At 54.5% G+C, this 56,269-nt stretch carries 58 protein-coding genes and 2 pseudogenes (2 of these 60 running past the window's edge); 16 read left to right on the top strand and 44 right to left on the bottom strand.

Translation table 11 applies throughout. The features are described from left to right. The 3 genes from groL to AC13DD_RS11185 form a co-directional block, all read right to left on the bottom strand. A protein-coding gene (groL, locus tag AC13DD_RS11175; RefSeq protein ID WP_008171364.1) for a chaperonin GroEL crosses the window boundary here: on the bottom strand, positions 1–717 show its start. It extends 936 nt beyond the left edge of the window; 717 of the gene's 1,653 nt are visible here — the first part of the coding sequence; it begins with the start codon at positions 715–717; its stop codon lies off the left edge, out of view. Between the two features lie 78 nt (positions 718–795). Then, a complete protein-coding gene (gene groES / locus AC13DD_RS11180; RefSeq protein ID WP_008171363.1) occupies positions 796–1,083 on the bottom strand; it encodes a co-chaperone GroES in 288 nt (95 codons plus the stop codon). Positions 1,084–1,277: 194 nt separating this feature from the next. Next, positions 1,278–1,826 (bottom strand): FxsA family protein, encoded by a 549-nt coding sequence (locus AC13DD_RS11185; RefSeq protein WP_092030864.1) that lies wholly within the window; start codon positions 1,824–1,826, stop codon positions 1,278–1,280. Between the two features lie 162 nt (positions 1,827–1,988). Here AC13DD_RS11185 and AC13DD_RS11190 point away from each other — a divergent pair, with 162 nt between their 5' ends. Further along, positions 1,989–2,750, top strand: coding sequence for an SDR family oxidoreductase (locus AC13DD_RS11190; protein ID WP_092030866.1), 762 nt, complete (start codon positions 1,989–1,991; stop codon positions 2,748–2,750). Positions 2,751–2,791: 41 nt separating this feature from the next. Here the strand turns inward: AC13DD_RS11190 and AC13DD_RS11195 are convergent, their stop codons facing one another. From AC13DD_RS11195 to AC13DD_RS11205, 3 genes are all read right to left on the bottom strand, one after another. Further along, positions 2,792–3,097 carry an MGMT family protein gene (locus AC13DD_RS11195; RefSeq protein WP_092030868.1) on the bottom strand — a complete coding sequence of 102 codons (306 nt, stop codon included), beginning with the start codon at positions 3,095–3,097 and terminating at the stop codon, positions 2,792–2,794. Continuing rightward, a complete protein-coding gene (locus tag AC13DD_RS11200) occupies positions 3,097–4,434 on the bottom strand; it encodes an AmpG family muropeptide MFS transporter (protein WP_175497353.1) in 1,338 nt (445 codons plus the stop codon). The genes AC13DD_RS11195 and AC13DD_RS11200 overlap by 1 nt, the downstream gene beginning before the upstream one ends. A 78-nt stretch (positions 4,435–4,512) precedes the next feature. After that, complete coding sequence (locus AC13DD_RS11205; RefSeq protein ID WP_273082689.1) at positions 4,513–4,995, bottom strand: YajQ family cyclic di-GMP-binding protein; 483 nt, start codon at positions 4,993–4,995, stop codon at positions 4,513–4,515. A gap of 170 nt (positions 4,996–5,165) precedes the next feature. Between AC13DD_RS11205 and AC13DD_RS11210 the strand changes: the two genes are divergently transcribed. Together AC13DD_RS11210 and AC13DD_RS11215 are read left to right on the top strand one after the other, a co-directional pair. Then, positions 5,166–6,137: a response regulator gene (locus AC13DD_RS11210; protein ID WP_219120339.1), complete on the top strand. Its 972-nt coding sequence runs from the start codon at positions 5,166–5,168 to the stop codon at positions 6,135–6,137. 299 nt (positions 6,138–6,436) lie between these two features. After that, complete coding sequence (locus tag AC13DD_RS11215; protein WP_482931138.1) at positions 6,437–7,468, top strand: AraC family transcriptional regulator; 1,032 nt, start codon at positions 6,437–6,439, stop codon at positions 7,466–7,468. Between the two features lie 137 nt (positions 7,469–7,605). On the opposite strand, the gene AC13DD_RS11220 is transcribed toward AC13DD_RS11215, so the two are convergent. The 5 genes from AC13DD_RS11220 to AC13DD_RS11240 form a co-directional block, all read right to left on the bottom strand. After that, positions 7,606–8,817 (bottom strand): argininosuccinate synthase, encoded by a 1,212-nt coding sequence (locus tag AC13DD_RS11220; RefSeq protein WP_482931139.1) that lies wholly within the window; start codon positions 8,815–8,817, stop codon positions 7,606–7,608. Between the two features lie 129 nt (positions 8,818–8,946). After that, entirely contained in the window at positions 8,947–9,345 is a 399-nt protein-coding gene (gene fliS, locus AC13DD_RS11225) for a flagellar export chaperone FliS (RefSeq protein WP_092030872.1), read from the bottom strand. 36 nt (positions 9,346–9,381) lie between these two features. Next, positions 9,382–11,370 carry a flagellar filament capping protein FliD gene (gene fliD, locus AC13DD_RS11230; RefSeq protein ID WP_482931140.1) on the bottom strand — a complete coding sequence of 663 codons (1,989 nt, stop codon included), beginning with the start codon at positions 11,368–11,370 and terminating at the stop codon, positions 9,382–9,384. Positions 11,371–11,626: 256 nt separating this feature from the next. After that, positions 11,627–12,061 carry a flagellar protein FlaG gene (locus tag AC13DD_RS11235; RefSeq protein ID WP_482931141.1) on the bottom strand — a complete coding sequence of 145 codons (435 nt, stop codon included), beginning with the start codon at positions 12,059–12,061 and terminating at the stop codon, positions 11,627–11,629. 70 nt (positions 12,062–12,131) lie between these two features. Continuing rightward, positions 12,132–13,643, bottom strand: coding sequence for a flagellin N-terminal helical domain-containing protein (locus AC13DD_RS11240; protein ID WP_482931142.1), 1,512 nt, complete (start codon positions 13,641–13,643; stop codon positions 12,132–12,134). A 32-nt stretch (positions 13,644–13,675) separates the two neighbouring features. Between AC13DD_RS11240 and AC13DD_RS11245 the strand changes: the two genes are divergently transcribed. From AC13DD_RS11245 to AC13DD_RS11270, 6 genes are all read left to right on the top strand, one after another. Further along, positions 13,676–13,951 carry a hypothetical protein gene (locus AC13DD_RS11245; RefSeq protein ID WP_482931143.1) on the top strand — a complete coding sequence of 92 codons (276 nt, stop codon included), beginning with the start codon at positions 13,676–13,678 and terminating at the stop codon, positions 13,949–13,951. Positions 13,952–14,027: 76 nt separating this feature from the next. Then, positions 14,028–15,890, top strand: coding sequence for a flagellin N-terminal helical domain-containing protein (locus AC13DD_RS11250; protein WP_482931144.1), 1,863 nt, complete (start codon positions 14,028–14,030; stop codon positions 15,888–15,890). A 146-nt stretch (positions 15,891–16,036) separates the two neighbouring features. Next, entirely contained in the window at positions 16,037–16,276 is a 240-nt protein-coding gene (locus AC13DD_RS11255; protein WP_482931145.1) for a type II toxin-antitoxin system Phd/YefM family antitoxin, read from the top strand. A 476-nt stretch (positions 16,277–16,752) separates the two neighbouring features. Then, a complete protein-coding gene (locus tag AC13DD_RS11260; protein WP_482902502.1) occupies positions 16,753–17,034 on the top strand; it encodes a type II toxin-antitoxin system ParD family antitoxin in 282 nt (93 codons plus the stop codon). Positions 17,035–17,039: 5 nt separating this feature from the next. Further along, positions 17,040–17,366, top strand: a complete 327-nt coding sequence (locus tag AC13DD_RS11265) for a type II toxin-antitoxin system RelE/ParE family toxin (protein ID WP_008171327.1) — start codon at positions 17,040–17,042, stop codon at positions 17,364–17,366. 213 nt (positions 17,367–17,579) lie between these two features. Continuing rightward, a complete protein-coding gene (locus AC13DD_RS11270) occupies positions 17,580–19,580 on the top strand; it encodes a tetratricopeptide repeat protein (RefSeq protein WP_482931146.1) in 2,001 nt (666 codons plus the stop codon). Positions 19,581–19,732: 152 nt separating this feature from the next. Here the strand turns inward: AC13DD_RS11270 and AC13DD_RS11275 are convergent, their stop codons facing one another. From AC13DD_RS11275 to AC13DD_RS11290, 4 genes are read right to left on the bottom strand one after another with little or no spacing between them, the layout of a single operon-like run. Next, positions 19,733–20,074, bottom strand: coding sequence for a HepT-like ribonuclease domain-containing protein (locus AC13DD_RS11275; RefSeq protein ID WP_008171322.1), 342 nt, complete (start codon positions 20,072–20,074; stop codon positions 19,733–19,735). After that, positions 20,064–20,387 (bottom strand): nucleotidyltransferase family protein, encoded by a 324-nt coding sequence (locus AC13DD_RS11280; protein ID WP_008171320.1) that lies wholly within the window; start codon positions 20,385–20,387, stop codon positions 20,064–20,066. Before AC13DD_RS11280 ends, AC13DD_RS11275 begins: the two co-directional genes overlap by 11 nt. 35 nt (positions 20,388–20,422) lie before the next feature. Next, positions 20,423–20,812 carry a transposase gene (locus AC13DD_RS11285; RefSeq protein ID WP_482931147.1) on the bottom strand — a complete coding sequence of 130 codons (390 nt, stop codon included), beginning with the start codon at positions 20,810–20,812 and terminating at the stop codon, positions 20,423–20,425. After that, a complete protein-coding gene (locus tag AC13DD_RS11290) occupies positions 20,802–20,987 on the bottom strand; it encodes a hypothetical protein (RefSeq protein WP_050898262.1) in 186 nt (61 codons plus the stop codon). Before AC13DD_RS11290 ends, AC13DD_RS11285 begins: the two co-directional genes overlap by 11 nt. Before the next feature lie 505 nt (positions 20,988–21,492). On the opposite strand from AC13DD_RS11290, the pseudogene AC13DD_RS11295 reads away from it, so the two are divergent. Then, positions 21,493–21,918, top strand: a pseudogene (locus AC13DD_RS11295) (tetratricopeptide repeat protein); the annotation flags it as partial. On the opposite strand, the gene AC13DD_RS11300 reads toward AC13DD_RS11295, so the two are convergent. Together AC13DD_RS11300 and AC13DD_RS11305 are read right to left on the bottom strand one after the other, a co-directional pair. Further along, the gene (locus tag AC13DD_RS11300) at positions 21,873–22,145 is read right to left on the bottom strand and encodes a type II toxin-antitoxin system ParD family antitoxin (protein WP_482931148.1); all 273 of its coding nucleotides are present in this window, start codon (positions 22,143–22,145) and stop codon (positions 21,873–21,875) included. The pseudogene AC13DD_RS11295 and the gene AC13DD_RS11300 sit on opposite strands and share 46 nt — an antisense overlap. 80 nt (positions 22,146–22,225) lie before the next feature. Continuing rightward, positions 22,226–23,635, bottom strand: coding sequence for a plasmid pRiA4b ORF-3 family protein (locus AC13DD_RS11305; RefSeq protein WP_482931149.1), 1,410 nt, complete (start codon positions 23,633–23,635; stop codon positions 22,226–22,228). A 291-nt stretch (positions 23,636–23,926) separates the two neighbouring features. Between AC13DD_RS11305 and AC13DD_RS11310 the strand changes: the two genes are divergently transcribed. The 4 genes and pseudogenes from AC13DD_RS11310 to AC13DD_RS11325 form a co-directional block, all read left to right on the top strand. Continuing rightward, positions 23,927–24,166 (top strand): type II toxin-antitoxin system Phd/YefM family antitoxin, encoded by a 240-nt coding sequence (locus tag AC13DD_RS11310; protein WP_482931150.1) that lies wholly within the window; start codon positions 23,927–23,929, stop codon positions 24,164–24,166. 1 nt (position 24,167) lies between these two features. Continuing rightward, on the top strand, positions 24,168–24,554 hold the full coding sequence (locus tag AC13DD_RS11315) for a type II toxin-antitoxin system VapC family toxin (protein WP_273082713.1): 387 nt from the start codon (positions 24,168–24,170) through the stop codon (positions 24,552–24,554). Positions 24,555–24,657: 103 nt separating this feature from the next. Next, positions 24,658–24,840: a hypothetical protein gene (locus tag AC13DD_RS11320; RefSeq protein WP_405420609.1), complete on the top strand. Its 183-nt coding sequence runs from the start codon at positions 24,658–24,660 to the stop codon at positions 24,838–24,840. Next, positions 24,813–25,888, top strand: a pseudogene (locus AC13DD_RS11325) (tetratricopeptide repeat protein); the annotation flags it as partial. The gene AC13DD_RS11320 and the pseudogene AC13DD_RS11325, both read left to right, overlap by 28 nt. A 344-nt stretch (positions 25,889–26,232) precedes the next feature. Here the strand turns inward: AC13DD_RS11325 and AC13DD_RS11330 are convergent. From AC13DD_RS11330 to AC13DD_RS11350, 5 genes are all read right to left on the bottom strand, one after another. Then, a complete protein-coding gene (locus AC13DD_RS11330; RefSeq protein WP_053112576.1) occupies positions 26,233–26,571 on the bottom strand; it encodes an endonuclease domain-containing protein in 339 nt (112 codons plus the stop codon). Between the two features lie 298 nt (positions 26,572–26,869). Further along, entirely contained in the window at positions 26,870–28,315 is a 1,446-nt protein-coding gene (gene sbcB, locus AC13DD_RS11335; protein WP_482931151.1) for an exodeoxyribonuclease I, read from the bottom strand. A gap of 48 nt (positions 28,316–28,363) precedes the next feature. After that, positions 28,364–28,606, bottom strand: coding sequence for a DUF2442 domain-containing protein (locus AC13DD_RS11340; RefSeq protein WP_273073129.1), 243 nt, complete (start codon positions 28,604–28,606; stop codon positions 28,364–28,366). Further along, a complete protein-coding gene (locus tag AC13DD_RS11345) occupies positions 28,587–28,817 on the bottom strand; it encodes a DUF4160 domain-containing protein (RefSeq protein WP_053112583.1) in 231 nt (76 codons plus the stop codon). Before AC13DD_RS11345 ends, AC13DD_RS11340 begins: the two co-directional genes overlap by 20 nt. Before the next feature lie 60 nt (positions 28,818–28,877). Next, positions 28,878–29,774, bottom strand: a complete 897-nt coding sequence (locus tag AC13DD_RS11350; protein WP_053112585.1) for a hypothetical protein — start codon at positions 29,772–29,774, stop codon at positions 28,878–28,880. Between the two features lie 355 nt (positions 29,775–30,129). On the opposite strand from AC13DD_RS11350, the gene AC13DD_RS11355 reads away from it, so the two are divergent. Together AC13DD_RS11355 and AC13DD_RS11360 are read left to right on the top strand one after the other, a co-directional pair. Beyond that, positions 30,130–31,158, top strand: a complete 1,029-nt coding sequence (locus tag AC13DD_RS11355) for a response regulator (RefSeq protein ID WP_405420626.1) — start codon at positions 30,130–30,132, stop codon at positions 31,156–31,158. Positions 31,159–31,161: 3 nt separating this feature from the next. After that, positions 31,162–32,115 (top strand): GGDEF domain-containing protein, encoded by a 954-nt coding sequence (locus AC13DD_RS11360; protein WP_053112588.1) that lies wholly within the window; start codon positions 31,162–31,164, stop codon positions 32,113–32,115. 178 nt (positions 32,116–32,293) lie between these two features. On the opposite strand, the gene AC13DD_RS11365 is transcribed toward AC13DD_RS11360, so the two are convergent. From AC13DD_RS11365 to AC13DD_RS11470, 22 genes are all read right to left on the bottom strand, one after another. Next, a complete protein-coding gene (locus AC13DD_RS11365) occupies positions 32,294–32,662 on the bottom strand; it encodes a histone-like nucleoid-structuring protein, MvaT/MvaU family (protein WP_053112590.1) in 369 nt (122 codons plus the stop codon). A gap of 177 nt (positions 32,663–32,839) precedes the next feature. Next, complete coding sequence (gene tviB / locus AC13DD_RS11370) at positions 32,840–34,102, bottom strand: Vi polysaccharide biosynthesis UDP-N-acetylglucosamine C-6 dehydrogenase TviB (protein ID WP_482931152.1); 1,263 nt, start codon at positions 34,100–34,102, stop codon at positions 32,840–32,842. A 198-nt stretch (positions 34,103–34,300) separates the two neighbouring features. Continuing rightward, positions 34,301–35,854: a Fic family protein gene (locus AC13DD_RS11375; RefSeq protein ID WP_273157729.1), complete on the bottom strand. Its 1,554-nt coding sequence runs from the start codon at positions 35,852–35,854 to the stop codon at positions 34,301–34,303. Positions 35,855–36,083: 229 nt separating this feature from the next. Beyond that, on the bottom strand, positions 36,084–36,449 hold the full coding sequence (locus AC13DD_RS11380) for a GxxExxY protein (RefSeq protein WP_273073124.1): 366 nt from the start codon (positions 36,447–36,449) through the stop codon (positions 36,084–36,086). Between the two features lie 149 nt (positions 36,450–36,598). Continuing rightward, positions 36,599–36,859, bottom strand: coding sequence for a DUF2442 domain-containing protein (locus AC13DD_RS11385; RefSeq protein WP_273073123.1), 261 nt, complete (start codon positions 36,857–36,859; stop codon positions 36,599–36,601). A gap of 70 nt (positions 36,860–36,929) precedes the next feature. Beyond that, a complete protein-coding gene (locus AC13DD_RS11390; RefSeq protein WP_482931153.1) occupies positions 36,930–38,318 on the bottom strand; it encodes an MBL fold metallo-hydrolase RNA specificity domain-containing protein in 1,389 nt (462 codons plus the stop codon). 69 nt (positions 38,319–38,387) lie between these two features. Further along, a complete protein-coding gene (gene pseI / locus AC13DD_RS11395) occupies positions 38,388–39,440 on the bottom strand; it encodes a pseudaminic acid synthase (RefSeq protein ID WP_482931154.1) in 1,053 nt (350 codons plus the stop codon). An 18-nt stretch (positions 39,441–39,458) separates the two neighbouring features. Next, positions 39,459–39,965, bottom strand: a complete 507-nt coding sequence (gene pseH / locus AC13DD_RS11400) for a UDP-4-amino-4,6-dideoxy-N-acetyl-beta-L-altrosamine N-acetyltransferase (RefSeq protein WP_482931155.1) — start codon at positions 39,963–39,965, stop codon at positions 39,459–39,461. Next, positions 39,958–41,091 (bottom strand): UDP-2,4-diacetamido-2,4,6-trideoxy-beta-L-altropyranose hydrolase, encoded by a 1,134-nt coding sequence (gene pseG, locus AC13DD_RS11405; protein WP_482931156.1) that lies wholly within the window; start codon positions 41,089–41,091, stop codon positions 39,958–39,960. The genes pseH and pseG overlap by 8 nt, the downstream gene beginning before the upstream one ends. Continuing rightward, positions 41,069–41,869 carry an SDR family NAD(P)-dependent oxidoreductase gene (locus AC13DD_RS11410; protein ID WP_482931157.1) on the bottom strand — a complete coding sequence of 267 codons (801 nt, stop codon included), beginning with the start codon at positions 41,867–41,869 and terminating at the stop codon, positions 41,069–41,071. The genes pseG and AC13DD_RS11410 overlap by 23 nt, the downstream gene beginning before the upstream one ends. Before the next feature lie 2 nt (positions 41,870–41,871). Beyond that, complete coding sequence (locus AC13DD_RS11415; RefSeq protein ID WP_482931158.1) at positions 41,872–43,494, bottom strand: aldo/keto reductase; 1,623 nt, start codon at positions 43,492–43,494, stop codon at positions 41,872–41,874. Further along, positions 43,491–44,648 (bottom strand): UDP-4-amino-4,6-dideoxy-N-acetyl-beta-L-altrosamine transaminase, encoded by a 1,158-nt coding sequence (pseC, locus tag AC13DD_RS11420; RefSeq protein ID WP_482931213.1) that lies wholly within the window; start codon positions 44,646–44,648, stop codon positions 43,491–43,493. The genes AC13DD_RS11415 and pseC overlap by 4 nt, the downstream gene beginning before the upstream one ends. Before the next feature lie 3 nt (positions 44,649–44,651). After that, complete coding sequence (gene pseB, locus AC13DD_RS11425) at positions 44,652–45,650, bottom strand: UDP-N-acetylglucosamine 4,6-dehydratase (inverting) (RefSeq protein ID WP_482931159.1); 999 nt, start codon at positions 45,648–45,650, stop codon at positions 44,652–44,654. 145 nt (positions 45,651–45,795) lie between these two features. Then, the gene (locus AC13DD_RS11430) at positions 45,796–47,760 is read right to left on the bottom strand and encodes a polysaccharide biosynthesis protein (protein WP_482931160.1); all 1,965 of its coding nucleotides are present in this window, start codon (positions 47,758–47,760) and stop codon (positions 45,796–45,798) included. After that, on the bottom strand, positions 47,757–48,530 hold the full coding sequence (locus AC13DD_RS11435) for a hypothetical protein (protein WP_482931161.1): 774 nt from the start codon (positions 48,528–48,530) through the stop codon (positions 47,757–47,759). Before AC13DD_RS11435 ends, AC13DD_RS11430 begins: the two co-directional genes overlap by 4 nt. Before the next feature lie 14 nt (positions 48,531–48,544). Further along, complete coding sequence (locus tag AC13DD_RS11440) at positions 48,545–49,564, bottom strand: MraY family glycosyltransferase (protein ID WP_482931162.1); 1,020 nt, start codon at positions 49,562–49,564, stop codon at positions 48,545–48,547. Then, positions 49,561–50,523 carry an NAD-dependent epimerase/dehydratase family protein gene (locus AC13DD_RS11445; RefSeq protein WP_482931163.1) on the bottom strand — a complete coding sequence of 321 codons (963 nt, stop codon included), beginning with the start codon at positions 50,521–50,523 and terminating at the stop codon, positions 49,561–49,563. Before AC13DD_RS11445 ends, AC13DD_RS11440 begins: the two co-directional genes overlap by 4 nt. Then, positions 50,520–51,629 (bottom strand): glycosyltransferase family 4 protein, encoded by a 1,110-nt coding sequence (locus AC13DD_RS11450; RefSeq protein ID WP_482931164.1) that lies wholly within the window; start codon positions 51,627–51,629, stop codon positions 50,520–50,522. The genes AC13DD_RS11445 and AC13DD_RS11450 overlap by 4 nt, the downstream gene beginning before the upstream one ends. Next, a complete protein-coding gene (locus AC13DD_RS11455; RefSeq protein WP_482931165.1) occupies positions 51,626–52,774 on the bottom strand; it encodes a glycosyltransferase family 4 protein in 1,149 nt (382 codons plus the stop codon). The genes AC13DD_RS11450 and AC13DD_RS11455 overlap by 4 nt, the downstream gene beginning before the upstream one ends. Then, positions 52,771–54,126, bottom strand: a complete 1,356-nt coding sequence (locus tag AC13DD_RS11460) for a hypothetical protein (RefSeq protein ID WP_482931166.1) — start codon at positions 54,124–54,126, stop codon at positions 52,771–52,773. The genes AC13DD_RS11455 and AC13DD_RS11460 overlap by 4 nt, the downstream gene beginning before the upstream one ends. A gap of 44 nt (positions 54,127–54,170) precedes the next feature. Beyond that, complete coding sequence (locus AC13DD_RS11465; protein WP_482931167.1) at positions 54,171–55,682, bottom strand: asparagine synthase-related protein; 1,512 nt, start codon at positions 55,680–55,682, stop codon at positions 54,171–54,173. Between the two features lie 10 nt (positions 55,683–55,692). Then, on the bottom strand, positions 55,693–56,269 hold the final stretch of the coding sequence (locus tag AC13DD_RS11470) for a glycosyltransferase (protein ID WP_482931168.1). Its footprint extends 578 nt past the window's final position; only the last 577 of its 1,155 coding nucleotides appear in the window; its start codon lies off the right edge, out of view — the gene reads right to left on this strand; its stop codon occupies positions 55,693–55,695.

The raw sequence follows: 56,269 nt of genomic DNA on the forward strand, positions 1-56,269 counted from the left end.
AGCTTCCAGCACCGGCAGCAGCTCGCGGATATTGGAGATCTTCTTGTCGACCAGCAGGATGTACGGGTCTTCCAGCTCGGCAGACATGTTGTCCTGGTTGTTGATGAAGTACGGAGACAGGAAGCCACGGTCGAACTGCATACCTTCAACCACGTCCAGCTCGTCTTCCAGGCCTCGGCCTTCCTCAACGGTAATAACGCCTTCCTTGCCAACTTTTTCCATTGCATCGGCGATGATCTTACCGATGGTATCGTCACCGTTGGCAGAGATAGTGCCTACCTGAGCGATCATCTTGCTGTCGTCACAGGGCTTGGCCATATCACGGATTGCCTTCACGGCTTCCGTTGTGGCCTTGTCGATGCCGCGCTTCAGATCCATCGGGTTCATGCCGGCAGTAACTGCCTTAACGCCCTCGTTAACGATGGACTGAGCCAGAACGGTTGCGGTAGTGGTACCGTCACCGGCGGTGTCGTTGGCCTGGGAAGCTACTTCCTTCACCATCTGGGCGCCCATGTTCTCGAACTTGTCAGACAGTTCGATTTCCTTGGCTACGGAAACACCATCTTTGGTGATGGTCGGCGCGCCGAAGGACTTTTCCAGAACCACGTTACGGCCTTTCGGGCCGAGGGTCACTTTAACCGCGTCTGCCAGTACATTGACGCCCGCGACCATGCGCTTACGTGCGCTATCACCGAATCTAACGTCTTTTGCTGCCATGTCTTCTATTCCTGTTCGTTAAACCGAAGTTGTTGAATCAATCGGATTAATGAGAGTTCGTGCGATTCGCCTCAGCGATCACTCAAGCACGCCGTAGATGTCGCTCTCGCTCATGATGAGGAGCTCTTCGCCATCGATCTTGACGGTGTTCCCGGCGTACTGGCCGAAGACCACGGTGTCACCCACCTTGACCGCCAGTGAGCGGGTTTCGCCGTTTTCCAGGATGCGACCGTTACCAACGGCAATTACCTCGCCCTGGGAGGGCTTCTCTTTGGCGTTACCCGGCAGCACGATGCCACCCGCAGTTTTCTCTTCTTCTTCCTTACGGCGCACGACAACACGGTCGTGTAGCGGACGAATTTTCATTGCTCGGTTTCTCCAATAGTCAGATTAATGTGGCAATGACATTGTTGATGTAGGTCGGACAGGCAAAGCCTGGTCCGACAAATTGCCCGGCTGGATAACCAACTGTTTTCAGTGGAAATCAGCCCGCAGCGAACTTGTGGTTTCTATTTGGGGTAGCTGGTAGGTGTTTTCAACACCCCTTAGAGAAAATTTTTTCACTTTTTTTCGATCCGGTCCCGATCGGATTCCGTCTCATCCTGGTACTCGCCTTCGATGATGTCGCCATTGCTGTCCCGATCAAAAGGCCGCTGCCGGCCGAACGGGTTCTCCTGGCCGCCAAACGGATCCTGCCCGAAGGGATTGGACCCGCCACCGGCACGGAAATAGAAGCTGCTGCTGCGGTTCTGACCAGCCACGACCATGCGCTTCAGCGCCTGCGCCGCGAGCCAGTGGCGGCTCCCCGGAATCAGGCACAAAAAGCCGACCGTATCGGTGATAAAACCCGGCGTCAGCAGCAAGGCGCCACCAATAGCCAGAATCAGCCCCTCGGCAACCTCTTTGGCAGGCAATTCACCACTGTTCAGCCGCTGATTGGCCCTCAACAGCGTTGCCAGACCCTGCTGGCGAAGCAGCCACGCACCGATCACGGCGGTCAACAACACCAACCCGACGGTATTGAGCACACCAATCATGCCACCCACCTGGATCAACACCGCCATCTCGGCAATCGGCATGATTATGAATAGAAAAAGAAACACGGACATCGGGACCTCAGGGTCTGAGCAGGAATTTCAGAAGGTCTGGTATACTCGCAGTCCTTCCGTATCTAACAAGAAGCCACATTCATGGCTCTACGCACCAGCCATACCGGTGAAAAGACGCACAGCAACTGTAAAGCCACTTGATAACAGTAGTTAGGGCAAAACATGAAACTTCAAGATTCCGTGATTGCAATCACTGGCGGCGGCCAGGGCCTTGGCCGCGCCATGGGCGAATACCTTGCGGCCAAAGGTGCAAAAATTGCGCTGATCGACCTGATGCCGGAGAAGCTGGACGAAGCCGTCACCGCCTGCGTGGCCGCGGGCGCTGAGGCCAGAAGCTACGTCTGCAACGTCGCCAAAGAAGAAGACGTTGAAAAAACCTTTGAAGCCATCGTAAAAGATTTCGGCCACCTCAATGGCCTGATCAACAACGCCGGCATCCTGCGAGACGGCCTGATGGTCAAAGTGAAGGATGGCGAAGTTGAGCGCCGCATGGAGCTGTCCCAGTGGCAGGCGGTGATCGACGTCAACCTCACCGGTGTGTTTCTCTGCGGCCGCGAAGCCGCCACCCAGATGATCAAGAACGGCGACCAGGGCGCGATCATCAACATCGCCTCCATCTCCCGCGCCGGCAACATGGGCCAGAGCAACTACTCCGCCGCCAAAGCCGGCGTCTCCGCCCTGGTTCCCGTATGGGCCAAGGAACTCGCCCGCTACGGCATCCGCTGCGCCGGTATCGCCCCGGGCTTCATCGAGACCGAAATGACCGCCTCCATGAAACCGGAAGCCCTGGAAAAAATGACGGCCGGCATTCCGCTCAAGCGCATGGGCAAACCCGAAGAGATTGCTTCGGCTGCGGCGTTCATCTTTGAGAACGACTATGTGTCAGGGCGGATGATTGAAGTGGATGGGGCTCTTCGGCTCTAACGGGTCGAGCTACCATTGAGTGGGGCGCCCAGAGCGCCCCGTTACCATCGAAACCGAGACATCGAAACCCGCCCGTCGGTAACTTCGACACCTTCAGCCTCAAGCCGGCTAACCTGCTCCTCAAATTTCTCGGACCCCACGGGAAAGGCAATCTGGCCGTTACTGCGAATCACCCGATACCAGGGCACGGCATGTCCTTCCGGCAACTTGCCCAAGGCCTTCCCGATGTACCTCGCCTGCCGGCCCAACCCTGCCATCTCTGCAACCTGGCCGTAACTGACCACCTTTCCCTCTGGGACAGCCAGTACGACTTGCCAGATTTTCTGGTCTTTGGTCGGTTCGGACATCAAGGGCTCTCTGCTCCGGCATCGGGCTTCGATTCATTGCGCGGCGCCAACGAATCCAGTCGATGGCCATTTCGGATCATGAAAATGGCCAGCAGAATCGCAGGCACACCCATTATGCCGGCCACCAGGAAGAATTCGGCGTAACCAAAGCCCGCCACGACAATGCCGGAGAACCCACCGAGAAACTTGCCAGGCAGAGTCATCAGGGAACTGAACAGTGCGTACTGCGTAGCCGTAAACGAGGCACTGGTCATGCTCGAGAGCCATGCGATCAGGGCAACATTGGCAATGCCGCCACTGAGGTTATCGGCGCTCACCACGGCGGCCAGGGCGATGATGTTGGGCGGGTACTGGGCCAGAACAACGAACAGTAGGTTAGTGGCGGCAGTCATGATCGCTCCCAACAGAAGAATTCGACGAACCCCGTAGCGAACCACCATAACCCCACCAACCAGGGAGCCGGCAATGGTCATGAAGAAGCCGAAGATCTTGGTAACGTCCGCCACCTGGGTTTTGCTGAAGCCCATGAAATCCAGGTAGAAGGGATTGGCCATGACGCCCATGGCGATGTCGGAGATCCGGTACACGGCAACCATCAGCAGGATGACCAGAGCCAGCTCCTTGTACCGCCTGAAAAAATCCAGAAACGGACCGGCCACGGCGGCGTAGAACCAGCCAACAAGTCTCGCCAGGCGGGGATTCAGATGCGTGAGCTTGGCAGCCTCCTGTTCGATCTCGTGGGCAATGTCCTGGGCGGCGGCAAAGTGGTTCACGCTGGGCTCGCGAACAATGAGCACCGTGAGCGCGCCAACTCCTACCAGGGCCGCCATGACTTCATAGGACACCTGCCACGACCAGAATTCCGCCAGGTAAAGAGCACCGGCGCCGGCCACCAGAAGCGCCAGACGGTAGCCAAAGATATACGTAGCAGCCAGCGCCGCCTGCAGCCGCTCCTCGGCAATCTCGATGCGGTAGGCATCAATGGCCACATCCTGAGTGGCGGAGGAAAAGGCCACCAGCAGGCCGCAAAGAGCCATCATTTCAGGCGCTGCCGTAGCATCCACGTGAGCCATCAGGTACAGCCCCGTGGCGATACCCGCCTGCGCAAAGATAATCCAGCTCCGCCGCTTGCCCAAAAGCCGGTCGAGCAACGGCAGTTTCAGGCGGTCCACCACCGGTGCCCAGAACACCTTGATTGAATAGGTAATACCGAGCCAGCTAAAGAACCCGATGGTGGCGGTTTCCACTCCCACATCCGCCAGCCGGGCGTTAAGGGTGGAAAACACCAGCAGAAACGGCAAACCCGCCGAGAACCCCAGGAATAACAGGGCGATCACCTGCCAACGGGTGTAGGTGTAAAGCGTATCCCGAATCAGGGTCAGGCGGGTGCCGGTTAAGATGGTAAAGCCTCCGGATCAGTCGCGGAAATTATTGAACTGCAGCGGGATATCCAGCTCAGCTTCGCGCAGCATAGCGATGGCCTCCTGGAGATCATCCCGTTTCTTGCCGGTCACCCGCACCTTATCGCCCTGGATACTGGCCTGGACCTTCATCTTCTGGTCCTTGATCATCTTCACGATCTTCTTGGCCATATCAGTTTCAATGCCCTGCTTCAGCAGCAGGTGCTGTTTGACCAGCTTGCCGGACTTGCTGTCGCCGTCCTCGGCCAGCGCTCGCGCATCGATATTGCGCTTGGCAAAGGCCATACGCAGCATATCCAGCAACTGCTCCAGCTGAAACTCCTGCTCGGCACTGATGGTAATGCCCTTGTCATCCAGCTCAATGTTGGCTTCAACATTCTTGAAGTCCCAGCGATTACCCAGCTCCCGCTTGGCCTGGTCGACCGCATTGGTGACTTCGTGCATATCGATTTCTGAAACAATGTCAAAAGAAGGCATGGTCCTTATTCTCCGTTAAGCTAAGCGGGTATACTGGCAAACTGCTGAAAACGGGGTCAGATGAAAGCGTTCATCTGACCCCACCTTCGGCGCCCGATTGATTTGCAGGGGATGATACCAACCCCCGGCATCTCTCGCACCTGACAACGGACTGCTAAAAGTAGATAACAATGCCAAATCTGGACCTTCCCATCCTGGTAGTAGACGACGCGAAATTCAGCAGTATGGTGGTTGGCCGCACGCTGCGAAATGCCGGATATCGCGACGTACGCATCGTGAATAACGCACCGGAAGCCCTGCAGTTAATCGAACAGCGCCCGGTCAGCGTGCTGATTGCCGACTGGCTGATGCCCGAGATGGATGGCCTTGAGCTGACGGACCAGGTGCGACAACAGGACGAGCAGAACAATCACTACACTTACGTGATCCTGCTCACGGCACGGGAAAGCGTCGAGGCTCTTTCAGAAGCCTTCGACCGGGGCGTGGACGACTTCATCTACAAGTCCGACATGACCAAGCAACTGATCCCTCGCATCTTTGCCGCAGACCGAATGGCCGACCGCCAGAACACCCTGCTCCGGGCCAACTCCCTGCTGATCGAGAACAATCGTGAGCTGGAATCCACAAACATCATTGATCTGGAAACCGGTCTCTGCAACACCAAATACGGTCGCGAGCGGCTGACCAAGATGCTGCGCCACGCTGAATCCCGAGGCGGCAGTTCTGCCTATGTACTGTGCGGCATTCGCAACTGGCAGGAACTGAAGCGCAAACACCCGCCCACAGTGATGAGCGAACTGGCCATCGGCATTGCCCGCCGACTGAGCACCCTGATTCGCCCCATTGATGCCCTGTGCCGCGTTGGCGACAACCAGTTCGCCATCATTGCCTACTTCCCGAACAGCGATCACTGCACTACCACAGCGTTCCGGCGCGTCTTCGATGGCATCAACCACAAGGCCCTGAAAACCACAGCCGGCTATATTTCTGTGGAAGCCGGCATGGTGCTGTGCAAGGCCGACGCCCAGAACGGCACACCCTCGATCCAGGATATGGAACGGGCAGCGGTGCAGGGGCTGGTGGATGCCTACGATACGCGTCGGTTTACCGAGACTGCGCCGGAGATCGGAGCGACCGCCTGAAGCGGCGACACACTCGGTAACACTGATACACACTTCACAAACAGACAGGAAAGGCCGGACGACTTATTCTGCAATTGTGGATTTAAGCAGTATCCCCCATGGTGGAGGAGCCGAGTAGTACCTCCGCCGCCATATGGGGAATCGAATCCACCGGATTAACGAATTTTTCAGGCACTTTCGTTCTTTCCTTGTTTTTTGGGCCAGCTTTTTAGCTGGCCTTTTTATTTTCCGCTCCAGACGTTTCCGCACCAGTTCCGTTATACTCCGGCTATAACGACTCCAAAAACAGTGCTGTAACCATGAAAACCCTCGGAACCGCCTCTGTCGCCGCCCTGCGCCAATACGTTCGTGCTACCGAATCCGCCGGCGTGGATATCAATCGCCTTTTCGACCAGGCCGAACTGGACCAGAACATCCTGGACACCGACGACGGCCGCATTAACGGCGAGCAGTTCCAGCACTTTATCCGTTTATTGTGCGAACAAACCGGCAGCCCGATCCTGGGCCTCGAGACCGGCGACTTCGTTCAACCCGGCTCCTACAGCGTGCTTGGCTACATCACCATGAGCTGCGCCACCCTGGGGGAGGCCGTAGCGCGCATTGCGCCATTCGAAAAACTCGTTGGAGACATGGGCACCACCAGCCTCGCCATGAAAGGCGAAGACATCAAACTGACCTGGAACTGCAACTACACCGATCCCGTCGTCCGCCCGCAACTGGTGGACAACGTATTTGCCTCCTGGGTGAACTACGCCCGCTGGCTTGCAGACAATCAGGAAGCATCACCAAGCGTGGTAAAACTCCGCCGATCCTCGCCAGGTTCCGAATTTGAAACAGCCTACCGAGAGCGCTGGCACTGCCCGGTCACCTTCTCAGCCGATGAGGACAGCATCACACTCAAGAAAACCCTGCTGGAGACCCGCCTGCGGCAACCAGACCCCCTGCTCCGCAAAACGCTGGAAGCCCATGCCCTGAGTCAGCTGGCGTCCCTGGATACCGACAGCGACCTGACTTCGAAGGTCCGTCACAGCATCCAACAACAGCTCATGCACGGCATAACCCGGCAAGACATGGTGGCTGAAGACCTGGGTATGACCAGCCGAACCCTGCAGAGAAAACTCGGCCAGGAAGGCGTGTCTTACCAGAAATTGCTGGATGAAGTGCGGCAAAAAATGGCCGAGGACTATCTTCGCAACAGCGAGCTGGCCATTCCGGATATTGCACTGAGGCTGGGGTACAGTGAAACCACGTCGTTTCACCGGAAGTTCAAAGCGGTAACGGGGAAAGCACCGGGAGAGTTTCGGCAACGAGCAGCAAACTCAGAAGCCTGAAAAGCCAGACAGGTAGCGCTTTTCAGGACTGTCGTTGGCCAGGGATGGCCAACGTCAAGCGCACATGGATGTGCTCGTAGCGTGTCCTGAAAAGCGCTGCCTGCCTGGCGCCTACTCCGAATTAGCAGGCAATGCTTTTAAAGCTTGCGGCCTTTGCCAGCAGCAATCCGCAGACGCAGCGCATTAAGCTTTATGAAGCCTTCTGCATCCTTCTGATCGTACGCACCCTGATCTTCCTCAAAGGTAGCAATCTTCTCGTCGAACAGAGAATCCTCAGATTTACGGCCAACCACATCCACATTGCCCTTGTAGAGCTTCAGGCGAACAGTGCCGTTTACATAATGCTGGGTCTGATCGATCAGAGCTTGAAGAGCCTCGCGCTCCGGGGACCACCAGTAACCGTTGTAGATCACCTCGGCGTAGCGCGGCATGATGCTGTCTTTCAGGTGCGCCACTTCGCGATCCAGGGTGATGGACTCAATGGCACGGTGGGCACGCAGCATGATGGTACCGCCCGGGGTTTCGTAACAGCCGCGGGACTTCATGCCCACGTAGCGGTTCTCGACGATATCCAGACGGCCAATGCCGTTGGCACCCGCCAGCTTGTTCAGGGTTTCCAGAACCACGTGGGGTTTCATGTCCTGACCGTCGATGGCAACGATGTCGCCCTTCTTGTAGGTCAGCTCAACATAAGTCGGCTCATCCGGCGCGGCTTCCGGAGACACACTCCAGCGCCACATATCTTCCTCGGCTTCCGCCCAGGGATCTTCCAGATTAATGCCTTCGTAAGAGATGTGCAGCAGGTTGGCATCCATGGAGTACGGGCTCTTGCCCTTCTTCATTTCCACCGGAATGTCGCGCTCTTCGCAGTATTTCAGAAGCTTCTCGCGGGAATTCAGATCCCACTCACGCCAGGGCGCAATCACCTTCACACCCGGCTTCAGCGCGTAAGCACCCAGCTCGAAACGCACCTGGTCGTTGCCCTTACCGGTTGCGCCGTGAGAAATGGCATCGGCGCCGGTTTCATTGGCGATATCGATCAAACGCTTGGCAATCAGAGGACGGGCAATGGACGTACCCAACAGGTACTCACCCTCGTAGATGGTGTTCGCGCGGAACATCGGGAACACGTAATCGCGCACAAACTCCTCGCGCAGGTCCTCGATGTAGATTTCCTTAACGCCCAACGCCTCGGCTTTCGCCCGCGCAGGCTCAACTTCCTCGCCCTGGCCGATGTCGGCGGTAAACGTTACCACCTCACAGTTATAGGTATCCTGCAACCACCGAACGATTACGGAAGTATCCAGGCCACCGGAATAGGCCAGCACCACCTTTTTGATATCAGACATGCCCTTGCTCCAGACTGAACAGAATGGATGTGTTGAAAATAAGGGCAGTATTGTACGGGAGAGCGTGAGGAATGGCTATAAAGCCCCTCTCCCCTGGCGGGAGAGGGGTTGGGGAGAGGGGGTTATTGATCAGCCAGCAGCCTGCTGACCAATAGCCTCTTCCCGAATACCATCCCACCCTTCTTTAACAGAACGCAGAAGGGTAAGAACCTCATCCAGCTTGGCCAAATCATTCTTGGCACTGGCTTCCAGCAAAGAGCGCTCCATATAGTCATACAGCGCCTCAAGACGCGCAGCCAGATCGCCACCCTGTTCGAAATCCAGGAAGGAACGCAGTCCACCAATAATCTCGATGGCCTTGTTGATCAACTGGGCCTTGCCGCCGTAATCCTTTGCCTGGATACGAGACTTGGCCATGTTGATGCGCTCAATAGCGCCATTGTACAAAAGCTGGATCAGCTTATGCGGATCTGCATCGGTGATGCTCGTTTGGGTGTTTACGCGCTGGTATGCCTGTAAACCGTTCATACTCGACCTCTTGGTTCGCTAATCGGCCCGGGCCGATCAGTTGTTGTTCCGGTTGTTTTGGGGTGCAAGCGCAGCGAGCTGCTGGCTTACGTAATCCTGTGTGCTGTTGAGCTGGGAAATCAGGGAATCTGCCGCTGTGAACTGACTAACCAAGCGCTCACGGTAAGCAGCAATACGTTCCTCAAGTCGCGCCTGATTTTCCTGAATTTGTTCCAGATCGCGATTGAGGCTTTCAGTCCGCGATTCGATGGCGCCATCAGCACCCACAAAACTGGAAACCAGATCAACCGTCCGCTCTGCAACGCCTTCCACAAAAGTAATCGAGCCACGACTGCCAGTCTGGTCGCCCAGAATACGAACCTGCAGACCAGACGCACCACCATTGCCACTTCCCAGAAAGAGTACCTGGCCGTCGCCTTCCGCGGTTCGGCCACCAATGGTGCCTGCCACATCGATACCTGAAGTGCCGGTGGCAGCAGACAACCCATAAGCGGAACCATCTTCTACTGATGTCAGGCTGACGTTCGAATCACTGCCATAATCGGAGGAGGTAAATGTCAGCTCGCCGCCGCTTCCAACTCCAACCTGGACCCCCGAGCCAGACGCATTCAGAGCATTATTGGCATTCAGCTGAGCCTGTATCTCGTCTGCCAGCTCCTGAGCTGTATTGTAGGTTTGCTGAGTGAGCTGAACGCTCACAGACGTTTCACCATTAACCTGGAACGTCAGCTCGTCATTGCCGGCTCCAATCGTAACCGGTGCCGTGAACGCCGCCCCTCCGAGTGAACCCTGTGTCGCCGCCTGGGTGATGTTGATATCGTAGCGGCCTGGCTCAGTATTCAAGCCACTCCGGACGAACTCGACCTGGCTATCGGTTGCCCGGCCTTGCTCAGCAAACAGTGCCGTCACATCGTCCGGATTATTCTTCAGCTGCTCTTCAAACCTGGCTCGGTCAAACTCCAGACCACCAGTTTCAAAGTTGGTCGTGATGCCCACATCCGCCAGGCTACGAACACTGGAATTTTCCAGGCCCGGCACAACCCGCGTCAGAACCTGACGCAATTGATTCTGAATAGAACGGACGGTACTGTCACCCGTGAGCAGACTGCCAACGCCTGCCTCAGCGTTAAAGCCAGCGAGACTATCAATAGTGGACTGAAGCGAATTAAATTTATCAACGAAGCCTTGTACGCGATCAGCAACCGCACCCAAGTCTTGCTGAACCTTGATAGTAGAGGAACCAGTCTCGGTGATATCGAAGGTCAAGCCATCAATTACGTTTTCAAAACTGTTAGTAGACCGGGTAACCTCAACGCCGTTGATTTTCATAACGGCATCTGATGCAGCAATCGTCTCTTGCAAACCGGCATCTGAATCCATACCGGTGTTAAACGCAAATCGAGACAGCCCCTGGCTATCAGTGTCTGTGCCACCCGTATCACCAGATACTGAAATACTTACCGCATTGGCGGTTCCGGTCTCGTCCGCAGAGAGCACCAATTGGAAGCCGTTCCCCGTATCGATAACGCCTGCAGAGACACCCGCATCCGAATCATTGATCGCGTTTGCCAGCCCCTGAAGCGTGTCATTGCTACTATCAATAGTGAGGTTCGTGGTTTTATCTCCTACATTCAGCGTCAGCGTGCCCTGCCCCACACTGGTCGCATCGCGATCCGCGAACACATCCCTGGAAGCCAACGCTTGCGCACCAGCAAGACTGGTTACCTCAACGCTGTATGTGCCGCGACTCGCCTTAGTGCTGTCTACGGAAACCCCAATACCTTCGTTAGAAGAACTTGCAGAAAATGCCTTGAGATTATCCGGAGCGCTGAGCTGGCGCATTGGCAAACGCAATTCGGTAACAGCGCTGCGTAGCTTACCGTAGGCGGACAGCAAAGCCTGGGTTTGCTCTGTCTTCTGTGTAAGCCTATTTTCCGTAGGCGCACGCTCTGCCTGTACCAGTTGATCAACCAGATCCGAATTCAGAACGCCTGAACCAAGACCCAACGATGATATGTTTGCCATGCTCATGCCTCCTCAAGGGGGCGAATCTCTTCATTGTTCAGTTTATCGGCAAAAAGCGGCAAAACTTTGCCTTTTTCTTTCGCCGATTTGTAACACCCTGTAACAGTTAACAACACCTCCCCTCTCCCCTCGCGGGAGAGGGGCCGGGGGAGAGGGAGAACCCTCTCACCCCATAAACGCAGAACACCGCCGCCCCTTCTCAGGTGCGGCGGTGCTGAAATACCGTCGTTTAACTTAGAGCAACAGCTTTAACTGTTTATACTTTAATATTAAACAACGTCAGCGGCTCATCCTGCTGCAAGTTCTCTGCCAACCTCAATGCTAGCTCATCCGGAATCTGGCGGATAACTTCTTTCGTCGACTGATCAACGACTTTTACGATGGTCTGACCAAGATCATTATCCACTTCAAACTGCAGATCCCGCTGCACATTCTGAACAAAATCGTTCAGTTGGCTCACCGCATCATCCAGTTGTTCCCGCTGAACTTCATTTCGAGTCTGAAGCTTTTCAGCTTTCGACACATCTGAAGCTACTTGCGGATTCTGGGCCTGGACGACCGCGGCAGACGAACCAGCAAGGTCGGAGGCATTCCTGCCTTCGGCCTGAGATGACGAAATTGCCCGAGCCGGTGCTTGCTCACTGGTACGAACCAGCTTCAGATCCGGGCTGTTCAGGTTAACGTCATTCATAGCTTTACCTCGCTATCCTCAAACGGCGTTAAGCCGGAACCCGAAGGTTCCGGCCGTTACCGCTAGCCCCTTACTGCAGGAGGGACAAAACCTGCTGCGGACGGGCGTTCGCCTGAGCAAGGACGGAGATACCGGCCTGCTGCAGTACCTGGGACTTGGAGAGCTTCGCAGTTTCTGCGGCAAAGTCTGCGTCCAAGATACGACTGTTCGAAGCGCTCAGGTTTTCCGAGGTTGTAGCAATGTTGGCAATGGTGCTTTCAAAACGGTTTTGAATTGCGCCAAGTTCACCTCGCACCGTGTTAACTGAATCCAAAGCTGCATCTACACGCAAAATTGCATCGTTTGCCCCGGCTACTGTCGAAATGTCCGCACCATCGACACCCGAGGTCTCATCGACATCAATTGCATCAGCTGCAGAGTCAAAAGATGCCCCCAATGTTGTTTTCAGATCGCCTCCGGTTCCGGTGGCAAGGAAGTTAATTTTTTCAGCAGCAGAATAGGTCACTTCGCCTAAAGTTTCTTGGTTCGCGGTATTGCCTGTCGTCAAACCACCACCCAGGGATCCTGTGCCGTTGTTTACTGTCAGGCTCTCAGATAGCTTGATGCTTCGCCCGTCATCGGTACTAAGCGTCAGGCCATCGGTAGCATCGAAGGTAGCACTAACCCCGGTAGCACCAGACTTGGAATTGATAGCGGCAGCTAAATCGCTTCCGTTGAATGAATAAGCAGCAGAATCAAAATCTTGCCCGGTTACTGAGAAAACTTCGACATCATTGACAGTTAAAGAATAGTCGCCGTCAGTAACACCCGAAGCTGTGACATCTGCCAGCGACGCGATATTTAGTTCTGTAGTCGCCGATGCGGTAAGCCCGTCCACGCCGGAAGCATTGATAGCTTTCGCAAGCTGCGCTGCGCTCTTACTGTCGTAACCGCTGATCGTGACATTATCGCTATCTTTCCGGTCGACCGAATTATTAATAGAAGTGAATGCATTGTCACCGACTGCAATCGAAACCCCATTGGTGTCGGTAATTGCACCTACGACCTGAACGCTGTCTGTAGCAATTGATCCGATCTGGCTGGTTTTAGTGCCTTGTGAGAGATCAATACCGATAGTTTCGCCAGCATTAGCTCCAACCTGGAAATTCTGCTCGCCAAAGCTCCCGTCAAGGACCTTCAAGCCGTTAAAAGCAGTTTGACTAGAGATTCGATCAATTTCTTCGAGACGTGCAGTCACTTCGTCGTTCAGCGCCTGACGGTCTGAGTCGCTGTTAGTAGCGTTCGCAGACTGAACAGCCAAATCCCGAATCCGCTGTAGGTTGTTGGTAATCTCTTCCAGAGCCCCCTCTGTTGTCTGTGCCAGGGAAATACCGTCATTGGCATTGCGCTGAGCCACATCAAGGCCAGAAATTTGGGATTGAAAACGAGTGGAAATGGCCAAGCCCGCCGCATCGTCTTTAGCAGAGTTGATGCGCAGACCAGATGAAAGACGCTCAAGCGCCTGATTGCTCAGATCCTGGGACTTTTGAAGCTGATTCTGTGCGGACAGTGACGCCACGTTAGTGTTAATACCGAGAGCCATAATGCTTCTCCTTCGACGGAAGTCGTTATTTCATGGAAAAGGTCTGGCGCCCGTTTTCAGTTTGGGAGCGCCGCCCTGTTACTCCACTTAACGGCGCCACCCCCGGTTGCTTTAGAAAAAAATTTGCTGTTTTTGTTAACAAATGTAAAACCGGCAATTCGATTCCTTTCAGGCGGCAGCACTTTGGCGCGTCACGTATTCCCGAAACGGTCACCGGAACTGTAAACTTCTTCAAAGACAGTAACATAAACTCATATTGTAAAAACTGGCACACCCTTCGCTTATCACCCTGCATAACGGCAATTTAACGAATTTCAGCCGGCAAAGGTTCCCATTAAAGATCGGGCACCAGGCTTCCGGCACCTCTGAGCAGGGAGAATTGATATGCCTCAGGTCATTAATACCAACATTGCTTCGCTGAATGCACAACGTAATCTGAACGCCTCACAGGGGCAGGCCAATGTAGCTCTTGAGCGCTTATCCTCCGGCTTGCGCATCAACTCGGCCAAAGACGATGCGGCTGGCCTAGCGATCTCTGAGCGTTTCCAGTCGCAGATTGCTGGTCTGAATCAGGCTCAGCGAAACGCCAACGATGGCATTTCCCTCGCTCAGACCGCCGAGGGTGCAATGGATGAGATCACCAACAACCTTCAACGTATTCGAGAGCTAGCGGTTCAGTCTGCCAACGCCACCAATAGCCCTTCGGATCGCCAGGCGCTAAACCAAGAAGTGCAGCAACGGATCGAGGAGATCAACCGGATTGCCGCTCAAACCTCTTTTAACGGGTTAAAGGTGCTCGACGGCACGTTTGACACCCAAACATTTCAGGTCGGCGCAAATACGGGCGAAACAATAGCCATTAGTGGTCTCGACTCTCGCGGTAGTCAGATCGGTTCAGTGCTAAAAGAAACCGCGGGATTGTCGAGCGATGTCATTGGCCCTGGCGATGCGGCGGAGACGCCACTTGATATATCGAGTCTCGATCTGACAACCGGTGCCGGTGTGGCGATCAGTGGCACCATTGGTAGTGAAGATGTCACTCTCGCGGCCTCAACTTACGCTAGTGCTGACGATCTCGCGGCTGCGCTTCAACAAGAGATCCGAAACGGCGGTGGCGACTTGGCTGAAGTAGAGGTTACAGCGTCCGATGACGGAAGCACGCTGACGATCTCTAACCCCACAGCAACAGATTTGACTGTTGCCGGATTCAGTCTCACTGATGATGCTGGTACGCAAAATGTCGTTACCACATCGGACTTCCAGTTGGCGGACGGCAGTGGGTCCCCCACAACCGGTGTTTTGGCCGACCTTACCAGTCTCGATTCATCCCTAGGTCCGGTAACCGGCTCTTTCAATCTCATTGCCGACTCGGGAACGCCAGAAGAAATCACCTTTACCGCACCCCAGAACGCAACCGATACTGAAATTGCTGACGCGGTAAATAATGCTTTGACTGCAGCGGGTGCAACTGGTCTCACAGCCGGGTTAAGTGGCTCTAACGTTGAGCTCACAAACAGCGCAAACCCTGGCATTGTCTATGATGTTCAAGATATCTCTGTTCAGGATGGCGGCACAGCGAACGGCTCCGTCGGAGGCACTCTTAGCCAGATTGATGGCGCCGAGGATCTAACGCTTGCTCAATCATTCGCGAATGGCGACACCTACAACTTTGAAGTCGACATCAACGGAGATGTCTTTACTTTCGAAGGCATGGGCTCCCTGAATGACATCGTCAGCCAGATCAATGCTCAGAGTACAGAAACTGGGATCCGCGCCAATCTGAACTCCCAGAACGATGAAATCATATTTTCATCCCAGTTCGGAGAGCCATTCGACATCACCATTGATGCCGATATAGATGGTGATGGCATATACGGCGGCCTGGATGATTACACTAAGCCTGTAAATGCAACTGTGGCCGATGATACCTATGCAGTTACCGGTGTAGACATCTCAAGCCCTGAAGGTGCCGACATTGCCATGATTTCAATAGACTACGCGATCGATACGATTAACGGATACCGCGCAGAACTCGGCGCAGTCCAGAACCGCTTCGAGTCTACCATCGCAAACCTGGCAACAACGTCCGAAAACCTCTCGGCCTCCAACAGTCGTATCCGCGATGCAGACTTCGCAGCAGAGTCCGCCGAACTGGCACGAACCCAGGTTCTCCAGCAGGCCGGCTTGTCGGTACTGGCCCAGGCCAACGCCAGGCCACAGCAGGTGTTGCAGTTGCTGCAGGGTTAACGGCGCTTGACCTGACAAGTGGAACCAGAGCGGCCGGGCTATTAGCTCGGCTGTTTTGGTTTTAGATTGCTGTTTTTTTCACGGTGGCTCGCACAAAAACTGGGTGCTAGGCTAAGTCTTAATAGCTAAGCTTAGGTGCGCAAACCATGGAATCCGTCAACATGCACGAAGCGAAGACTCGCCTGTCACAGCTTGTGGCCCGTGCAGCCAAGGGCGAAGCCTTCATTATTGCGAAAGCCGGCAAACCGGTTGCCCGCGTAACCGCTTACAATTCCCCGGAAGCAGACCAGCAAAAGAGAATCGGCTTCATGGCTGGTGAGTTCACAGTGCCAGACGATTTCGACAGGATGGGTCAGGATGAAATAGGCGACATGTTCGGAGGCTGACGTGAACCTGCTTCTGGACACTCACGTTTTGCTCTGGGTGGCGGCTGAACCCTCCAAGTTATCCCCTCGGGCTACAGGGCTGATTGGCAATGAAGAGAACCGCCTGTTTTTCAGTGCTGCCAGCCTTTGGGAAATCGTTATTAAAAATGGTCTAGGCCGGCCGAATTTTCGGGTTGATCCTCATTTGCTGAGGCGCGGGTTTGTCGATAACGGCTAATCAGAATTGCCAATCACCTCGTAACACACTCATGCAGTGAGCCACTTTCCCGGCATACACCAGGATCCTTTCGACCGGATTCTGGTTGCCCAGGCAGAGACTGAGGGCTTTTTGCTACTTACCCCTGATGAGCTGGTTGCACGTTATCCGGGGCCTGTGCGGCTGGTCCAGGGTAACTGACGAAGAAAGTTACCCAAGTCTTGGCAGGCAGATCACCCGATGGCATTATATGCCAATGCACATTAGAGGGAGACTTCCTATGGCAACCCGAAATATCGTTTTGACCAACCACCAGGAGCAGTTGGTTGGCGCCCTTGTAAAAACCGGGCGCTACCAGAATGTAAGCGAGATTCTGCGTGAAGGATTGCGTCTGGTAGAAGAGCAAGAACTGCAATACCAGAACAAACTCCTGAAACTGCGCGAGGCATTGGCCGAAGGTCTGGATGACATCGAGAATGGGCGCACTGTAAGCCTTGGGGTTGGCGAAGAAATTACAGACTACCTTATAAGCCGCGCCGCTGACCTTACTCGCAAGGATTGAAGCAGATGGCTCAACTATGGACGGTAGAGCTTGCACAAAAGGCAAGTGAGGATCTCGATCAAGTAATCCTCCACACAGAGGAAAACTTCGGGCGTGACCAGGCGGTTCGTTACAGCGCCTTAATAGGTAACGCGCTCCAGGAGCTATCCCGGTCAGGCCCTGCACATCCATTAGCCAAAGAGCGATCGGAAGTGCTTCCCGGTATCCTAAGTATGCAGGTGCAGAGGGCCGGGAAGAAGGCCAGGCACATTCTCTTTTTCAAGGAGCATGAGCAGAAAATCGTTATCGTACGCATCTTGCATGAATCCATGGATTTCAGGGAACACCTCTAATCTGGGAAATTCGCACTTAAGCGGCAGGTCGCCCAGGCAGAGGGTTTCTTGCTACTTACCTCTGATGAGCTGGTTGCACGCTATCCAGGGCCTGTTCGGTTGATTTAGAGAACTGGCACACCTTTCGCACCACCTCCCTCAAAGCACGGCAAACCGTCAAAAAACTGCAGACCTTTGCCGCTCCCAATTGCGGCTGTATTCACGAGGTGTCCCATGCAAACCAAGCATCAAGTCCAGGTATCCCAATCCCAACAGGCCCAGGTTGCCCGCCTGCTTCTGCAGGCCAATCTTGCCTACGGGGAGTCCAACAGCAATGGCCTCAGCCATATTCAGCGACTGAAGGCCCGGCAGGAATGCCGGGGTTATCTGAATGAAGCGCTGGCTCTGGAGCCGGAGAATGCCGGTGGCCTGGGGCTGCTTGGCCGTGTGGAGATGGACGACGGGCAGCTTGAGAAAGCCCACACCCTATTCAATGCCAGCCTAGACCATCAGCCGGGCCAGGCGCAGCAGTACTGCAACCTGGGTTACTGGGCCCTGAAAACCGAGCGGCCGGCACTTGCAGAGCAGTATTTCCTGCAAGCCCTGGACTGCGACCGGCAATCTGCCGCCGCTTTCTGTGGTGTTGCCCATTCCAAGCGGTTGCAGGGACAGTTTGATGTGGCCTACCTGCATTACCGCAAGCTGCTGGAAAGCGGCGCCGAATGGGATTCCGTATACAGCGGCATGCTGACCTGCGCCCAACACCTGGAAGTGAACAAGGCGGATTCCGCCCTGGCCCATGATGCTATCGCCCTTCTCCAGCGGGATGGTCTGCCACATCAGGAACTGGGCCGGTTTGTCAGCGCCATTATTCATCACCAATATGGCCTGGATAACCCGGACGCACAGATTTCCCTTGAGGCCGCCAGTGAAGACGATCTGCTTATCCTTGCCCTCCAGAAAACTCTGATGCCCAATCCTGCGGTGGAAGAGCTGGTTACCCTGCTGCGTCGGGCGATCATTGCCGAAGTAGCACAAACCGTTGAACTTCGGGACGAACTGCAACGGCTGACACTGGCCATCGCTCAATACGCCGACAGAACCGGCTATGCCCTGGCAGCTGAAGACGATGAAGAACGACTGGTCTCTGCCATCAACAACAGCATCCAGGCCCAGTTTGCCCTTGGCGAGGAGCAGGACGGACTCATCGGCTCACTGATGATCAGCGCCATGTACGGCGCCCTGTTCCACCAGCCCTTCGCGGTACAACTTGGCCAATGGAACCTCGTGGACTGGCCCCTGGCATTACAGCCCGTTCTGGCCGCCAGCTATTACGATCGGGCCGAAGACGAAGCCATCAAGCAGAATTTCGATGAGAAGGCCGAGGAGCTTTGCCTGGAGAAGACCGATGTTCCCCAAGCATGGCCGTCCTGGTCCCGGTTGGCCTATCGTACCGAAAGTAGCCTGAAAACCCTGATGGCCACTGAACTGGGGCTGGACGCCGAAAACCTCCCGGCCACTCTTCGCATCATGGTGTGCGGTGCGCAGTCCGGCCAGCGGGCGATGGAACTGGCCAGCTATCTGGACGATGTGGAAGTGATCGCAGTGGATGAATCCCTGGCCAACATCGCCAAAGCCACGCGCATGGCGAACGAGATGGGCATGGACAACATCGTGTTCTGGCCCTGGTCCATTGCCCAGCGTTTCGTGGCGGATGGCCACCAGGTGCACTGGATCGAAGTCGGTCGCCTGCCCTCACCGGCCATGACCACCCTGTCTCTGGCGGCTCTGGTTAACCAGGCCACCGGCTCCGGCGCCGTGGTACACATGCACACCGCCATTGCCGAGCAAACCTCCGGCGACAAACAGATTCGCAAACTGGTTGCCGAGCACAAGCTTCAACCCACCCGTCAGACGCTGCGTCAGTTACGCAGGATGGTTCTTGCCAACAGAAACGATGCCGCCTGGCAGGAACTGACCGCCGACGCCGATTTCTACAGCCTCGGCGGCTGCCGGGACAGATGGTTCCGGCCGCAGGACACTGCCCAGCTAAAAGATTTGATGGCGATGGCCAGCAACGAGGTGGAATGGAAGCTCGTAAAAGCGCGGGATGTGGATGGCCACAGCCTGGCAACCGGGCCGGTTCAGCAGCAGATTCAGGCGGAGGCTTTGGGCAGTGAGGTGCAGAGTCTGATGGGGCAGAATTTGAGTGTTTATTTTTTAAAGCGGCGGTGAATTAACTTCGGGCCTGGGGTGTCGGATTAGGCGAAGCCGTAATCCGACAAGAAAGCGCCTTATTCCAAAGCAAAAGGCGTGAACCCGGGGTCAGATGCAATTTTCCTCTACCCTCATTTTCGAGGCATTCGTCCAATATCAACTGTCGATGATTAATCAGCGCTCAGAGCTTCCCGCGCCTGATTCAAAACGTCATTCAGATTGCTTTCCACCACACCCCAAACAATCACTGGATCGATAGTCGCATAGCCGTGAATAAGCACGTTCCGAAATGCGATCATCTTTTTATAATCGACAAACCGCTCAGCCTCGTCCGGAGCAATCTTGTGTAACTTACCCATTGCCTCTCCGATGATTTCGAACTGGCGCTCAACAGCAGACTGCAACAACTCATCACTCAGATAATCGTCTTCACTGCTACCAGCAACAAAACGCTGAACCTTCTCAGCAGCTGCAAGAATATCGTAAAGGTACTTGAGAGCCTCACGCTGCATACAAGGAATGCCGCTCTTCAAGAACCGAGGCTCTGAAATAAGGGTTGGTCAAGGAGGACACAGTGACCAGATCCACGGAGCGAGAAAACATCACTTCAAGATCTTCTTTTAGCCCGAAAAACGCCTCAGCTTTTTGGGTGGCGGGTAAAGCCGGATCAAAATCCACAAGAAAATCCAGATCACTGCTCTCATTGAAATGCCCCGTAGCAGCAGAACCAAAAACACCAAACGACATTACCCGGTGCTTTTCACAAAGCCGCCGAATCTCGTCCTGTTTTTCTTTCAGCATCTCCAGTGCATTAAATGCGGCCATACTTTACTCAGTCGCTTACGGTATATGTCTGGAGTTTAAACCTTGCCCCCCAAACAATAAAGAAAGCGGCGGCCGGAACGGCCAACATCGGGGCGCTTGGCAATGAACCAGGATACATTTTGGCGATCTTTATGCTTATCCCGCTTTTGAATGCCAAGATAACCGGCATCACCGAACACGCGCTGCTCGTCACCGTGAAGAAGGTTGCCGGCGGACACGATGTCGTGGACATTGGCAGCGGTGGTATCGATGCTGTGGATCAAGCCGAGCGTATCGTCCACGCCGATATGCATCTTCATGCCAAAGTACCACTGGTTGCCTTTTCTGGTTTGTCGCATCTCAGGGTCGCGCTGGCCGCTTTCATTCTTCGTGGAGCTTGGTGCAGAAATGATGGAAGCATCCACAATGCTGCCTTCACGCAGCATGGTCGGCAGCGGATACGGTGGCCGGCCAGTCTGGCCCCTTGGGGTAATATCGGGCTACCTTCTTCTCCAACTGCTTCCACGGAATCAGCTTGTCCATCCGTTCCAGAAAAATCTCGCGGCGGGTTTTACGCTTCTTGTTCTGGTACTCGGCTTCGGAGACGGTAATCTGATCCATGGTGGTGATGAATCCTGTGCGGTTGACGATGGCCGTATTATCGCTGATTTTGAGACTTATTCAGAGTCTCCCTAAGTTCTTTTGAACAAGTTTAGATGGCCGGTCAGGTCAATCATGAAATCTGTCAATTTGCAGGAAGCGAAAACCCGCTTGCAGCAACTGGTTGCCCGTGCAGCCAAAGATGAGCCCTCCAAGTTATCCCCTCGGGCGACAGAGCTGATCGGCAATGAAGATAACCGCCTGTTTTTCAGTGCTGCCAGCCTCTGGAGACTGAGGGCTTCTTGCTACTTACCTCGAATGAGCTGGTGGCGCGCACCCGGGGCCTGTGCGGCTGGTCCAGGTAGACTGAGGACAAAACTTACCGCAGCCTTGGCAGGCCGATCACCCGATGGCTCGACTATGAACGGTGGAGTTTGCAGACCAATCTTGCCTATGGGGAGTCCAACAGCAATGGCCTCAGCCATATCCAGCGGCTGAGGGCCCGGCAGGAATGCCGGGGCTATCTGAAGCCGCCAGCGAAGACGAACTGCTGATCCTTGCCCTCCAGAAAACCCTGATGCCCAATCCTGCGATGTTTGCCCTTGGTGAGGAAAAGGACGGGCTCATCGGCTCACTGATGACCAGCGCGATGTATGGCGCCCTTTTCCACCAGCCATTCGCGGTACAACTTGGCCAGTGGAACCTGGTGGACTGGCCTCTGGCATTGCAGCCAGTTCTGGCCGCCAGCTATTACGATCGGGCCGAAGAAGAGGCGATCAAACAGAATTTCGATGAGAAGGCCGCGATGGTCACCGAACTGGGGCTGGGCACCGACAATCTCCCGGCCACCCTTCGCATCATGGTGTGCGGTGCGCAGTCCGGCCAACGGGCCATGGAACTGGCCAGCTATCTGGACGATGTGGAAGTGATCGCGGTGGATGAATCCCTGGCTGGTTTCTTTGCAGAAACTCTCAGTTCATCCATTGAACAAGTCCCTTTGCCACCGGCAAATCCCGCTGAAACGAGACTTTGTAACTGGTCGATTTTGTGCCGCCTGTCCCGATCTTTGCGGATCAGATCACGAACATAATCGCTGGTATTGGAATACCTACCAGATTCGGCCTGTTGCTCTGCCCAGGTTTTCATCGCATCGGGCAGGGATATATTCATCGTTGCCATAATTAAGCCCTCTAATGGTCAGATAATGGCAAAAATTGCCAAAGAATGCACCGCCACTACTTTGGAGCCAGCCCCGAAACTTATACTCTGGTAAATAGCCCCTCAAACAACGCCGTCCGCCGCATCATCTGCTCACCCTCACTCCGCAACCGTGCATGCTCAGGATCCAGCTCGATCAGGCCAAGTAGCTGGTACAGCGTCAACATTCTTGAGCGCATCGCAGATCGTGCCTGCTCCTCATCGCTCATGTAGACCACCGGGTAGGCGGCAAGCGGCAGCCGGGGAAAGGCCTTGAGCATGTCCTCCAGGTAGTCGTCCACCGGGCGCCACTGCTCGCCTTTCTCTGACAGCAGCCAGAAGCAGAATGGTGCGGTGTACTGTATTTCATCCAGGCCATCGTAGTGGTCCATGGAAGCCCAGCTGAGCCGCGAGAACGCGGTGGAGAGCAGATCCCTGTAAACCATTAACCAGCCTTTTTTCTCAAGCCTGGTTTCGGCGGTTTTTTTGAGTGAAAGTACACCTTTCTGCTTTTTGGTATAGCCGGCAATTTCCAGCAACACGCGGGTGAGAATCACGGCCAGAATGTGCTCCTCGGAGCGAATCGGAGAATATCTCGCCATCGGTGCCACAATCTCTTCTCCACCGTCTTCAATCATGGCCTTGACCTGTTTGAGAGGCAGGTTGCCCTTGCCGGTGAGGCGGATGCCCTTGCCTTTCATGGCCTCAACCAGAACTTTCGCCATCCGGATGACCGGCGCGGTGTCGAGTTCGCGGTTTACGGCTTCGGCATTGATCAGCGGCTTGAACACAGAGGGGCAATTCAGTGGGTTCTGCAGCAGCTCATAAACCTGGCTGGGGCTAAGGCCGAAGAAGTCTCTGGCCGGCGGGATATCGGGTTCGGATTCGGTTTCGGAAAACAGGGCATCCCGCTCGGCGAGCGCCTGGTTGATGTCATCAAGATCCACAAACTCCGGCTCGAACCATTCGCCACCCATCCACTCGCGCACTGCCACATGCTCCGGATGAGCGGCATCTTCCATGGCTTCCAGAAAATCGTAGAATCCGGGCAAGCCACCGACATCCTCTGGCGGGCACTGGCGCACGGCTTTTATGCAGCGGGGCAACGGCTCGCCCTGATCGCCCGGCAGGACCTTTTCAAGCCGTACCTCATGCTCCCAGCTGTCGCCGAAATCATAGTCATACGTCAGGGCCTGCCCTTCCTTGTTGAGCACAGCAGACACCGCCACCATGGTTTCATCCTGAAAATCCAGCATGCCATCGAAATCCTCCGCCGGATCACCAATCAACCGGTCATCACCCGCCTGAAACATATGCAGATGACAGGCCTGCCAGCCCATCGCCAACTGGATAATCCGGTGAAGATCCTGAAACGTGGTATCCGGCGCAATCAGCAACCGGCGCCAGATCGGCGGCCGGGCGCCGAGAAGTGATACTTTGAGTTGGTAGGCTTTGTTGGCTGGCGGGGGCATAAGGGCTCCGGTAGTTTGGGGTCCACTTCATGAGCACATTTCTAAACGCAATCATTGTACTTACGGCAAAGCTGGTTCAGTTCTCCGTGTCGATCCCTCAGGACACTTGGCAATCCGGATTTAGCCATTCCCGCTCCCTTATAAATAAGTCGCTTTCCCAAAAGTCTAACCCACACCTTCCCGGCACTCTACCCTGTTGCGGCATTGCCTAATCAGAAATGCGCCGGAAGGTAGCCCAACTACCTCGCCAGTGATAGACTAAGTTCAAAGACCTAAGTCTATGGAGGAAAAATGGAATCCGTCAACATGCACGAAGCAAAAACCCGCCTGTCACAACTGGTGGCCCGTGCCGCCAAGGGCGAGGCATTCATCATCGCCAAAGCGGGAAAGCCGGTTGCCCGTGTAACCGCTTACGATTCCCCGGAAGCGGGCCAGCAAAGAAGGCTCGGCTTTCTGGCGGGTGAATTCGCCGTGCCGGACGATTTCGACCGGATGGGGCAGGAGGAAATAGCCGAAATGTTCGGAGCCTGAGGTGAACCTGCTTCTGGATACCCACATTCTGCTATGGGCAGCGGCCGAGCCGGATAAGCTGTCACCCGAGGCGGCAACCCTGATCAGCAACGAAAGCAACCGCCTGTATTTCAGCGCCGCAAGTCTTTGGGAAGTGGTTATCAAGAATGGGCTGGGCCGACCGGATTTTCACGTTGATCCGCATCTACTGAGGCGTGGCCTTATGGATAACGGCTACCTGGAATTGCCGATATCGTCGCAGCACGCACTTGCCGTAAGCCACCTTCCGGACATACACAAGGATCCTTTCGACCGGATTCTGGTCGCCCAGGCAGAGACAGAGGGTTTCTTGCTACTTACCTCCGATGAGCTGGTTGCACGCTATCCGGGGCCTGTTCGGTTGATTTAGAGAACTGGCACACCTTTCGCAACACCTCCCTCAAAGCACGGCAAACCGTCAAAACTGCAGACCTTTGCCGCTCCCAACTGCGGCTGTATTCACGAGGTGTACCATGCAAGCCAAGCATCAAGTCCAGGTATCCCAATCCCAACAGGCCCAGGCTGCCCGCCTGCTCCTGCAGGCCAACCTTGCCTATGGGGAGTCCAACAGCAACGGTCTCAGCCATATCCAGCGGCTGAAGGCCCGGCAGGAATGTCGGGGCTATCTGAAGCCGCCAGCGAAGACGAACTGCTGATCCTTGCCCCCCAGAAAACCCTGATGCCCAATCCTGCGATGGAAGAGCTGGTTACCCTGCTGCGTCGGGCGATCATCGCCGAAGTCGCACAAACCGTTGAACTTCGGGACGAACTCCAGCGCCTGACGCTGGCCATTGCCCAGTATGCGGACAGAACCGGCTATGCCCTGGCAGTTGAAGACGATGAAGAACGGCTGGTCTCTGCCATCAACGACAGCATCCAGGCCCAGTTTGTCCTTGGCGAGGAACAGGACGGACTCATCGGCTCACTGATGACCAGCGCCATGTACGGCGCTCTCTTCCACCAGCCCTTCGCAGTGCAACTTGGCCAATGGAACCTCGTGGACTGGCCCCTGGCATTGCAGCCCGTTCTGGCCGCCAGCTATTACGATCGGGCCGAAGAAGAGGCCATCAAACAGAATTTCGATGAGAAGGCCGAGGAACTCTGTCTGGATAAGACCGATGCTCCCCAGGCATGGCCGTCCTGGTCTCGGTTGGCCTACCGCACCGAAAGCAGCCTTAAAACATTGATGGCCAACAGGTGCACTGGATCGAAGTCGGTCGACTGCCCTCCCCGGCCATGACCACCCTGTCTCTGGCGGCCCTGGTTAATCAAGCCACCGGCTCCGGCGCTGTAGTGCACATGCACACCGCCATTGCCGAGCAAACGTCCGGCGACAGACAGATTCGCAAACTGGTCAGCGAGCATAAGCTCCAACCCACCCGCCAGACGCTGCGCCAGCTCCGCCGGATGGTTCTCGCCAACCGAAACGATACTGCCTGGCAGGACCTGACCGCCGACGCCGATTTCTACAGCCTCGGCGGCTGCCGCGACAGATGGTTCCGGCCGCAGGATACCGCCCAGCTGAAAGAGTTGATGGCTATGGCGAGTAATGAGGTGGAATGGAAGCTCGTGAAAGCACGGGATGTGGATGGCCACAGCCTGGCAACCGGACCGGTGCAGAAGCAAATTCAGGCGGAGGCACTGGGCAGTGAGGTGCAGAGTTTGATGGGGCAGAATTTGAGTGTTTATTTTTTGAAGCGGCGGCGATTTGGATTGTGGAGGCCAGGACGCTTCCGCCTCTCCGCCTCTCCCCCTCTCCCCCTCTCCCCCGACCCCTCTCCCGCCAGGGGAGAGGGGAGATTAGGGGTACAGAAATGAGGACAACACCATCAAAGCCCCTCTCCCCCGGCGGGAGAGGGGTTGGGGAGAGGGGAGATAATGGGTAAAGATATGAGGAGAATACCAGCAAAGCCCCCCTCCCCTGGCGGGAGAGGGGCTTTACTAACAGAAGTCCTGCACCCCCAGTCCCTCGCGGAGAAGGCTTTGCCCAGCAAAAGTACTGCAGCCCGAGCCCTTGCGGTAGAGGGGGTGGTTAAATTGTTACTCCTTCATTCCCCTCGGCCTTCAACTGCTTTGTGAATAACCGAGAGCACCACATCGGTCTGTCGTAGAATCTCGTGGTTCCAGAACCGAAGCACCCTATAACCCTGCGCTTTCAACCAAGCGTCTCTTCGTTCGTCAGTTGCTGACTCACTGTGCTGCCCACCATCAGCCTCAACGATGACTTTTGAACCGAAATGCACGAAATCCACAATAAAGGGTCCCAACGGTTGCTGTCGGCGGAAGCGTTTTCCATTGAGTCGGTAGGCACGGAGGTGGAACCAGAGGCGCCTTTCGGCGTCGGTCATATTTTTGCGGAGGTGTTTGGCGAAGGTTGTTTGGTTCATGGTTCGTCCCTGGGTTTGTGGTGGGCTTCCTGCCCGTTTTGCGGGGGATGCAATGGTCTCGCGCTCGATACCCCCCCTCTCCCCCGGCCCCTCTCCCACAAAGGGGAGAGGGGGGCTTTTGGATCAAATTCTCCGGATGACTCTGCCTTGCCCAACTCGCAGGCCAGCACAGAGGCGAGATTCTTAATCAAATCTCCGAGCAACTCCATTTAGCCCCTCTCCCCTCGCGGGAGAGGGGTTGGGGAGAGGGGGGGGGCAAGCCCTTACGGCGGCTCCAACGGAGCCAACATCCTTATCCTCAGATATAAGGAATCAAAGATTCCCCATACAAATGCAAATCCTCCAGGATATGCCGCCGCTCCGGCGTCAGTTCCGGGTCCGCCGCCAGGCGCTGTAGCTCCTGAGCATACGCCTCCAAAGACCGCCAGCCCTTCTTGGGATGCATTAGCCTCTGGCTGCGAAACTCCTCCCATCGCTCCAGCTCCTCACCCATCAGGCTGCCCGGATAATTCCTGGCCCGATAGCGAAACAGCAGCTCCTGCAGGCGATCATCTTCAAAGGTCACATCCAGCTCGCCGAGTGTTTCCACCGGCTGCTCCAGCACCCAGTTCAGCTTCTCGCGGTCGGTTTTGCTGATAAAACCGCCAGCATAGAGCTGTTCGTCCGGGTCTGTGAGGTCGCTTTCGTGGGGCTGGTCGAAGGCCTCGGCAATCCTGGCTGGTAGATCCGGAGCCTTGCGCAGCATGGCCAGGTTGGCCCGCAAAGTATCACCATCCAAGGCCAGTTCTTCCAGGCGTTCCTGTGAAAGGGTGGAAAGCATGTTCGCTGGCGCCAGCACCGGGCATTTGTTCAGCTGCACCCCTTTCAGCGGAAAGCGGCTCACTCCCTCCCCCAGTTCCGCCTGGGAAGTAAATACCCGCTCACGGATTTGTTCAGCACTGGCGTTGATCAGCTCGGCGGGGTCCTCGCGCAGGTCGTAAACAATCACCAGATTCTTGTTGGTGGGGTGCTCGGCCACCGGAGCCACCAGTGCGCAGCAACCCCGGCTCGCCGGGTACTTGGCGGATATGTGGAACACCGGCTTCATAGTGGCCGTATCCAGCATGGCCCGTGCCGAGTGTTTGTCCTTGTTCTGCAGCACAAAATCAAAGAGCTTTGGCTGTTTCTCCTTGATCAGTCTGGCTACCGCAATGGTTGCCTCAACATCCGACATGGCGTCGTGGGCCGCTTCGTGGGCGATGCCGTTGGCAACGGTCAGCTCCTCCAGCTTGAAACTGGGGCTGCCATCTTCCTTCCGGGGCCAGTTGATACCCTCCGGGCGTAGCGCATAGGTCAGGCGCACCATATCGATGATGTCCCAGCGGGAATTGCCGTTCTGCCATTCACGGGCGTAGGGATCACGCAGGTTGCGGTACAGGGTATGGCGGGTCACTTCGTCGTCGAAACGCAGGCTGTTGTACCCCACCGCACACGTACCGGGCTGGCTGAAGACCTCGTTGATCTGGGTAATAAACTCCGCTTCCGGGAAGCCGTCTTCCAGCGCTTTCTGAGGAGTAATACCGGTAATCAGGCAGGCCTCCGGCGATGGCAGGTAATCGTCTGCCGGTTTGCAGTAAATCACCAGCGGCTCTTCAATGATGTTGAGATCCGCATCCGTTCGCACCCCGGCAAACTGGGAAGGCCTGTCGTGAACCGGGTCTACCCCGAAGGTTTCGTAATCGTGCCAGTAAAACGAGCGGATCAAAACAGAAGCTCCTGCGTTCGCGAAATCGGGGTCAGGGGGGAGGGACAATCAGGCAGCACTTTGCCGGGCTTTAACCGACAACATCGCCTCAATACTCAGGTGATAGTCGATATCTTCCCACTCGATGCCTGTTGCATCACAAATGAAACGATACTTGCGAAATTCCTCAATCGAGGCGCGCTCCAGCTCTGGATACCAATGAATAGGTGTCGATATCACGCGGCCGTCCTCCAGCTCTACGTGGAGATGGCGATCGTCTATATGAACGGATTTACCCTTCAAACCAGGCATTCCAACGCTCCAGAAACTCCGACCTATGGCTTTCAATAATTCCAAGGCAGGCTCGCAGCTCCTGATGTTTCAGTGAACTGTGCACCACCTTTAAATCACTTAACTGGATTTTAGCCCATCGCTCGCCTTTAAGTACATGGACGTGCGCAGGCCAGTGATCGTTGGCGTAAAAGAAGAACTTGAAGCCATTCAGGTAAAGAAGGGTTGGCAATGATCACTCCATGATCCCATGAGCCAAAACTTTTATTCGAAAACAAAACGAGAGACACCCTTAAAAGAGCTGCTTACCCATGTCATTGCGGTGGGTCTGCAATCGCTGCACGCCCTGGGTTATCAATTGGTCCATATCAACCGTCATGCTCGTGGGCAGGTTGATGAAAACACCCTGCTCGGCGCTGATCACGTTGGCGCCATCAGGGCTTTGCCAATTTACATCTTCCCGCTGAAAACCGATGAAGAAATCATTGGTGAAATCGGTAACGCCATCCGTGCCCTCTTGACCAACAATAAGGGATTGCAGACGGGTCAGGGGCGCACAGTTAGTGGCCGCACCTGAAGTGCAGTCAGCGGGAGCAGCAGCAGGATCGACTATCCCAATATGACTGGCGCGGCGACGAGTTGGTTGGGCGTTTTGATCCATCAGCGTGGCGTCGTATATCGTGCCGGACCCATCATCAAGTTTCAGGCCAATATCGCCACTGAAACTGCTGGTCAGCGAGGAAACCGACCCTCTCGCCTGCCCGAACCCCATACGAAAGCCAGAAAGCTTACCCTCTGCAGGGTCTTCCGCCAGCTCGATATAAGGTTTGAACGCCTCGAAATGAACAGTATCTCCGGCACTATAGGTACGGCCGTTGAACTGCTTACCGTCATTGCGGGCAATATGCCCCAGCGCAACGTGCTGGGCGGCAAAGTCCACGCCTCCGTCGATTTCGCCGGCTGTCACATCGTCGATATTGACTCGGGTCTCAACATCCATCCCTAGAGTCATTCGGGTAAACTGAAGCCCATCGACCCCACCGTCAATGTTCTCGATCTGCATAAAAGCCTGCCCGGTCACCTCACCCATTCTTTCCTCAGAAATGGGCTTCAGCTCGGCCTGGGCAACGGGCGCAATACCCAGGCAGAACAGGGTGACGGCAGCGTATCCATACGCCTGCTGTCTCATAATTTTGCGTCTCTGAAATAGTATTATTTTTGAGTCAGTTTCCGACGCCCGACTCCACTGCAGCCCGGTTTATTTTTGATTTTCCGGTGCTCACAGGCGGCAGGGTTTTGCATTATTTTTTATTTGCCGCAAACACACTATAACCAAGGCAGATCGGCCAATAGAGTGAGCAGAGTCACAATCACCGTTTACAATTCAGTAATACTCAACCAACTTTGAATACAGTCACAAAACCTTTGGCCTATTATACTTACAGCCTCTTACCGAATGTTACGAATGCTGTAGCAAACGTGTACACAAAGAAGACTGCTGGTATACTTTCGCACCCTATGACGAACCCTCTACGGCCCCATCAATGACCACCCGCATACTCATCTGCGACGACTCTGCCCTTGCCAGAAAGCAAATGGCCCGAGCCCTGCCAGAAGGATTGCGTGGCGATGTCAGCTTCGCAAAAGACGGCGTGGAAGCACTGGAGAAATTGCGCAGGCACGAGGCGGAGCTGATGTTCCTCGACCTGAACATGCCGGAGATGGACGGCTATCAGGTGCTGGAGCAGGTTCGCAAGGAAGACCTGCCGGTGATGACCATCGTGGTTTCCGGCGATATCCAGCCGGAAGCACGGGAGCGGGTAAAAAAACTCGGCGCCCTCGACTTCATCAAAAAACCTACAGAAACCTGCATCGTCCTTGACCTGCTGGTGGAATACGGCCTGTACCGGCCTTGCGAACTCGAAGACTCCGCGCTGAATGACAGCAGCCTGAAAAGCACAGGCAGTACCGCCCCGGAAATCTCCGTTTCCCTGAACGACTATCTGCAGGAAATCTCCAACGTCGCCATGGGCCGGTCCTCGGATCTGCTGGCCCGCCTGTTGCGCGTGTTCGTCAAACAGCCGATTCCCAAGGTAGCCTTCCTGGCCAACTCCGAACTGCACATGGCCATTTCCTCGGTCAGCGACAGCAACACCTATTCCGCCGTGTGCCAGGGGTTCACTGGAGCCGGTATTGCCGGGGAGGCACTGCTGCTGTTCGCCGACGCCAGCTTCCGGGACATGGCAGAGATGCTTCACTACGACACCCTTGAGGGCGAAGCGGTGAATGTGGAGGTGCTGATGGACATGTCCAGCATACTATTCGGCGCTTTTCTCAAGGGCATCGGCGACCAGTTGGACCTGAAACTCGGCCTGGGCCACCCCACCGTGCTCGGCCAGCACCGGCAAATCTACGAACTGCTGGAGCACCACAGCGCCCGTGAAGAGCAGCTGCTGTGCATCGAAATCTGCTACACCCTGGAAGACCGGGACATCGAATGCGACATGCTGATCCTCCTCACAGAGGATTCAGTGCCTTTTCTCGAAGATCGCCTGCAATATCTGGTGGACTGACCCATGGCCATAGAAGAATCTGAAGCCAACTCCTTTCACTGGCTGATGGACATGCTGGAATCCGTGGAAGTGGGCCTGGTGGTCCTGGATCTGGATTTCAGAGTCGAAGTCTGGAACGGCTTCATGGAAAACCACAGCGGCATCACCGCGAGCAGGATCCAGGGCCAGGTATTATTCGATGTATTCCCCGATATCCCCAAAGCGTGGCTGACCCGCAAAGTAGACGCCGTAGCCCTACTCAACACCAAGGCGTTTACGTCCTGGGAGCAACGCCCTTACCTGTTCCAGTTCCGCAATACCCGGCCCATCACCGGTACTGAAGAGTATATGTTCCAGAACCTCACCATCAGCCCGCTTTCTGGCACAACCGGCGAAGTCGAGAAAGTGTGCCTGATGGTGTACGACGTAACCGACATCGCCAGCAGCAAAATGGCCCTGGAACGGGCCAACGAACAGCTGGCCAAACTGAGCATGACAGACCGCCTAACCGGCCTGCTCAACCGTGGCACCTGGGAGAACCTGGTGGACGCCGAGTTCGAACGTTTCCGCCGCTACGGCCACACCACAAGCCTGGTGATGCTCGATATAGACCACTTCAAGCCGGTGAACGACACCCACGGCCACCTGGCCGGGGACGAAGTGATCAAACACACCGCTAGCGTCACCCGCAATGCTATACGCCAATCCGACAGCGCCGGCCGCTATGGCGGCGAGGAATTCGGCATCATCCTGCCGGAAACCGACGCAGAAGGCGCACGTATCATCTGCGAACGGATACGAGAGAGCATTGAACAGAGCGTGGTGGAAACCAGCGTGGCGCCGATCCGCTATACCATCAGCATTGGCATTGCCCAGTTAACGGAAAAGCCTGAGAACTATATGCAGTGGATGCAGAAGGCGGATGAGGCGCTGTATGCCGCCAAGGAGGGGGGAAGAAACAGAGTGGTGGTTGGTTAATCCCCCCTCTCCCCAACCCCTCTCCCGCCAGGGGAGAGGGGCTAAAGAAGAACTTTGATTTTGAGCTCCCCTCTCCCCCTGCGGGAGAGGGGCTAAAGAAGAACTTTGATTTTGAGCTCCCCTCTCCCCCTGCGGGAGAGGGGCCGGGGGAGAGGGGGGAAGCAAATGCAGGCCTGAATCAGTCCTGCTGCCAGCTCTGCACAGCTTCCTTACCATGCTTCTGACGCCACTCGTTCAGCGTCTTGTGATTGCCACCACGGGTCTTGACCACTTCACCGGTGTGCGGGTTCTTGTAAGTCTTCATCGGGCGCTTTGGGCGGCTGCCAGCGGTTGTGTCAGCCTTTGCCCCGGACACTGAGGGATCAATTGCAGAAAGAATCTGAAGAACATCCTTCGGTGACTTGTCATACTCCTTCATCAATGCGCGAACCTTGTTTTCAAACTCCAGTTCGCCTTTCAGAGCCTGGTCTTTTTCAAGCTGTTCCAGCTCTGCAGAAAGCTTTTCCATAAGCTGTTTCTTCTGGTAGTAATCGTTAATCTTTGCCATGGAATTAAAACCTTATTCAAATAGGGGTTTTAAAAACTTAAGTGGAGTTGACTAAAAGTCAGGGACAATAATAATAAAATAAATGTAGTCTGGCAAAATTATTTATTCACGAGCCCTTAATAAAAAAGCCGATCAACTTGACCGGCTTTTAAAATACACGCTGTACGAAAATTGTACTTACAACCTGAGATCCGCCTCGCCCAACGGCAAAACACCCTTCAGATCAAACAGAACCCCATTATCTTTCAAATAAGCACGCAACTCTTTCGACGATTTAGCGGCATATTCACGATGCGGCACGGCAAGAAACAGCGCATCATAATCTCCAGATTTCGGGGACTCCACCAGGGAAATACCATATTCATGCTCGGCTTCCGTATTATCCGCCCAGCAGTCTGTCACATCCACGGAACAGCCGAAATCCTGCAATTCACGGATAACATCAATCACCCGGGTGTTCCGCAAATCCGGGCAATTTTCCTTGAAGGCCAGCCCCATCACCAACACTTTTGACGATGCCACGGTATGCCCGGTTTTAATCATTGCTTTAACCAGCTCGGCCGCCGCATACGGGCCCATATTGTCGTTTACCCGCCGGCCGGACAGAATAATCTCCGGGTGATAACCAATGGCCTGGGCCTTGTGGGTCAGATAATACGGATCCACACCAATACAGTGGCCACCAACAAGCCCCGGTTTAAACGGCAGGAAATTCCATTTTGTGCCCGCTGCCGCCAGCACTTCGTGGGTATCAATTTTCAGGCGCGAGAAAATCATTGAAAGCTCGTTCATCAGGGCGATATTCAAATCACGCTGGGTATTTTCGATAACCTTCGCCGCTTCGGCCACTTTAATGGAACTGGCTTTATGGGTGCCTGCCGTAATAACACTGGCATAAAGCGCATCCACTTCATCAGCAATATCCGAAGTGGAGCCAGAGGTCACTTTCATGATGCTGGTTACCCGATGCTCTTTATCACCCGGATTGATTCGCTCAGGGCTATAACCGGCAAAGAAATCCTTGTTAAACGCAAGGCCGGAGACTTTCTCCAATACCGGCACACAAACTTCTTCTGTGGCGCCGGGATATACCGTGGATTCGTAAATCACGATATCGCCCTGTTTCAGAACCTGCCCAACGGTTTCGCTGGCTTTTACCAAGGGCGTTAAATCCGGCGTTTTAAACTCATCAATGGGAGTGGGCACGGTCACAATGTAAATCTGGCAATCCCGAATGCCTTCAAGATTATCGGTAAAAGACAAACCCGAGGCCGAAGCCAACTCTTCCCGGGAAACCTCACGGGTAAAATCAACGCCATCCTTCAGCTCGGCAATGCGTTTGCTGTTGATATCAAAACCAACAATCTCACGTTTTTCGCCGAAGGCCGCGGCAAGAGGCAGCCCCACGTAACCAAGACCAATAACTGCAATCTTCTTCATTTGAAATCCTTTGCGAGGAAGCTCAATACGGCGACCATACGCCCTACTCTGATGGAATAATTATGTCTGTACCAGCCAGGGATTGAAAACACCTTTTATGATGCATCCGGGCCAGGTAATCCACGGCATTTGGATGGCCTTCGATCGAGCGGCCAGCGGCGAATAACTGCACTACACAGAGATATGCCCTCACCAAAATCATCGTTGATTCACATCCGGCAGATCGGCAAAACCTTCGGCTACGGCCTGCTCTAGCTCCGATGCAATGTCGGATTGCGCCAGCACCGGAAATTCCTTCATCAATTTGCCACTGACCCGGCCATGCTGGCGTATCGCCCGGATCATCCGATCAATGTGCTCATCGGGGCCTTCAACCCAATCCTTGATCGCCTCGCGGGTGCGATACCACGCCCGCTGAAAGGCGGCCTGATGGTGCATCTCGTGCTCCAACGTATGCCGAATGATCGCGAACAGATATTCCGTATGTTCGGTCAAGTCTGGATAGCTCCAGACAGGTGCTGCCTCCTCATAGGCATTAAAAACAAAGTCCGATTCAATACCATCTGCGTAGGCCACGCGTTCCTGGGTGAAATCGACCGCATCACGGTAAGCCGACATCAATGGCCGGGAGTAACGTTCAAGAATTCGATCATAGTCGGCCCGCCTGACCGCCGAGGACGTTATCGCCGCTGAAACCGGCAAAATAAAAGGCTCAGGCACCACGCCGTCGCGGCGAAGAGTATCATTCACCAGAAAACGGGAGATTCGTCCATTACCATCAGCCAGCGGATGAATGAAGACGAACCCGAAACTTGCCACAGCAGCGCGAACCACTGCATCCCCCGGATCGGTTTGCGCCAGAAAACGCTGCAATCCCTCCAGCATGCCTGGCAACCACTCCCAGTGCGGGCAGACGTAATGAACAACTGCACCGTAATCGATCGAACTACTCCCAACAAACACAGGCGATTGCCGAAGGCCCGTCCGGATCGTGGTGGTTCCCAGGATAGCTGACTGAAACTCACTCAGGGCGTCATCATCAAGGGGGGAATCCAGCCGGCCACAATACTGTTCCATGGCGGTGGCAAAACGGCGTATGCGATCCTGATGCTGCCCTTCGTGCTCGATCGCGAAACTGGCACGGCTCTCTTTAATAGTCAGCCACACTGCACTGCGACGCAAAATATCCGGTCCAAACTCCCCTTCCATCGCTAAAAGCCTGTCAGCGATTCCATATTGACGGGCTTCCAACACTGAAGTCGTGCGACGAACAAGGGGGCAGAATTCAGGGGTTCCCGGCAGGTTGTCATTAATCCGCCAGCGGCGGTTACGACACCCCCCGTTAGCCGCCGTAACATACAATTCGGGATCCAGCGCATCACGATAGTTGCCACCGACACCCTCCACTGCCAGAGTCTTGCCGGTTAGCCATTCGTAGAGAAAACCAGCACGCCGGGCATACTGGCCGGTAGGTTCAGAGCGTATCCAGTCAGCAAGCGCCTCTGCGGGCAATGCCCCAAACAACCTTGCCAGAAACTCCAGCGCCACCCCTTCGTGTTTTAAAGCGAAGGTCAGGTGCGCGCCCAGCGTGCCTTGCGGGCGCATCGCCTCTGTGTAGTATTCCAGGCGGCGGCCGGCCTGGTCGTAGGTTTGGCGCCTACGCCCGATACGGCTCTCCAGCGGCAGCGGCTGGATTGCCTGCACGTCGTAACGTGCTGCCAACCATGCATAGCCAATTTCATCACCCGCCATCGTGCTCAAAATGATTATCCTGCCAAAAAAACGATTAAAACTGCCAGCTTTTCAGAAAAAACAATTCTAGCAGGTGCCGGTCACGATATATATCTGGCAATGGCGTCCCAGTAGGGCTTCAGATCCCGGTATATCCGGGGGAATTCCGCCGCCAGAGAAGAATCGACGACAATTTCCAGAGATCCCTGGTGAAGGAGGGGGCTGCCCTCCCATGAAAAACCCGGCCTGGTCATAACACCACCCGCTTTACCACAGCCTTTGGAAACGAAAAATTAACCAACAGACCAAGCTCTTTCCCTGTGGCTTTGAGGTAGTTGATTAACTGCGGCTCCGCCGATATCGGCATTTGCTTCTGGGCTTTAAGTTCGATGATGACGGCGTTCTCGACCAAAAGATCGACCCGGTGTTCGGCAATGGGCTCGCCTTTGTAGTGGATAACCACCGGCACTTCACACTGCACCGCCAACCCGGCAAACTGCAGCTCCTGAATCAACGCCTTCTGGTAGACCGACTCCAGAAAACCTGCTCCCAGATGCCGGTATACCTCATACACACAGCCGGTAATACGGTAGCAAAGCTCTTTTTCCTTGAGCATCTTATATCCTTATTTTTAAGAACATTTTTGCCACTAAATCCACGAAAGAACACGAAAGGGAAAGACAAGGAAGCCCTGACTTTTAATCAGTCAGTCTTTGTTCGTGTTCTTTCGTGGATTTAGTGGCAAAAATCTTTATCTTTTCCATGTCAGGCCGCGTGATCACGTTTTGGGTGGGTTTGGTCGCCTTGGCCAGCCAGCAACCCCTGGATACTGATATCCTCATCCAACGAATCCCAGTGAATACCATGAACACTCAGTTCAAAGTCATCCCTGGCTTTTTGTTCCGCGTGCAGCAGACGCGGGAACCAGGCCAGCGGGGCACCAATTGTTCGACCATCCGAGAGAATGACCCAAAGATTATCTTCATCAAACCAGACTTTTTCAGGCGAAGTAGTCATGCCAAGCATCCTCAAACCGTTGTCGGTTCTGTTCTGTTACTTCCAACAATACCCGAATCGTGCGCGCATCAAAACCTCGCTACGCCGGGATCAGCACTTGGGAGCCAGGCAACACCCGTTGAAGCCTTACCTGAAATGCCGCCTTCGCATCCTCATCCCCATGCACCACCCGAATTTCCGTAGGTGCTCCAGGAATACCTTCAACAAACCGAAGCAAATCACTCTGCCCAGCATGGGCCGAATAGCCGCCAACCAGATGAATCCGGGCCCGGATATCATAGCGGTCACCATCCAGCTCCACCCAGCCACCACGGGGACCATAAGTCAGAATATCCCGACCTGGCGTGCCCGCGGCCTGGTAGCCCACAAACAGCACATCGTTCCGCTTATCCCCCAGCATCGCTTTAAGGTAATTCACCACACGACCACCGGCGCACATGCCGGAACCGGCCAGAACCACACAAGGGCGATGGGAGCGGGCCAGGTAATCCACTGCGTTCAAATGGTCTTCGTGGGAGTTGATGACCGTGAGTTGCTCAAAAGAGAGCGGATGCCGGCCCTGGCGCACCAAGTCTGTGGCCTCAGCGTCCCAGTAGGGCTTCAGGTCTCGATAGATTCGGGTGAATTCCGCCGCCAGCGGCGAATCCACAACAATTTCCAGGTTGCTCCAGAGCTCTCCACCAAACTCATTGATCAGGCCCTCAATCTCGTACAGCAACTCCTGCGTGCGCCCAATGCTGAATGCCGGCACCAACACTGTGCCGCCGTCTTCCAGCGAGTGTTCCAGAACCGCCTTCAATCGGTAACGCCGCGTTTCCCGGTCCTCATGGTCTTTGTCTCCATAAGTACTCTCGATCACCAGCCGATCTGCTCGCTCGGGGGATTGGGGCTCAGGCAGCAACGGAGCATGGGGCGCGCCGAGGTCGCCACTGAACACAACCCGTTCTTCAGATTCGCCCGCACGTGCATCACACTCAACATAGGCCGAGCCCAGAATATGCCCAGCCCTCTGCAGCCGAACCGACAGCGAGCAATCATCCTCATCAAACACCGGATGCCACTGGCCATAAGGCACCGGCACCAGGCGGGAACGGATCACTCCCAGAACCCGATCAATCAGTTGCCGGTCGCGGGTGAAACCGATTTTCAGGGCATCCTCCAGTATCTCCGGCAGCATAATGGCTGAAGGCTCGGAACAAATAATGGGCCCATCGAAACCCGCAGCCAGCAAATAGGGAATGCGCCCCACGTGGTCGATATGCACGTGGGTGACCACCAGGGCCCGGATATGATCAATGGGAAAATCAATGGAGAGATCAGACGCAGAAGCACCGCGGCCCTCGTCCTGGCCCTGGAACAGGCCGCAGTCTATGAGGATGCCGCTCTTTTCGGCCGCGTGACCAACAGTGAGTTCGTGGCAAGAGCCGGTTACGCCAGAGGTGGCGCCATGGTGAGATATCGAGATCATGCTGAACGTCCTTGTTGATAGTTCTGAAACTGCCCCAGTCCTTGGGCAAATTTACTGTTTGAGCACCCGTTACTGAAAGTCTTCTTTCCTGACCGGAGAGTTCCTGTTTATGTCATGTGCGGCTCTCTTGCCAACAACGGCTTTCAGGTGCTTCGGCGCCAACCCGAAGCCCGGGCGAACACTCCGCACATCGTCCCCGGAAATGACGTCACCCGCCTTGATATCATTCACAAAGTACAGGGAGCGACGAAACAGCGCGTTACCCTGCTCGCTGGATTTGCGACCGTAATTCACCTCGCCAAGGGCCTTCCACGCGGTTTTGCTATCCCGGCAAAGCGCTTTGAGATCCTCAGGCTCCAGGGAAAAGCTATCATCCGGCCCACCGCCAGAGCGATCAAGCGTGAAGTGCTTTTCAATGATCGCCGCGCCCAGCACGACGCTGGTGATCGCCGTTGTGTTATCCAGGGTATGATCAGAGAGCCCTGTCACCAAGCCGAAACGCTGCTTCATGTCCACAATGGTTCGCAGATTATAGTCTTCCGCCGGCGCCGGATAGCCACTTACACAATGGAGAATCGCCAGCTGTTTACAGCCAGCTCCGCGCGCCGCATCAATGGCTTCCCGGATTTCCTCCGCATCCGCCATTCCGGTGGACATGATCATCGGTTTACCAGTCCGGGCAACATACTCAATCAATGGCAGATCCACAGCCTCAAATGATGCGATCTTATAGGCTGGAGCGCCGAGCTCCTCAAGCAGATCAACGGCGGTGGTATCGAAGGGCGAACTGAAAATCGTGATGCCCCGCTCCCGGGCTCGCTCAAATAGAGGCTTATGCCACTCCCAGGGCATGTGGGCCTCTTCGTATAACTCGTAGAGGGTACGACCGTCCCAAAGCCCCCCTTTGATTTTGAAATCATCGGCATCCGAATTCAGGGTGATGGTGTCGGGCCGGTAGGTCTGCAGTTTTACCGCATCTGCCCCGGCATCAACCGCTTCATCAATGATCTTCAGTGCCGTTTCGAGCTTGCCGTTATGATTGGCTGAGAGCTCCGCAATTATGTAAGGCGGCTGAGATGATGAAATTTCACGACCATCAATGACAATTTTGGCTTCACTCATAAACACGCCCTTAAACCTTTACTTCGAATTTTTCCACTCGGCAGCCAGAAGGCCAAAACAGATAACGTCGTGATAACGTTCTCCGTCGCAGTGTTGCTCTCTGAGGACACCTTCCCGGATAAATCCGAGACGCTCATGGAAGCGGACTGACCGCTCGTTAAAACCGAGCGCCTGCCCACAGAGTTTATGCAATTCCAACTCTTCGAAGGCGTACCTCAAGGCAGCTTCACCAAGCGACCGCCCGGTTCCCGGCTCTGAATCCGGTGCCAGATAGAAGCCCCAGTCTGCAACCTTGGCACAGCGGGTCGAAGAGATATTAACAAAGCCTACAGGGGCCGAACCAAACTCGTAGATCAGCAGCCACACACCGGGGACTTCACTGTTCCGGGCAAACCACTGCGCATGCTCTTCCGGGGAGATCTCATGGCTGGTGTACATAAACTGGCGCACATCGGGATGATTCCGCCAGTTCCGAACCCTCCCCAGGTCCCCGGAGTGCATAAGTCTCAGCCGCCCACTACTCATCCGAAACCTCCCGGAGGGCATCAGCCACACGCTGCACACCCAAGCCATCGCAGATTGCGGCAGCATTCTGACTCATCTCAAGCAACCTTCCGGGCGCGAATACTTCACGCATCGTCCTGGGCAATGTCTCTTCAATAGCGTCCGGCCACCCCAAGCTGAGTGATGCGCCAGCCCGTTTCAGCGCCTCAGCGCCCGGCCGTTGGTTGTCGGCCATCACCACAAGCAAGCTGGGCAAACCAAGGCAACAGCGTTCCCAGGCAGAACCCCCAGCGGCACCAATGGCAAGATCTGCCTGGCTCATCAGCTCCGCCATGTTGTTGGCATTTACGACCACCCGTGTATCCAGACGCATTGATTCCGCTTGATCTGTTACCTCGTCGATATGAGGGCAGGCTGCCCCGACAACGACGGTAACCCGGCAAGAGGCAACAACCCCGATGGTATCCAATACCCGCAAAACATCGCCGGTAACATTGGCCGCATCCACGCCCCCCATACTAACAAGGATGTTCCCGGGCTCCCGGGTTTTCCTTTCTTCAACAGACAGGGCACGTGCCCGTGAGAACTCGGGCCTAAGCAACGCGTAATCAGAGCCAATCAATCGTTTTGTGTAATCCGGTACAAGACCGGCGTAATCGTGTGGTTCACGGCCGAGATTCTGGTCCAGAAGCAAATCACAGTGGTGCGTCCGGTCAGCAAGATCATCAATGACCATCAGGCGCTTCGAACATTCACCAACCTGAGACTCCCAGCGGCAATCGAGCGCATAGTGGTCTACCACAAGCCAGTCCAATTCAATGCCCTTCAAAGCCAGAACAGTCTCGGATGCATCCGTTTCCCAGCTCACACCGAGCCAGTTGGCATGGGTTGGCTCACTCTCGGAAGGCCCGGTGGTTTTCCCCGATTCGCCTGATGAAAGCATCAATACCTGGTGCCCCCTGCTGCGTACCACCTTCTCGAGACTTCCCGACTTTTCCCGCATCACGAAATAACAACGGGCGCCTGCATCTGCCAGCACCTCTGCTAGAGTCAAGCAGCGCATGACGTGACCAGAACCTATGAGCGTCGACGCATCGACCCTGAAAGCCACTTCCATCAGCGCATCACCAAGCAGTCCACCCACCATCAACCATCAGGCTCGCGCCGTTGATATAACTCGACGCCGAGGATGCTAGAAACACTGTCGGACCCGCAATCTCGGCGGCACTACCAATACGCCCCATCGGGACTCTGGCGGCCAGCGTCTCAATAAACTCCGGAGACGTATCCTGAACGCTCCTGGCAGGAAACGGGCCAGGGCATATCGCATTTATCCGGAGGCCTTCCTTGCCGAATTCACACGCAGCGTAACGTGTCCATTGCAGAAGTGCTGCCTTGGCTGCGCCATAGAACGGGGGATTTGCCGATTCGGCATTTGGGTAGAGTCTCTGATCCGGACTCACAACACCGTACATGGAACTGATATTGATAACCGAAGCGTCGCCATCTTTCGCAACCGCCCGGCGAAGCGCAGGCAAGGCCTGCTGAAAAAGAAAGTGGGAGGCGACAACCGAAACCTCATAGCTCTGCGCGAAACTCTCGGGCGATGCAGATTCGATGCAGCCTGCACCTCCGGTATACGCATTATTGACCAGCACGTGCAACTTATCCGGTCCCTTGTTCTCGAAGAACTCCGCGACAGCTTGCCGGTCGGATACATCAAAGACAGCAGCCACGGCATCAAAGCCCTTTGAGCGAAGCTCTGAGGACAAAGATTCGCACTTCTGAGAATCTCTCCCATTAACCAGAACTCGGGCACCTGCGCCGGCCATCGCCTCGGCCATTACAGAACCTAAATGACCCGTCGCGCCCGTTATCAGGGCAGTTCTTCCAGCCAGCGAAAACAGGGATTGGTCGCCCGTCATTGTTAATTACTCCAGCAGGAGGGATCCAGGGTGCGTTCGGCAAGCAACGGGCGATGTTCTCCAATAAAACGGACCTGATCAGGCTCCAGCCCCGATTTATCAAACACCGCGATGTTCTGTTTCAGCTGAGCCAGGCTTTCCATACCAATAACCACACCATCGATCCAATCATGCGCCAGACAATACCGTATGCAGAGTTCTGAAACCGACTCACATCCGAGCTGGCGAGCGGTATCAGTCAGCCATTGAATACGGAGCTCAGGCTCCTGTTCTCCAGCTTGTCGCCACAATGCGGGCTTTTCTGAAACCAGGAGGCCCTGAAGCAGGGAGCTACGAACATGTATCACGACCCCACGGTTGACCCGCGCCTCCTTAATTTTTTCAATCAGATGATCCCATCGCCAATCCAGAATATGGAATGGCATCTGAATCAACCCGACTTCCGGCATTGAAAGGCTTTCCACCAGCTCTTCCGGAGATTGGACAGATACGCCGAGCGTACCAATCATCCCTTGTGACCTCATATCGCAGAGACAGGACCATACTGCCCCATCCCAATCCGATAAATGCGATGCTCGGTGCAAAAGCAAAGCATCCAGCCGGTTTGTTCGCAAACAGGACATAGAATGGAAGATACTGTTTTCGACAAACGCTCTGACCACTTCGGAGGAGGCTTTTTCAGGGCATTCGGCCAAGGGGGAAAGCTTCGTGATAATTTTCGCTCGCCCCTCCCAGCCTGAGGCCAGAGCACGACCTACCACCTCTTCGCTCTGACCATACGCACGCGCTGTATCAAGGTAGCCCGAGCCACTACCAATCGCTGTCTTCAGAATGGTCTCGGCAGTGCCCAGCGAAGGCATCCCCGCAGCATTCGCAATACCATAATTCATGCCCAACTGGGCGGTGCCTACCACCAATCTGGCGCAGGGACGGCGACCAACAGGCTGGAACCTCGCCCCCTCCAGTGTCTGCACAAGATCCATCCAGGGATGGTTAACCGGGTCTGGAACGTCCCGGAAAATCTGTTGCACCGCGACGTAGTCATCGTAGCAATCCACCGTCGCCCGGAAATGGCCTTTGCCCAGCTCCCGATAACGCTGAAAATAGGTGTCACCGAATTGACGGCGCACCCAGGGAGTCACATGTTCAAGGTCATGTGGTTCAGAAGTCGAAGTCAGCGCCGCTCTCAGGTGCTTTAGCCAAGTCAGCTCAACGCTTACCCCGTAAGGCAATCCGGATGACTCCCCGTTGCAACAGAGGTAATCCAGTTTTTGCTTTATGAACTCTTCATACAGGTCATCCAGCAGTTGACCATCCGGAAGGACATTGTCTGAAGTGAGCCGGAAGACGCAGGTATCATCTCCATAATCTGCAAGGGCAGATACGATCCTGGCCAGAGTGTTATCGAGTTCTCCCCGAAAACACCGGATGCCTGCGCTTTCAATCGTATCGGCCAGGCAATCGTCTGTTGACTCATTTGAGGTAGCCACCAGAACATCACAGCCTTTGTTACCCGCTCGTCTGGCGGCGAGGACTGCCATCGGCATGCCGCCAACGGGTAAAAGAACCTTGCCTGGAAGTCTTGAAGAGTTTGAACGAGCTTGCAGAACGGCAACCCGTTTCACGTCAGCGCTGCCTTCAACGCCGCAACCACTGCATCCTGCTGTTCAAAGGTCAACCCGTGAAACATGGGAATGCTGATCGCCTCTTTGTAATAACGCATGGATTCCGGAAAGTCATCGGGCGCGAAGCCCATGGCCTCGTAGAAGGGCTGGGTGTGGACGGGGATGTAATGCAGGTTTACGCCAACTCCCTGCTCCCTCAGCGATTCGAATACCTCACGGTGGCTGGCACGAATCTCTCCCAATTTCAGTCGGATTACGTAAAGGTGAAGGCCGGAATAGCTGTCCGGATGCTGCCATGGGCTCAGTACCGGCAAATCCGCCAACAGTTCATCGTATCGCCGGGCCAGTTCATGCCGACGCTTCACGAAGTCGTCGAGCCGCGCCATCTGACTGACACCCAGGGCCGCCTGCAACTCTGTCATACGGTAGTTAAAGCCCAGGTCCACCTGCTGATAGTACCAGGGGCCGTCTGGCTCATGGGTCATGCGGGCAGGGTCGCGGGTTATGCCATGGCTGCGGAGCATCTCCGTGCGCTGCGCCAGTTCTGCATCATTGGTGACAGCCATGCCACCTTCCGCAGTTGTCACAATTTTTACCGGATGAAAACTGAACACCGTGATATCGCTGTACCGGCCGCTGCCAATGAACTCGCCCTGATACTTGCCACCAATGGCGTGGGACGCGTCCTCGACAATGCGAAAGCCATAACGCTCAGACAACGCCTTGATCCGTTCCATGTCGCAAGGCTGGCCACACAGGTGAACAGGCACAACCACCTTGGGCAGACGATCTTGCTCCCTGGCCTGTTCCAGCTTTCGCTCAAGCGCATCCGGGCAGAGGTTGTAAGTGCGGGGGTCGATATCGACGAAATCCACCTTTGCACCGCAATAAAGACCACAGTTGGCCGAGGCAACAAACGTGACCGGCGAGGTCCACAGCCAGTCCCCTTCTCCCAAGCCAACAGCCGCGCAGGCAATGTGCAAGGCTGAGGTTGCGCTATTTACAGCCACGCCAAACTTCGCACCCACATGGCTGGCCACAATGTTCTCAAACTCGGGAACTTTCGGGCCCTGGGTCAGGAAGTCCGATTTGAGAACCTCAACAACGGCATCAATATCCTGTTGGGTAATCTCCTGGCGACCGTAAGGAATCATCAATCAGATACTCCCGATTTTTTCCCGGTTGGCATCAATCCAGGCCTGCAGGTCATCTTGAGACATCCATTCCGTGTTGTTGTCACTGGAATAAACAAATCCCTCAGGCACTTTCTTGCCGTCCTTGATGCGCGCAGCATCGGCGCTCCAGTCATGAATAGCAGGAAGAATCTTGAAGTGCTCGGGATACTCGTAGGTGTAATAGGAATCCTCGGCACCTATCATCTGCTCATGTAGCTTCTCGCCGGGGCGGATGCCGACGATCTCGTGTTTGGCATCCGGAGCGACTACCCGGGCAAGATCGGTCACCTTCATGGAAGGGATTTTCTTTACGTAGATTTCCCCACCCTCCATATCCTCAAAGGCGTGCCACACCAGCTCCACACCCTCTTCCAACGAAATCATAAAGCGGGTCATCCGCTCGTCGGTAATGGGCAACACGCCCTGATCCTTAACCGACATGAAAAATGGAATGACCGACCCACGGGACCCCATCACATTGCCGTAGCGCACCACCGCAAAGCGGGTATCGTGGCCGCCCGCGTAGGAATTACCAGACACAAACAATTTGTCTGAGGCCAGCTTGGTAGCGCCATACAGGTTGATCGGGCTGCTGGCTTTATCCGTCGAGAGAGCGACAACACGTTTCACACCTTTATCGATACAGGCATCGATCAGGTTCATGGCACCGTTGATATTCGTCTTGATGCACTCAAAGGGATTGTATTCCGCGGTTGGAACAATCTTGGTGGCTGCTGCATGCACCACGTAATCCACACCATCCAGCGCCCGGTACAGGCGATCTTTGTCGCGCACATCACCGATAAAAAACCGAACGCGGTGATCGCCGGCAAATTTCTTGGCCATCTCCCACTGTTTCATCTCATCCCGGGAGAAAATGATCACTTTTCGCGGATTGAAGCGCTCAAGGAGCATAGGAACGAAGGTATGGCCAAAGGAGCCTGTACCGCCGGTGATCAGTATGGAGCTGTTTTCAAACATCGGGTGTCACGTGCCTCTGGTCTTTATATTTCGGCGCAAATGGTCAGCCAAAAGTATCCCTGCATGATAGAAGAAAAAAGGGGCGAGATCTTCCCGATCTGCCCCTGTCCGGTTTTATTCCACTCAATTTTTGGATTTACAAAGCTCAGGCCGGAAACTGCCGCACATTTTCTGAATCGGTATTGAGAATTGGTGAAGCTTGCTCCCCTCTGCACCACACCAAATCTGAAACATCGCCGTTAGGCGCAAAGCCTGTTGGCGCATCCTTCAAAATCTGAAGAACACCTTCGCAATCGAACTCTTGGCTCGCTCGCCTTAGTTCCTGTAGAGCCTGATCTACATCTTCCCACTTCATCGCCGACTCCCGAGCCATCATAATGCGAGGATGCGCCGTACCCTGAGGATCGTCGCCGATCAAAAGCTCCTCATACAGTTTTTCCCCAGGTCTCAAGCCCGTATATACAATTTCTATCTCGCCATCGGGGCGGTCCGGGGTTTTCGCCACCAGACCCATCAAATGAATCATTTTATGGGCCAGATCCGCAATTCTGACGGGATCGCCCATGTCCAAAACAAACACCTCACCGCCACGCCCCATACTGCCAGCTTGCAAAACCAGCTGGCTGGCTTCGGGAATAGTCATAAAATAGCGAATGATATCCGGGTGGGTGACAGTGACCGGCCCCCCGTCGCGAATCTGATCCCTGAACAAAGGTACAACCGAGCCCGAGGATCCGAGCACATTGCCAAATCTCACCATCGAAAAAATAGTATTGGTCTGTCTCGCAGCCAACCCCTGGAGGACTAACTCTGCCATCCGCTTACTCGCGCCCATCACATTTGTAGGCCGTACTGCTTTATCTGTAGAGATCAGCACAAATCTCTCAACCCCTGCGGCAATGGCGGCTTCAGCAGTATGGGCAGTGCCAAAAACGTTGTTCTGAACGCCTTCAATAATGTTTTGCTCTACCAGAGGAACATGCTTGTAGGCGGCAGCATGATAAACGGTCTGTATAGCAAATGCCGTCATTACAGCTTCGCAGCGCCGCCTATGCGTCACGCTACCCAACACCGCATGCAAAGACACGCCCAAACCCTCAATCTGGTTGATAGATTGAAGCTCCCGCTCGATCGCATACAGTGAATACTCTGATTGTTCAAACAACGTCAGACTCTTCGGGCGGTGGCGTATTATTTGTCGACACAGCTCGGAACCGATCGAACCACCCGCACCAGTAACCAAGACCGCTTTCTGATACAAACTTCCGGCCACTATGGCGGAGTCCGGACGAACCGGATCGCGGCCAAGCAGATCTTCAATATCCAGGTCCCGGATGTCGTTAATTCTTGCCTGCCCGGCGACCAATTCTGACATGGACGGGACGGTCTGAACCTCTACATTTAACCCCTCAAGTTCGGAGAGCAGGGATTTTCGCTGGTCGAAATCGCGCTCATCAAGCGCCAACAGAACGCGCGCTCCCATATTCTCTCGTACGGCCCTCACCAGATGCTTTCGACCGTATACAGGCATTCCGCCGATGTTTGATCGGTGCTGAGCTTCTTCCAGCGCGATGAAAGCAACGGGCTTGTATTCCATACCTTTCGACAAAGCAGAGGCCAGTTGCAACCCGGTCTCACCAGTTCCCACAACGAGAACAGGCATCTTGCTTTTGGACGCAGGAAAATTCACGACAGCGCGAACCGCGAAACGGGTACCGGCGACAAAGAAAAACGCGAAGGCACCATAAAGCACCGGAACTGAGCGTGGCACAAACGCCTGCAACAAAAATCCGAAGACGATCAGAAAAAGTGCGGAAAGAGAAATGCCAGCAATAATTGCCACTAGCGCGCGCTCGCTAATATAGCGAATAACGGCGCGGTAGAGTCCAAGCTTTACAAAAACCAGAAGTGTAAAAACCAGGGTTGAACCGAACAGCAGAGCCTGTGCATCTGATGGTAACCAACTTTTATTTTCAAGACGCAAAGCAAAGGCTGCCCACATGGCAAACAACAAAAAAACCGTATCAACAGCCAGAGCAACCAGTCTTTTCCTTGGTCTGGACCATCCCAAAATACAGTTCAACCAATACCTTGTTTTGGTATCCTTCAATTTGAGCCCTCCCGGCCAGATTGAAGAGATTCACGAACTTTAAATACAAACTCCCACAGGAAGGCGGCAAGTATTCCCATAACAAGTGCAAACATCACGGTTATTACACCGATAAGGGCCCGAGATCCTGACACCTTATCAAGGCTCTCGCGGGCAATAGCAATAACCTCTCCCTTTCTTTCAGAGGAGAGTTTCACTTGAATTTCTGTTCTGTTTGCAAGGGCGTCAGCCAGAGGAAGCCCCGGATCGTCGATTTCCTGAAGGCGATTAATCAGTGCATTGATACCTTCCAGTCGAGACTCAAGTTGCACCCTCGCCAGCGATAAAAACCGTTCTTCTCTTTCTACAAGCGCCTGCGCAATGCTTTTATGCGTATCGAGAACCAGTCCGCTGTGGATCTGACTGGCGTCTGAATTGATTATAAGAACAGAGTCATGTGCAGACGTCTTAACGGAAAGGTCAAAAGGGAGCTTGCGCTTATGATCCTCCAGAAAGGCCTTTTTTACTCGCGGAAGCACTCGGTTCTCCAGGTCTGAAATCAAAACGTCGAGAAGCTCTTTGGATCCGACCTTTTCAGGTTGCCCGAGGCTATAAATGGTCGTGTATCTGAATCTTGTTTCAGACAAAAGAGCAAAGACCAGGCCGGCAAGAAATATCAGGCAAAATGTTCCGTAAACAATTCTTCGTCGCCTGACTACAATCTTCGCGAGATCCACAAGACTGGTTTCTGGGTAACGCTCCTGGTTTCCAGCATCCCGTTGCTCAACCATAAATCGACTCATCCTTAATCACGAACATTCTGCTGGCCAGCGTTGAATCTGAAAGCAAGAAGCACCAGTGGCGCGTAAGAAATGGCCAACCCTTTCCACGGCTCCAACAGCCCCAACGCAACCAGAATTGAAAAAGGTAAGAGCCACACTATATTTATAACAGCCACACCGCCAGTTACCACTTTGTGATTTCCGTATCGTCGCGCAGCATGCTGATAGCCATGACTTCGGTGCGCCTCATAAACTTTCTCGCCTCTCAGCAACCGGCGACCCAAAGTAACCGTTGCATCGACAATAAAAACGCCGAGCAAGATGAGCCAGCCCCAGAACAACAGCGGGTTATTCCATCCAGCCTGCAGTGACATCATGCCCAGAGTAATGCCGATAAAGCCGCTACCTGCATCGCCCATAAAAATCTTGGCAGGCGGAAAATTCCATACAAGAAACCCAATCGTGCATACTGCCAGCAGGACAACGGGTAAAGCCAAGGCCGCGGTCCCTGAAAGGTAGTAGAGCAAAGCAGCACCAGCGCATACCGTAACGGCCTCCACTGACGCAATACCATCGATGCCATCCATAAAATTGTATAGATTGAGCAACCATACGAGATACAGAGTCCCGAGGAGAGCTGTAAGCACGCCAGTTTCAAACGATAAACCGGCTAACTCGAGCTCTGGCATACCACCCAGCCAATATAGACCGAAGACGGCGCTACCGAAGTGCCCCATCAGCCGCCAGCGGGCGGCAACATGCCCCAGGTCATCCATAAACCCAATCAGCGCAATCAGTAAGCCGGAACCCCCGAGCGCTAGAAGCGCCGCTACATTGATGCTGTTATGAAGATAAATAGCGAAAAGTCCTAGAAGAAAACTCACTACAATTGCCAGCCCTCCTCCCCTTGGGGTCGGCACAGAATGCGAGCTGCGGTGGTTCGGTATATCCAATAGTTTTCTGCGGAGGGCGAACCAGCGCAAAAATCCAGTTAAAACCAAGGCCAGTAAAAATGCGGTAGGTAGAACAAGCAAGACGCTCATTGCAGCCTTTCCTTTTCCATAATCATGTAATCTCGTCCGGCAGCTCTCAAAGCACTTTTCGCATCAACGACCGGGGCCCAGCCCAAAAATTGCTTCGTCTTTAAATTATTAACAACCAGTGAGCTACAGAGCTGATCAATGACAGATCGTTTACGCAGAAGCGCTGCTGCCAGCTTCAGAAAAAAAACAGGAAAGGGAATTAGCCTCGTTTTGCGCCCCATTCCGTCGGCGAGCAATCGAACCATCTCGGGCAAAGATATGGACTCATTATCCGCACACAAAAACACCTCATTCGCAGCGCGAGGATGATCGATACAGCAAATAAGCAGATCAACAAGATTATCCAGAGCTACCATGGTGCGAGCATTCCGCACCTTGCCAAATGGAAGTGGAAGACCTGTAGAAACCAGCTTTAACAAACGCCGAAAGTTACCCGGTGCATGCCCTGCATAGACTAATGGTGGCCTTACAATCACGAGTTCCACGTCCGTCTCATTCAGAACGGTCCGTAACTGTTGCTCAGCCTCCAGCTTCGAGAACGCATAATCTGCAACAGGCAAAGGCTCGCAGTCTTCCGAAAAGGCAGCTCCGCTGGTCTTTGCTCCATTCACGCCAATTGAACTGACAAAAACAAACCTCCTCACTCCTGCCTTGACGGCTGCCTTCGCAAGACTAACGGTTGCATCGACGTTAATCTTGCGAAACTCATTTAATCGGTCGGCACCTGCGTCACTTAGAACATGAGCCCTACCAGCTAAATGAATAACGACATCAGTGCCTTCCAGAGCGTTGCTCCAGTCTGGCGACGCTGCCAGGTCCCCGGTTTCAAAAAGTCTGCATTTCGCGTTTTTTGGCGCGCGCCTTACCGTTCCCAGAACCTCTTGCTGGCCCCTGGCAAGGATTTCATCAACCAACGCTCTCCCAACGAAACCAGAGGCACCGGTAACGAGAACTCTCACTTCGACTCCCCCAAAACCGAGTGATAGACAGCGATAGTGCGATCCAGCATGAGCCTGAAGGTAAATTCCCGTTCATAGCGCAGCCTGCCTGAGCGGCCCAGTTGTTCTCTCAAGTAATCGGATTGCAATAGCTTTGAGATTTTGTCTCTGAGTCCTCTGATGGCATCCCTTGGCACCAAATACCCCGTTTCACCATCCGCCACAGCCTCGCTAACCCCACCAACATCCGACGCTATAACCGGCAGCCCTGCCCGCATGGCTTCAAGGATGGTCAAAGGCAGTCCCTCCCAGCGTGAGACAAGCAAGAGAGCATCTGAACAGGACAACCTTTCAGGAACGTTATCGCTGGCACCGATAAAGGTAACCTTTTCGGCCAGCGTCAGGTCTGAAGCTAATGATTTCATCTTCTCGAAATTAGGACCATCGCCAACCAGCTCCAGATGCCAGTTCTCGTCTGCCAAAGCCTGAAGTGCTTCAAACAAGGCACCATGATTTTTGGGCTCTTCAAAGCGCGCCACCATAATCAGGCGCACAGCGCCATGCCCATAAGGCTGCTTTCTTAATTCCGGTGGTATTTCAGGAATACCATTGTGAACAGTAACAATCAGATGCGGATCACCAACGGAAGCCGCAAGCGCTATTGAACGATCATAATCCGAAACCGTTATGATGCGCTGCGTGAATCTGGCCATCACACGCTCGATCGTTGTATAGAGCCTTCTGCTACGCTCAGAAACCCCTTCAGTGAAGGGCCACCCATGAGCCGTGTAGATTACCGGAATACCCAGGGAACGAGCCGCAAGACGCCCAAGAATGCCGGCCTTTGCTGAGTGAACATGAACAACATCCGGCGCCAATTTCTTGAGCCTCTGTCGCACTTCTATAAAACCGAAAACATCCCTAAACGGAGAAATCTCACGAACAAGATGCTCCAAAGGCTGGCAATCAAGACCTCTTTCCCTTGCGCGATCCACCACCAGGCCATTACCGCCCACGAAAATTGTCACTTCATGCCCCAGCTTCTGAACGCCTTCGGCCAGATCCAATAAGTGAACGCTTGCTCCACCCAAAACATCAGACCGGGTGATCACATAGGCGATCTTCATGAAGAGCCCCTCCCTGCGCCCGTCAGTACTTCATGCCAGAGGCCCTGGAATCTCGACACCATCGTGTCCATCGCGAAATCTTTTTCTATACGCTGTCTCGCACGCTTTTTACGGGCCAGCCAGTTCTCCGGCAAGATTCTCTCCGCCTGCGCTTCGCATAAGGCCTCAGCGATTGCCAAAGGGTCTCCCGGCGGAACAACCCATCCGGTTTCGCCCACAATTAGCGCGGCATCACCAACGTCTGTGGAAACACAGGGAATTGCGCAAGCCATGGCCTCTGCAACCACATTGGGAAACGCCTCGCTGGAACTGGATAAAACATGCAAGTCCAGCGAGTTCATAACATCCGGAATATCGGATCTTCGGCCTAGCAGAGAGATTCTGGAAGACAGCCCTGCTTGCTCTATGGAATTTACAAGCTCCCTGTTGTCGCTCTCCATACCGCTACCAATCAACACACAGTGGAAGCCGACTCCGCGTTCCGCCAAAATCCGAAGGGCGGCAATCAGGGTTTTATGGTCTTTGAAAGGATCGAAACGAGCGACCATGCCCAAAACGTAATCTTCTTCTCCCAGCGACAATTCCGCTCTAATAGCCCTCCCGGCCCTCGCCTCTGGTTTAAACCGGCTCAAGTCATATCCGTTGGGAATTGTCACCATCTTATCTCTTGCATAGCCAAGGCGGGCATGCACATCTACCGCTTTCTCAGCGCATACTGCAATTTTGGCCGGGACCCGGCAAGATAACTTGGCGCACAGGCGGGCAATCACAATTGTCGCCCGGCTCGACTTGCCGGGCGACAAGTCCGTGTTGCGAATTCCCCAAACGATATTGCGAACCCCTGCCAGTTTTCCTGCAAGCCCACCCAAGAAATCGCCATGATACATCCAGGTTTGCAACACATCAGGATTCTCACGCCGTATAAACCTCCAGAGGCGCCAGAACCCTCCGGGGGTTAACCGTCCTCGCGCCATGCCAACCGGATAAACCGGCACACCGGCGCTCTCTAGCGTTTCGCCATACACCCCACCATCCATCAGTGAAATGACGCTATGGGTATTCTGTTTATCAGCCAGGCAAAGCCGGGCTAAAACACCTTCCGCGCCTCCGCTGTCGAGGCTGGTAATCACGTGGGTAACTCTCATGATCGCGCCTCGGCGGAGAGCTCTGCACCCTCCCGCGACCTGAAGACATAAACGCGCCCCACGCACAGACAAAAGACAATCACCAAGGCGCCTGCAATAAGTGAAAAATTACCGGCAACCACTTGATTGGGCTGAGCATAGAATGCTGCCAACACGGCAATCTTGAGAGCCAAATAGGCGTGAAACACTGCCCTGATTCCGAGAAATGGAATTCGATCAACCAGAAACTGTACGAAACGAATCAATACACCAAAAAGCACACCTACCAATGGAATACCGACCACATGCACCTGCATGATTCCAGCCGTGAGCAAATCAACGGGAATGGCACCCGTTACCCCCTCTTCACCTTTCGGAGCCCCCATGATCACCGCTGTATTGACCTGGCCAATCGGCTCCAGCCACTGTAGCCACAGCGACGACGGCAAAAGATACAAAGGTGCCGCAATAAAGTCCTTAAACCCAAGGAACAGGTTCTCGCCCAAACGCAGCTGGGCAAAAAAGCTTACAAACGGGAAAGACAACTCCCGGGCAAGAAACGCCAAGAGACTGTCTGCGGACTTAATTCCCATGGAAACACTAACAAGGTAAGCGCAGAGCAAAAGCAGGGAGAAGCCGCCAATACATACTGCCAACAGGGTCAGCGGGCTGCGTATGCGAGCAATCGCATATCCGAGCGGGAAGGCTGCGATGAAGACAAGAAAGCCCATCCGCCCAAGCCAGCTGTAAAGTATGTAATTGCTGAAGATGAAAGAAAACACAAGGCCCAAAAACAACCACAGACTTCGCTTTCCCGAAATCCATATCCCCCAGAACCCGAGCGCAGAGATGAGCGACAACCCGCCAAAAGGTTGCAAAAAGCTCAAAGGATTATCAACAGGAAAAATACCGGAGCGAATATCAGCGGAATAACTCAGAATCCCGAAAAAACCGCCATAAACGTACGTATAGAGCCACTGCAAAACCACAGCAATAAACAGTATTAGCCAAAAGGCAGATGCCCATGTAGCCAAAGTCGGATGGCGGGAAGAGCGCAGTGCAGCGGTTTTGGCTCCCCAACACCGGTCTGTTGCATACCAACCGAGAATCACACCGAAGGTAAGGACCACAGCCGAGACAGTGTGAAGGAAGTAAACCGAAGAATTGGGCACCAGCCAATCATCCCAGAGCGGATTCAAGCCAGCTCTGGAACCAGCCATAACAATGGCCCAGCCCAAGCCATACATGCCCCCCAAGGCCATCAGAGCCCAGTCGAGCATCGTTATACGACCAACAGAGAGGCTATGTGCAACCGCAAGCACTCCGCAAACCAGACCAAACAACAACGCACATGCAATAGCAAGGTCCGTCAACACAGCCTCCTGGCAAGTTGCTTTACTTCCAACACCGTCAACATTCAGTCCCTTAAAAAGTTGCGAGCGCGAATGTAAGCCTGGCCATACAAGCCGCCACGAAGAACCGAGAAGGTATCCCGGAAGGGATTATCGGGGGCACGCTCGCAAGTCACCGGGTAGCTGGCAAGAAACGTATGAAGCGAAGCCAGCCAGGCCATGAGCTCGTCCAGTGAATTGCTACCCTCAGTACGGGCACTCGCCCATGCCTTAAGCGCGAAATCGAGCCCCCTGTTATTGAACAGACCCAGCCCCCTAATGCGATCGTCATTGACGCGCGAAATCACGACATCCCTGAGGTCATTGCGCAGCCAGCGCCCGTAGGAATGATAAGACTTCGGCAATCCATCAGTTTCGGAAGAATGGTCCAGATACCGGCCGCCGGTTCGAGCCCAGGGAATGTCCAACAAGCGCCCCGGAAGAACCTGCAAAATCCGCTCATACCAACGGTCTCCCCGGATCTCAGGCGCCAGTTGCCACATCATCCCGAACACCGAAGGAGCAGTGAACATCTGGTAAAGAGGTGTGTTTCTGGCAATCTGAAACATACAGCTCTGAAGCATTCGCCGCATGTAATGCATTTCCTGCTCTATTTCGAAAGTACGGATGGGACTATCACCCTCTCGAAAATGGCAGGACGCACGGGCATCGCCCAACAGGTCGTCGATAACGGAAAGCCTGACTCCGGTCTTCAAAACACCAAACGGATCAATATTGGAGGGCAAAATGGGCTTTAATTCATTAACCCGCTTCCCGGAAAACTCGGCGCGCCCAACGCTGTCTCCGTAACTACCGGCAAGAACCAGATCAAGGCCATCCACTTCTGCAATATCGGGCATAGCGTGCAAATGCAACCCGGAGACCTCCGCCCCGGCCTTCCCCGCAATTTCAACATTCCGGGCCAGGGACTCGGCCGTGAGCGGAAAGTGTTTCAGATCCCAGCCGAACTGCCTGGCGATTCTTTCCGCATAAACCACGTCGCGGCTGCCGGCATCTCCCCAGGTGAGCGCAACCACCGAAAACTTACCAGGGTTGCACTCCTGCACTTTCCGCAGAACACCGGCCACAACGCGGCTGTCCATTCCACCACTCAACAGTATTCCGACGGAACTGGAGTTGCCAATATATGACTCCAGCTCGACCTGGAGCGCAGAGACAAATCGAGCGACAAAATCATCTGGCCCAGGGTTCAGATTACCGTGCGCAGGCAACGGCATCAGTTCCCACTCCCCGGCGGCGGCCAGACGTTCCATCCAAGGCGCTCTCTCGATACCCTTTACAAGCGTCCGGTTACCCAGCAAATAGGGCAGACACACTTTGCACGCTACTGCGGAGGCATCAAGCGCTAACGGCTCTCCTCTATCGACCTTTCGAGCTAATACCGGTGCAGGGTCAAGCGAATAGAAATCTGGACAGTTCCGATCATAGAACGGGTAGATCCCGCCCAGATGTCCCTCAAGATCGCGCCACCATTGCTCGTACCCTGCGATACCCGACAATCCTTGTTCGTTAGCCACTATTGTCACCTTACTTACCTTCCCTCGAATGGCTCTCAATCCGATTTTGGGGTTTGTTATTCCATGGCAGCAGAATGTCAAGGTATCGCTTAACTGCATTATCTACCGAAAAATTCAGTGCTCGCTCGTACACGTTGGGACACTCCTCGTTATTGAGCGTCTTTTCAATCGCTGCTGCCATAGTCTGTGCATCCCCAATAGGCACCAAACGCCCCCAACGACCTCCTTCAAGGATCTCGGCAGGCCCATCCGGACAATCGGTTGACACCACGGGCACACCACACGCCATAGCCTGGATCAAAGTGCCCGGCAGCCCCTCCCAGGCAGAAGACAACACAAACAAAGACGCCTTTCGCATATACGCAAAAGGGTTGTCCTGAAATCCCGCGAGCCGAACAAAACCCGTGTAACCCTCACTCTCAATAAGCTCCGAAAGCTCCTCTCTCAGATCCCCCTCACCCAGAATCACAAGCCTGACCGGCTGGTGTTCATTTACCAAACCAATTGCCCGAATCAGGGTCGCAAAATCCTTTTGCCGCGCCAACCTACCGGCACCCACAACAACGGGCACCGATGGATCATCAAAC

This window comes from Marinobacter sp. L-13, from assembly GCF_056857715.1.

Excerpts from the sequence above, each read along its gene's own strand:
- groES (WP_008171363.1), bottom strand. The coding sequence starts at position 1,083 with ATGAAAATTCGTCCGCTACACGACCGTGTTGTCGTGCGCCGTAAGGAA.
- AC13DD_RS11185 (WP_092030864.1), bottom strand. The coding sequence starts at position 1,826 with ATGTCCGTGTTTCTTTTTCTATTCATAATCATGCCGATTGCCGAGATG.
- AC13DD_RS11190 (WP_092030866.1), top strand. The coding sequence starts at position 1,989 with ATGAAACTTCAAGATTCCGTGATTGCAATCACTGGCGGCGGCCAGGGC.
- AC13DD_RS11195 (WP_092030868.1), bottom strand. The coding sequence starts at position 3,097 with ATGTCCGAACCGACCAAAGACCAGAAAATCTGGCAAGTCGTACTGGCT.
- AC13DD_RS11205 (WP_273082689.1), bottom strand. The coding sequence starts at position 4,995 with ATGCCTTCTTTTGACATTGTTTCAGAAATCGATATGCACGAAGTCACC.
- AC13DD_RS11210 (WP_219120339.1), top strand. The coding sequence starts at position 5,166 with ATGCCAAATCTGGACCTTCCCATCCTGGTAGTAGACGACGCGAAATTC.
- AC13DD_RS11215 (WP_482931138.1), top strand. The coding sequence starts at position 6,437 with ATGAAAACCCTCGGAACCGCCTCTGTCGCCGCCCTGCGCCAATACGTT.
- AC13DD_RS11220 (WP_482931139.1), bottom strand. The coding sequence starts at position 8,817 with ATGTCTGATATCAAAAAGGTGGTGCTGGCCTATTCCGGTGGCCTGGAT.
- fliS (WP_092030872.1), bottom strand. The coding sequence starts at position 9,345 with ATGAACGGTTTACAGGCATACCAGCGCGTAAACACCCAAACGAGCATC.
- fliD (WP_482931140.1), bottom strand. The coding sequence starts at position 11,370 with ATGGCAAACATATCATCGTTGGGTCTTGGTTCAGGCGTTCTGAATTCG.
- AC13DD_RS11235 (WP_482931141.1), bottom strand. The coding sequence starts at position 12,061 with ATGAATGACGTTAACCTGAACAGCCCGGATCTGAAGCTGGTTCGTACC.
- AC13DD_RS11240 (WP_482931142.1), bottom strand. The coding sequence starts at position 13,643 with ATGGCTCTCGGTATTAACACTAACGTGGCGTCACTGTCCGCACAGAAT.
- AC13DD_RS11245 (WP_482931143.1), top strand. The coding sequence starts at position 13,676 with ATGGAAAAGGTCTGGCGCCCGTTTTCAGTTTGGGAGCGCCGCCCTGTT.
- AC13DD_RS11250 (WP_482931144.1), top strand. The coding sequence starts at position 14,028 with ATGCCTCAGGTCATTAATACCAACATTGCTTCGCTGAATGCACAACGT.
- AC13DD_RS11255 (WP_482931145.1), top strand. The coding sequence starts at position 16,037 with ATGGAATCCGTCAACATGCACGAAGCGAAGACTCGCCTGTCACAGCTT.
- AC13DD_RS11260 (WP_482902502.1), top strand. The coding sequence starts at position 16,753 with ATGGCAACCCGAAATATCGTTTTGACCAACCACCAGGAGCAGTTGGTT.
- AC13DD_RS11265 (WP_008171327.1), top strand. The coding sequence starts at position 17,040 with ATGGCTCAACTATGGACGGTAGAGCTTGCACAAAAGGCAAGTGAGGAT.
- AC13DD_RS11270 (WP_482931146.1), top strand. The coding sequence starts at position 17,580 with ATGCAAACCAAGCATCAAGTCCAGGTATCCCAATCCCAACAGGCCCAG.
- AC13DD_RS11275 (WP_008171322.1), bottom strand. The coding sequence starts at position 20,074 with ATGCAGCGTGAGGCTCTCAAGTACCTTTACGATATTCTTGCAGCTGCT.
- AC13DD_RS11280 (WP_008171320.1), bottom strand. The coding sequence starts at position 20,387 with ATGGCCGCATTTAATGCACTGGAGATGCTGAAAGAAAAACAGGACGAG.
- AC13DD_RS11285 (WP_482931147.1), bottom strand. The coding sequence starts at position 20,812 with ATGCTGCGTGAAGGCAGCATTGTGGATGCTTCCATCATTTCTGCACCA.
- AC13DD_RS11290 (WP_050898262.1), bottom strand. The coding sequence starts at position 20,987 with ATGGATCAGATTACCGTCTCCGAAGCCGAGTACCAGAACAAGAAGCGT.
- AC13DD_RS11300 (WP_482931148.1), bottom strand. The coding sequence starts at position 22,145 with ATGGCAACGATGAATATATCCCTGCCCGATGCGATGAAAACCTGGGCA.
- AC13DD_RS11305 (WP_482931149.1), bottom strand. The coding sequence starts at position 23,635 with ATGCCCCCGCCAGCCAACAAAGCCTACCAACTCAAAGTATCACTTCTC.
- AC13DD_RS11310 (WP_482931150.1), top strand. The coding sequence starts at position 23,927 with ATGGAATCCGTCAACATGCACGAAGCAAAAACCCGCCTGTCACAACTG.
- AC13DD_RS11320 (WP_405420609.1), top strand. The coding sequence starts at position 24,658 with ATGCAAGCCAAGCATCAAGTCCAGGTATCCCAATCCCAACAGGCCCAG.
- AC13DD_RS11330 (WP_053112576.1), bottom strand. The coding sequence starts at position 26,571 with ATGAACCAAACAACCTTCGCCAAACACCTCCGCAAAAATATGACCGAC.
- AC13DD_RS11340 (WP_273073129.1), bottom strand. The coding sequence starts at position 28,606 with ATGCCTGGTTTGAAGGGTAAATCCGTTCATATAGACGATCGCCATCTC.
- AC13DD_RS11350 (WP_053112585.1), bottom strand. The coding sequence starts at position 29,774 with ATGAGACAGCAGGCGTATGGATACGCTGCCGTCACCCTGTTCTGCCTG.
- AC13DD_RS11355 (WP_405420626.1), top strand. The coding sequence starts at position 30,130 with ATGACCACCCGCATACTCATCTGCGACGACTCTGCCCTTGCCAGAAAG.
- AC13DD_RS11360 (WP_053112588.1), top strand. The coding sequence starts at position 31,162 with ATGGCCATAGAAGAATCTGAAGCCAACTCCTTTCACTGGCTGATGGAC.
- AC13DD_RS11365 (WP_053112590.1), bottom strand. The coding sequence starts at position 32,662 with ATGGCAAAGATTAACGATTACTACCAGAAGAAACAGCTTATGGAAAAG.
- tviB (WP_482931152.1), bottom strand. The coding sequence starts at position 34,102 with ATGAAGAAGATTGCAGTTATTGGTCTTGGTTACGTGGGGCTGCCTCTT.
- AC13DD_RS11375 (WP_273157729.1), bottom strand. The coding sequence starts at position 35,854 with ATGGCGGGTGATGAAATTGGCTATGCATGGTTGGCAGCACGTTACGAC.
- AC13DD_RS11380 (WP_273073124.1), bottom strand. The coding sequence starts at position 36,449 with ATGCTCAAGGAAAAAGAGCTTTGCTACCGTATTACCGGCTGTGTGTAT.
- AC13DD_RS11385 (WP_273073123.1), bottom strand. The coding sequence starts at position 36,859 with ATGCTTGGCATGACTACTTCGCCTGAAAAAGTCTGGTTTGATGAAGAT.
- AC13DD_RS11390 (WP_482931153.1), bottom strand. The coding sequence starts at position 38,318 with ATGATCTCGATATCTCACCATGGCGCCACCTCTGGCGTAACCGGCTCT.
- pseI (WP_482931154.1), bottom strand. The coding sequence starts at position 39,440 with ATGAGTGAAGCCAAAATTGTCATTGATGGTCGTGAAATTTCATCATCT.
- pseH (WP_482931155.1), bottom strand. The coding sequence starts at position 39,965 with ATGAGTAGTGGGCGGCTGAGACTTATGCACTCCGGGGACCTGGGGAGG.
- pseG (WP_482931156.1), bottom strand. The coding sequence starts at position 41,091 with ATGGTGGGTGGACTGCTTGGTGATGCGCTGATGGAAGTGGCTTTCAGG.
- AC13DD_RS11410 (WP_482931157.1), bottom strand. The coding sequence starts at position 41,869 with ATGACGGGCGACCAATCCCTGTTTTCGCTGGCTGGAAGAACTGCCCTG.
- pseC (WP_482931213.1), bottom strand. The coding sequence starts at position 44,648 with ATGATTCCTTACGGTCGCCAGGAGATTACCCAACAGGATATTGATGCC.
- pseB (WP_482931159.1), bottom strand. The coding sequence starts at position 45,650 with ATGTTTGAAAACAGCTCCATACTGATCACCGGCGGTACAGGCTCCTTT.
- AC13DD_RS11435 (WP_482931161.1), bottom strand. The coding sequence starts at position 48,530 with ATGGTTGAGCAACGGGATGCTGGAAACCAGGAGCGTTACCCAGAAACC.
- AC13DD_RS11440 (WP_482931162.1), bottom strand. The coding sequence starts at position 49,564 with ATGAGCGTCTTGCTTGTTCTACCTACCGCATTTTTACTGGCCTTGGTT.
- AC13DD_RS11450 (WP_482931164.1), bottom strand. The coding sequence starts at position 51,629 with ATGAAGATCGCCTATGTGATCACCCGGTCTGATGTTTTGGGTGGAGCA.
- AC13DD_RS11455 (WP_482931165.1), bottom strand. The coding sequence starts at position 52,774 with ATGAGAGTTACCCACGTGATTACCAGCCTCGACAGCGGAGGCGCGGAA.